41 protein-coding genes, 2 tRNA genes and 2 pseudogenes (1 of these 45 running past the window's edge) are annotated in these 57,671 nt (G+C 44.0%); 27 read left to right on the forward strand and 18 right to left on the reverse strand.

Annotation, left to right across the window (positions count from 1 at the left end):
* Nucleotides 1-160: 160 nt before the first annotated feature.
* The 3 genes from J3998_RS08365 to J3998_RS08375 form a co-directional block, all read right to left on the reverse strand.
* Nucleotides 161-484, reverse strand: coding sequence for a hypothetical protein (locus tag J3998_RS08365; protein ID WP_208150000.1), 324 nt, complete (start codon nt 482-484; stop codon nt 161-163).
* A 1,141-nt stretch (nt 485-1,625) separates the two neighbouring features.
* A tRNA-Leu gene (locus J3998_RS08370) sits at nt 1,626-1,709 on the reverse strand.
* 4 nt (nt 1,710-1,713) lie between these two features.
* Nucleotides 1,714-1,789 (reverse strand) — tRNA-Phe (locus J3998_RS08375).
* 240 nt (nt 1,790-2,029) lie between these two features.
* Between J3998_RS08375 and J3998_RS08380 the strand changes: the two genes are divergently transcribed.
* Both J3998_RS08380 and J3998_RS08385 read left to right on the forward strand, forming a co-directional pair.
* Nucleotides 2,030-3,613 carry a diguanylate cyclase gene (locus J3998_RS08380; protein ID WP_208150011.1) on the forward strand — a complete coding sequence of 528 codons (1,584 nt, stop codon included), beginning with the start codon at nt 2,030-2,032 and terminating at the stop codon, nt 3,611-3,613.
* A gap of 213 nt (nt 3,614-3,826) precedes the next feature.
* The gene (locus J3998_RS08385) at nt 3,827-4,135 is read left to right on the forward strand and encodes a hypothetical protein (RefSeq protein WP_208150013.1); all 309 of its coding nucleotides are present in this window, start codon (nt 3,827-3,829) and stop codon (nt 4,133-4,135) included.
* A gap of 88 nt (nt 4,136-4,223) precedes the next feature.
* Here J3998_RS08385 and J3998_RS08390 read toward each other — a convergent pair whose 3' ends face one another.
* Nucleotides 4,224-6,737 carry a CheR family methyltransferase gene (locus J3998_RS08390; protein WP_243750666.1) on the reverse strand — a complete coding sequence of 838 codons (2,514 nt, stop codon included), beginning with the start codon at nt 6,735-6,737 and terminating at the stop codon, nt 4,224-4,226.
* Nucleotides 6,726-7,378: pseudogene (locus tag J3998_RS08395) on the reverse strand (chemotaxis protein CheB); the annotation flags it as partial. The gene J3998_RS08390 and the pseudogene J3998_RS08395, both read right to left, overlap by 12 nt.
* A 314-nt stretch (nt 7,379-7,692) precedes the next feature.
* On the opposite strand from J3998_RS08395, the gene J3998_RS08400 reads away from it, so the two are divergent.
* A complete protein-coding gene (locus J3998_RS08400) occupies nt 7,693-8,022 on the forward strand; it encodes a hypothetical protein (RefSeq protein ID WP_208150027.1) in 330 nt (109 codons plus the stop codon).
* Between the two features lie 179 nt (nt 8,023-8,201).
* Here J3998_RS08400 and J3998_RS08405 read toward each other — a convergent pair whose 3' ends face one another.
* On the reverse strand, nt 8,202-10,934 hold the full coding sequence (locus tag J3998_RS08405; RefSeq protein WP_208150029.1) for a bifunctional diguanylate cyclase/phosphodiesterase: 2,733 nt from the start codon (nt 10,932-10,934) through the stop codon (nt 8,202-8,204).
* A gap of 495 nt (nt 10,935-11,429) precedes the next feature.
* Here J3998_RS08405 and purU point away from each other — a divergent pair, with 495 nt between their 5' ends.
* The 11 genes from purU to J3998_RS08460 all read left to right on the forward strand — a co-directional run bounded on the left by purU (nt 11,430) and on the right by J3998_RS08460 (nt 23,154).
* Nucleotides 11,430-12,281, forward strand: coding sequence for a formyltetrahydrofolate deformylase (purU, locus tag J3998_RS08410; protein WP_208150031.1), 852 nt, complete (start codon nt 11,430-11,432; stop codon nt 12,279-12,281).
* 9 nt (nt 12,282-12,290) lie between these two features.
* Nucleotides 12,291-13,532 carry an FAD-dependent oxidoreductase gene (locus tag J3998_RS08415; protein WP_208150033.1) on the forward strand — a complete coding sequence of 414 codons (1,242 nt, stop codon included), beginning with the start codon at nt 12,291-12,293 and terminating at the stop codon, nt 13,530-13,532.
* 20 nt (nt 13,533-13,552) lie between these two features.
* The gene (locus J3998_RS08420; protein WP_208150035.1) at nt 13,553-13,822 is read left to right on the forward strand and encodes a sarcosine oxidase subunit delta; all 270 of its coding nucleotides are present in this window, start codon (nt 13,553-13,555) and stop codon (nt 13,820-13,822) included.
* Complete coding sequence (locus J3998_RS08425) at nt 13,812-16,697, forward strand: glycine cleavage T C-terminal barrel domain-containing protein (protein ID WP_208150037.1); 2,886 nt, start codon at nt 13,812-13,814, stop codon at nt 16,695-16,697. Before J3998_RS08420 ends, J3998_RS08425 begins: the two co-directional genes overlap by 11 nt.
* Complete coding sequence (locus tag J3998_RS08430; RefSeq protein ID WP_208150039.1) at nt 16,694-17,170, forward strand: hypothetical protein; 477 nt, start codon at nt 16,694-16,696, stop codon at nt 17,168-17,170. The genes J3998_RS08425 and J3998_RS08430 overlap by 4 nt, the downstream gene beginning before the upstream one ends.
* A 12-nt stretch (nt 17,171-17,182) precedes the next feature.
* Nucleotides 17,183-18,517, forward strand: coding sequence for a type III glutamate--ammonia ligase (glnT, locus tag J3998_RS08435; RefSeq protein WP_208150041.1), 1,335 nt, complete (start codon nt 17,183-17,185; stop codon nt 18,515-18,517).
* 12 nt (nt 18,518-18,529) lie between these two features.
* Complete coding sequence (locus J3998_RS08440) at nt 18,530-19,429, forward strand: class II glutamine amidotransferase (RefSeq protein WP_208150043.1); 900 nt, start codon at nt 18,530-18,532, stop codon at nt 19,427-19,429.
* A gap of 48 nt (nt 19,430-19,477) precedes the next feature.
* Nucleotides 19,478-20,155, forward strand: coding sequence for a GltB/FmdC/FwdC-like GXGXG domain-containing protein (locus J3998_RS08445; RefSeq protein ID WP_208150045.1), 678 nt, complete (start codon nt 19,478-19,480; stop codon nt 20,153-20,155).
* 25 nt (nt 20,156-20,180) lie between these two features.
* Nucleotides 20,181-21,503, forward strand: a complete 1,323-nt coding sequence (locus tag J3998_RS08450; RefSeq protein WP_208150047.1) for an FMN-binding glutamate synthase family protein — start codon at nt 20,181-20,183, stop codon at nt 21,501-21,503.
* Nucleotides 21,504-21,508: 5 nt separating this feature from the next.
* Nucleotides 21,509-22,378, forward strand: a complete 870-nt coding sequence (gene folD, locus J3998_RS08455; RefSeq protein ID WP_208150049.1) for a bifunctional methylenetetrahydrofolate dehydrogenase/methenyltetrahydrofolate cyclohydrolase FolD — start codon at nt 21,509-21,511, stop codon at nt 22,376-22,378.
* 86 nt (nt 22,379-22,464) lie between these two features.
* Nucleotides 22,465-23,154 (forward strand): type 1 glutamine amidotransferase, encoded by a 690-nt coding sequence (locus J3998_RS08460; protein ID WP_208150052.1) that lies wholly within the window; start codon nt 22,465-22,467, stop codon nt 23,152-23,154.
* A 68-nt stretch (nt 23,155-23,222) separates the two neighbouring features.
* Here J3998_RS08460 and J3998_RS08465 read toward each other — a convergent pair whose 3' ends face one another.
* The 4 genes from J3998_RS08465 to J3998_RS08480 all read right to left on the reverse strand — a co-directional run bounded on the left by J3998_RS08465 (nt 23,223) and on the right by J3998_RS08480 (nt 26,388).
* Nucleotides 23,223-23,669 carry a GNAT family N-acetyltransferase gene (locus tag J3998_RS08465; protein ID WP_208150054.1) on the reverse strand — a complete coding sequence of 149 codons (447 nt, stop codon included), beginning with the start codon at nt 23,667-23,669 and terminating at the stop codon, nt 23,223-23,225.
* 67 nt (nt 23,670-23,736) lie between these two features.
* Nucleotides 23,737-24,990, reverse strand: a complete 1,254-nt coding sequence (locus J3998_RS08470) for an ammonium transporter (protein ID WP_208150056.1) — start codon at nt 24,988-24,990, stop codon at nt 23,737-23,739.
* Nucleotides 24,991-25,040: 50 nt separating this feature from the next.
* Nucleotides 25,041-25,379 carry a P-II family nitrogen regulator gene (locus tag J3998_RS08475; RefSeq protein ID WP_208150058.1) on the reverse strand — a complete coding sequence of 113 codons (339 nt, stop codon included), beginning with the start codon at nt 25,377-25,379 and terminating at the stop codon, nt 25,041-25,043.
* Between the two features lie 427 nt (nt 25,380-25,806).
* Entirely contained in the window at nt 25,807-26,388 is a 582-nt protein-coding gene (locus J3998_RS08480; protein WP_208150060.1) for a helix-turn-helix domain-containing protein, read from the reverse strand.
* Nucleotides 26,389-26,629: 241 nt separating this feature from the next.
* Here J3998_RS08480 and J3998_RS08485 point away from each other — a divergent pair, with 241 nt between their 5' ends.
* The 3 genes and pseudogenes from J3998_RS08485 to J3998_RS08495 all read left to right on the forward strand — a co-directional run.
* On the forward strand, nt 26,630-26,767 hold the full coding sequence (locus tag J3998_RS08485; RefSeq protein ID WP_208150062.1) for a hypothetical protein: 138 nt from the start codon (nt 26,630-26,632) through the stop codon (nt 26,765-26,767).
* A 165-nt stretch (nt 26,768-26,932) separates the two neighbouring features.
* Nucleotides 26,933-30,016 carry a chemotaxis protein CheB gene (locus tag J3998_RS08490; protein WP_208150074.1) on the forward strand — a complete coding sequence of 1,028 codons (3,084 nt, stop codon included), beginning with the start codon at nt 26,933-26,935 and terminating at the stop codon, nt 30,014-30,016.
* 346 nt (nt 30,017-30,362) lie between these two features.
* Nucleotides 30,363-31,895, forward strand: a pseudogene (locus J3998_RS08495) (methyl-accepting chemotaxis protein); the annotation flags it as partial.
* A 188-nt stretch (nt 31,896-32,083) separates the two neighbouring features.
* On the opposite strand, the gene J3998_RS08500 reads toward J3998_RS08495, so the two are convergent.
* The 3 genes from J3998_RS08500 to J3998_RS08510 form a co-directional block, all read right to left on the reverse strand.
* Nucleotides 32,084-32,539 carry an NfeD family protein gene (locus J3998_RS08500; protein ID WP_208150078.1) on the reverse strand — a complete coding sequence of 152 codons (456 nt, stop codon included), beginning with the start codon at nt 32,537-32,539 and terminating at the stop codon, nt 32,084-32,086.
* A complete protein-coding gene (locus J3998_RS08505; protein ID WP_208150080.1) occupies nt 32,539-33,486 on the reverse strand; it encodes an SPFH domain-containing protein in 948 nt (315 codons plus the stop codon). The genes J3998_RS08500 and J3998_RS08505 overlap by 1 nt, the downstream gene beginning before the upstream one ends.
* 122 nt (nt 33,487-33,608) lie before the next feature.
* Entirely contained in the window at nt 33,609-35,987 is a 2,379-nt protein-coding gene (locus tag J3998_RS08510) for an EAL domain-containing protein (protein ID WP_208150082.1), read from the reverse strand.
* 167 nt (nt 35,988-36,154) lie between these two features.
* Between J3998_RS08510 and J3998_RS08515 the strand changes: the two genes are divergently transcribed.
* Nucleotides 36,155-37,240 carry an HD-GYP domain-containing protein gene (locus J3998_RS08515; protein WP_208150084.1) on the forward strand — a complete coding sequence of 362 codons (1,086 nt, stop codon included), beginning with the start codon at nt 36,155-36,157 and terminating at the stop codon, nt 37,238-37,240.
* Between the two features lie 154 nt (nt 37,241-37,394).
* Here J3998_RS08515 and J3998_RS08520 read toward each other — a convergent pair whose 3' ends face one another.
* On the reverse strand, nt 37,395-40,235 hold the full coding sequence (locus J3998_RS08520; protein ID WP_208150086.1) for a sensor domain-containing protein: 2,841 nt from the start codon (nt 40,233-40,235) through the stop codon (nt 37,395-37,397).
* 133 nt (nt 40,236-40,368) lie between these two features.
* On the reverse strand, nt 40,369-41,211 hold the full coding sequence (ygiD, locus tag J3998_RS08525) for a 4,5-DOPA-extradiol-dioxygenase (protein ID WP_208150088.1): 843 nt from the start codon (nt 41,209-41,211) through the stop codon (nt 40,369-40,371).
* A 338-nt stretch (nt 41,212-41,549) separates the two neighbouring features.
* On the opposite strand from ygiD, the gene J3998_RS08530 reads away from it, so the two are divergent.
* The 3 genes from J3998_RS08530 (at nt 41,550) to J3998_RS13500 (ending at nt 46,995) form a co-directional block, all read left to right on the forward strand.
* Nucleotides 41,550-44,183 (forward strand): methyl-accepting chemotaxis protein, encoded by a 2,634-nt coding sequence (locus J3998_RS08530; protein ID WP_208150089.1) that lies wholly within the window; start codon nt 41,550-41,552, stop codon nt 44,181-44,183.
* 139 nt (nt 44,184-44,322) lie between these two features.
* Nucleotides 44,323-45,138, forward strand: coding sequence for a cache domain-containing protein (locus tag J3998_RS08535; RefSeq protein ID WP_208150092.1), 816 nt, complete (start codon nt 44,323-44,325; stop codon nt 45,136-45,138).
* Between the two features lie 21 nt (nt 45,139-45,159).
* The gene (locus J3998_RS13500) at nt 45,160-46,995 is read left to right on the forward strand and encodes an HD domain-containing phosphohydrolase (RefSeq protein WP_208150094.1); all 1,836 of its coding nucleotides are present in this window, start codon (nt 45,160-45,162) and stop codon (nt 46,993-46,995) included.
* On the opposite strand, the gene J3998_RS08545 is transcribed toward J3998_RS13500, so the two are convergent.
* Complete coding sequence (locus tag J3998_RS08545) at nt 46,967-47,863, reverse strand: LysR family transcriptional regulator (protein WP_208150096.1); 897 nt, start codon at nt 47,861-47,863, stop codon at nt 46,967-46,969. The genes J3998_RS13500 and J3998_RS08545 overlap by 29 nt on opposite strands.
* A gap of 130 nt (nt 47,864-47,993) precedes the next feature.
* Here J3998_RS08545 and J3998_RS08550 point away from each other — a divergent pair, with 130 nt between their 5' ends.
* The 5 genes from J3998_RS08550 (at nt 47,994) to J3998_RS08570 (ending at nt 55,508) form a co-directional block, all read left to right on the forward strand.
* Nucleotides 47,994-48,611 carry an FMN-dependent NADH-azoreductase gene (locus J3998_RS08550; RefSeq protein ID WP_208150098.1) on the forward strand — a complete coding sequence of 206 codons (618 nt, stop codon included), beginning with the start codon at nt 47,994-47,996 and terminating at the stop codon, nt 48,609-48,611.
* A 25-nt stretch (nt 48,612-48,636) separates the two neighbouring features.
* A complete protein-coding gene (locus J3998_RS08555; RefSeq protein WP_208150108.1) occupies nt 48,637-49,467 on the forward strand; it encodes a pirin family protein in 831 nt (276 codons plus the stop codon).
* A gap of 357 nt (nt 49,468-49,824) precedes the next feature.
* Nucleotides 49,825-51,060 (forward strand): GNAT family N-acetyltransferase, encoded by a 1,236-nt coding sequence (locus J3998_RS08560; RefSeq protein ID WP_243750664.1) that lies wholly within the window; start codon nt 49,825-49,827, stop codon nt 51,058-51,060.
* 87 nt (nt 51,061-51,147) lie between these two features.
* Nucleotides 51,148-54,534 carry a PAS domain-containing hybrid sensor histidine kinase/response regulator gene (locus J3998_RS08565; protein WP_208150110.1) on the forward strand — a complete coding sequence of 1,129 codons (3,387 nt, stop codon included), beginning with the start codon at nt 51,148-51,150 and terminating at the stop codon, nt 54,532-54,534.
* A 266-nt stretch (nt 54,535-54,800) separates the two neighbouring features.
* Nucleotides 54,801-55,508: a response regulator transcription factor gene (locus tag J3998_RS08570; protein WP_208150120.1), complete on the forward strand. Its 708-nt coding sequence runs from the start codon at nt 54,801-54,803 to the stop codon at nt 55,506-55,508.
* Between the two features lie 154 nt (nt 55,509-55,662).
* Here the strand turns inward: J3998_RS08570 and pdxH are convergent, their stop codons facing one another.
* Nucleotides 55,663-56,319, reverse strand: a complete 657-nt coding sequence (pdxH, locus tag J3998_RS08575; RefSeq protein ID WP_208150121.1) for a pyridoxamine 5'-phosphate oxidase — start codon at nt 56,317-56,319, stop codon at nt 55,663-55,665.
* Nucleotides 56,312-56,509 carry a CPXCG motif-containing cysteine-rich protein gene (locus J3998_RS08580; protein ID WP_243750665.1) on the reverse strand — a complete coding sequence of 66 codons (198 nt, stop codon included), beginning with the start codon at nt 56,507-56,509 and terminating at the stop codon, nt 56,312-56,314. The genes pdxH and J3998_RS08580 overlap by 8 nt, the downstream gene beginning before the upstream one ends.
* 560 nt (nt 56,510-57,069) lie before the next feature.
* Here J3998_RS08580 and J3998_RS08585 point away from each other — a divergent pair.
* Nucleotides 57,070-57,671, forward strand: partial view of a cryptochrome/deoxyribodipyrimidine photo-lyase family protein gene (locus J3998_RS08585; RefSeq protein ID WP_208150124.1) — the start only. Its footprint extends 1,009 nt past the window's final position; the window shows 602 of its 1,611 coding nt (coding positions 1-602); the start codon lies at nt 57,070-57,072; its stop codon lies off the right edge, out of view.

Raw genomic sequence — 57,671 nt, forward strand, 5'->3', positions numbered from 1 at the left:
AAAGCTGAGTTGAGTCATGAAACCTATCCCAAAATAGTCAAAAGAGTGCGAATTATCTCACAGAGACAAAAACGGCGGACTTGTTACGTGTTTCCTTAACGATTTTGATGTTAAGAGGTGATGATTTTAAGGTATGTATTACAAGAGAATAAAAATATATCTAGTACATAAAAGGTGGTGATCTAACCTTCATTCCCATTATTTTAAGCAGTCTGGTGAAGCTAACGGCATACTTTATAAATACAGAATGGGTCACGTATAATAAAGCAATAGTTATTGAAATTGCATAGACAGATAAAAAGCTTAAAGCTCTTTTCAATAATGCGTCTTCACATACATCTTCATCGAGAAAATCCCCGAAAACCATGTGATGCAAAGTATTAAAGTCACAATCTGAAATAAACAGTCCAGGACGATTTACTACAGAATCCAACTGCATTAATATTTTTATACTTGAACTGTCATACAAAGTTTCATCAACCATATTTCAATTACTTTTAGCAAAAATGTGTTCTCACTGAAAAAAAGCACTGCATTGCATTTAATCAATTATATTGAAGGGCTTCTAGCTCCCTCAACTACTGTAGATGCTTAGCTAAATGCTAATACCATCATAATTTCCTTTATATAAAAAACTAACTTCTAAGAATTTAATAACTAGTAACTCATGGACTCATAGAAACACTCCTATTTCTAAAGACAAATTAAATTCCAATTAAAAGTACAACTAATTGATTTAATACCTCAAGACACTCCTTCAACAAACGAAGACTAGAATATAGTTTTATCTGCGCGTTAACTGCACATATAGTTAAGTTAATAAAACCATGAAGCCAAAACAGGCATAAATATGCTAGTTGCTGCTTGTTTTTTAATAGTTTTAAAAATCGCTGTTTAAGTAACTTCACCTTATTTCCTTTTAGAAACAAGGGAGCACAAAAACATCTACAAAGGCTGCACGAACACTGAACAGCTAATTAATTTATATAGACTGCGATCTCTTTTTTCAACTAATAAATTTCCTAACGCTGCTCTGCGCAATACAAGACGCTCTCAGCCTCTAACGAGGCTTCATCAGCTCTTACCCTTTGTCTTTTGTTTACGCAGCTTCAGGAGTATTCCGCTTCGCTCCATACATCCTTCGCTACGACACAACGACACGGGTAAAAACTGACCACTGGATAAGGTGAAGGGAGGGAGAGGGTTGCTGACCGGCTAAATAGTTTCAAAATCCCATATAAAGTAAATAATGAGTTTGATATTGAAACTATGGGTATAACACCTTAGTTCTCCAAGCAAGCTATCTGAACTACCCTCCCTCCCTTTTATATTAAAGGTGGTCATCTTGTTCCCGTGCCTTGGAGAAGCCATGCAGCGCAGCGGAATGGTGCACTCCAGAAGGCTAAGGGATAAAAGATGATTAAACTCCGTTAGGAGTTTAAAACCTATGGGCGTAGAGCAATCGTGTTGATGAATTTAATAAAACTTAAATAAATTATGTAAGTACTGAATAAAGATCAATTTTCATGCCTGAGAAGGATTTACAATTTAGGGTATTTTCTAGGGTATCATTTTCTTCAGGCAATAAAAAACCCCAGGTTAATCAATAACCTAGGGTTTGAATATGGTGCGAGCGGAGAGACTCGAACTCTCACACCAAAGGCACCAGAACCTAAATCTGGCGTGTCTACCAATTCCACCACGCTCGCATTGTGGTGGTCGCACCTGGAATCGAACCAGGGACACATGGATTTTCAATCCATTGCTCTACCAACTGAGCTATGCGACCTCAACTTGTGCGGCGTATTGTAGTGATGCGGTCTACAGCTGTCAAACATTTTTTCAGAAAAAATGGAATTTTTTAAATAGGAGGGGTTTTATCTATATTTTAGTTGAGGATAAGAACTAAATTGGCTTGGTGATAAGTAATTTTACTATACTTTTGGCGACTGTTGCTCGTAAGGAATTTTTAGTAATATGTGTTTTGATAAAAAAAATTTACATACAGGGTTTTACAGCAAGGATCGCTATGCATAATCTGCCTGAGCAAGGTGTTAGACGAATTAAAGGTATTTCTTGGTTAGGTATCGTTGGCGCTTTTTTTTCACTTTTTGCTTTAATGTTTTTTAGTTACCAAATTATTTATCAGCAGCAAAAAGTCATTTATCTTGAAAGTGTTCAGCAAAATAAGTATGAAGAGTTTTTGAGAGCTAAGAGTGTTCTTGATGAACTTGCAAACTTGAGTGTTCAAACGCGAATCATGAATAATGATGTAGTTGGTTTGATGTATCAGGCCAAATATAGTGAGGGCGACGAAAGAAACAAAATAAGATCAAAACTTTACACTCAGTTGTATGACCAATATCAAATACTAAAACATCAATTTCACATACGCCAACTGCACTTTCATCTGCCAGGCCCAATAAGTTTTTTACGGTTTCATCGCCCCTCTAAATATGGTGATTCATTAAAAGGTATTCGTGCTTCGTTGGATTTAGTTAATGAAATCCATAAACCGGTCACTGGTTTTGAAGAAGGTCGGATTTTTAATGGGTTTAGACATGTTTATCCGTTATTTTTTCATGATGAATTTGTTGGAAGCGTTGAGGTGTCTTTTGGAATGGATGCCATTAGTAATGAGTTGAGATACGACCAAAATACGAATCAAATCTTCTTGATTTTAAAAAAACGAGTTGAACAGAAAGTATTTATAGGTGAGCGCACGAATTACATTGCCTCTCCTTTTGGTAGTGATTGGCTTATCGATAAAAAGGCTTTACAAGCAGGCCTGCAAGCTAAATCACTGGACTACTCGATAATTGAAGGAATTAATGCCAAATTAAAGAGCATGGTTAATCTTAGTCCAATAGGCACGGAATTGGGTGGTTTTATTAAAGAAGTGGCTTTCGATAACTTGCCGTACACGGCAACGTTTATTCCTATAAATAATATTGAAGAAGAACGTTCTGGGTGGATAGTTTCTTATGAAAAAGACAATTTTTTAAGAATTATACGTACTAATTATTACGTCATTGTTTTTCTGATCATTTTATTAAGTGCTTTTCTGTCATTTTTACTGTTTTTATGGCAACAAAACCGCGAAAAGAAAATTGTCGCATTGGAATATATTTCGACACACGATACGCTAACCGGTGTTTATAACAGAAAGAGCCTCGATATGTACTTTGATAAGACTATTGAGCAAGGCCTTAGTGTCCAGCTGATTTTTTTTGACATTGACTACTTTAAGAACGTTAATGACGTTTATGGACACTTGACTGGCGATGAGGTATTACAGTCAATAGCACAGATTGTGAAAAATAGTATCCGTAAAAATGATGTTTTCGTTCGATGGGGCGGAGAAGAATTTGTGCTTGTTATTGAAGATCAAAGTCTAGATATAGCTGTAAATATCGCTGAAAAATTACGACTTTCTATACAAGACACTAAGTTTACGGACAAGAACTTAAAAATAACATGTAGCTTTGGGGTTGTTAGCTCAACACCAAACGATACATTAGAAACAATTACTCGACGAGCAGATGCTTTCCTTTATGAAGCCAAGGCTTCGGGCAGAAATAGAGTTATTTCAGGGATTAACTTGGTCGAGTGATTTACCTTGTTCAGGACTTAATCTGATTGTTTCTGGATCGAGTATTTTGGCTGTATCGCGGTATAGAAAATCTCTAGATCAGCATTAAATGTATTTTTACTTATTTAGGAATAATTTTATTTCATGTTTTATAGAGTGTAATAAATACTTACTTGGTGCTGTAAATTTATTATATGGCATTGTGAAAAAGATTTAGAACAGAGAGGATTCGACATGAGATTAAATGCAATTTATTGGCAGAAAGGTTTTGAAGATGGTGTGAATCAGAATGAGTTTAAACCTTCGGGTGAATATGATAGGTTTAGCTATCATTTTGGTTTTAAGAATGGTTCGGCAGTTTCGCCCGCTTCATGGATGAAAGGGTTTATTGATTCCTGCATGTTAAAAGCGTATTCAGATGAAAACGTCCATTTTGAAAGTTATAGAGATGGATATGAACTAGCAAAAGAGCACTTTGAAGATATTTCTGATTTTTTACATTTTGAGACGTTAAAGAAAAATCTTGCGTGGTTGAGAAGTTAAAAGTTTATCTATGTGTATTAATTTTGACTTGAGCTGACAGTTACTCATCCGCGACGAGGTTTGCTGTTAGCTCAAGCGCCAGAGTATTTTAGTTCTCGGTAATTTTTAAATCCCCATTTTCCACATCGCTAATTTCCATAAAAATGCCCATCATAGCATTTGGTTTTTTCGAGCTCGTTGCTGTGCTGAACAGCGTGTCTTTAGAGTGAACCATAATATAATCCTTGCTACTCTTGTGCTTGATTCGGTAGCGAATCACAAAAGTTTCTCCAACGTTACTCGCTTTCACCTTTTCAATATGCTGAAGCACTGAACTGAGATCATCTGGATGAAATAAGTCCATAAACGCTTTGCTGTCTAAGTTTTTTAAATCGTCGAGCGTATAGCCAAGTAATTTCGTGTAAGCAGGATTTATAAAGGAATTACAGCCTGTCTTAAAGTCATAGATGAAAACACCGCCGAGTGAATTGTTTAACAAAATATCGGTAAATGTTTGCTGACGATCTATTTCATCTCTCGCTTGCGCCATTTCAGACACATCCGTTAAGGTCCCCATTACATATTCGGCTTGTTTTAGGTTATTGAAAGACGCGGCAACTTCCAGTTTTAGCCAAAGTATTTCTTTTTCCGAGTTAAGTGCTCTAAAGGAAATTGTTTGAGGGTTTTTCATGGTGAGCACATTTTCAATGAATTCTTCAAAGGTACTTCTATCTTCGGGGTAGATTATTCCTACTAAAGCCTCGTAAGTTGGTTGGTATTTCTCTATGTCTAACCCAAAAAGCTTAAAGACGCCCTGACTCCAAGCCATTGTATTTTTGGGAATATCCCAGCGAAAAGATCCCGTTTTGCCAAGTGACTCAGCATCGATTAGCAGTGTATTTGTTCTCTCGAGTTCATTTGCTAATTGCTCTAGTTCCGTTTGTTGATGGTCTTTATCTTCATAGGCAATTCGCAGTTCGGCATAGGCGGTTTGCAGTTCTTCATTGGTCGACTGGAGCTCTTCATTGGTAGTTTCAAGCTCTTCGTTTGAACTTTGTAACTCTTCATTGGAACTTTGCAATTCCTCATTCATGGATTGCATTTCTTCATTTGAGGTTTCAAGCTCTTCAATTACGGTCTGTAGCTGTTCCTTGGCTTTGATTAACTGGCGTTCTTGTTCCTGATATAACGTTGAATCGGTATCATTGTCACTGGGCTTAGACAGGGGAAGATCCAAGACATCTTCTATCTGGCATAAAATAAGTACTAATCGTCCCATACCCGCTTGGTGTTCAATTTCGATTAAAATCAAACGCGTCCAATAAGTTTCTTTGTCAATGGTGAGTTTTTGGAAAGCCGTTTTTACAATCGATTGTTCAGAGCCAAGAACGTGAATAGCTGAGCGTAAATCAATTGATAGGCTTGGGTGTAAGTTCTGAAAAATGTTGTTTGTCGGCAAGCCTTCAGGACGCAGAAGCAACGGGTTTTTTCCTTTCGAATACACGATATCCATATTGTCATTGATTAATATGGAATGAGGAAGTATCAGCTCACGTGTTTTGAGAGTGACTAAATCGCCAAGCGTATCCGTTATTTTATTTGCGTTAGAGGCAATGTTTTCTTTTTTGATTTTTGGCATATCTGCGGCAAAATCAACAAGGTGCGCTTTTGATTTTTTGGTTTCAGGCGGCGTTTTTTTGCCAATGAAGCTTGCTTCAAAAATCTTACCGTTTTTAGAGATAGTGCGGAATGTATCTTGATAAACCCCAATAGATTCAGATTGCCCTAGAAATAAGAGTCCCTGCGGGTTCAGCGCATAGTGAAATAATGGAATAACTTGGCGTTGTAATTCAAGATTAAAGTAAATTAAAAGATTACGACACGACAATAAATCCAAACGCAAGAAAGGAGGGTCTACGGTTACATCGTGGACAGAGAAAATCACTGACATCTTTATCGGTTTGATAACTTGAAATTGTGCGCCGTTAACCGTGAAATACTTGCGTTTTATTTTATCTGGTAATTTGTGCAAAGCACTTTCAGGATAGATACCGTTACGGGCGAATTCAACCGCATGTTTATCGATATCAGTAGCAAAAATTTGTATTTTGTAATCTTCGAACTTTGCACCGAGGATTTCGGACAGAATGATGGCAATCGAATAGGGTTCTTCGCCTGTACAACAGCCAGGTGTCCAGACTCGAATCGTTGTATTGTCTTTTTTTTCTAAATAAAGGCTAAGTTCTTCTTGAAGCACATTGAAGGCTCTGGCATCACGGAAAAATGAGGTCACCCCTATTAACATGTCATTGAAAAGCAGCTCGACTTCATTTTTATGTTTCATCAAATGCTCAACATACTCTTCCACTTTGCTAATTTTTAAAGCGGTCATACGACGTTCGATTCGTCGCATGATGGTTGATTTTTTATAAAGAGTGAAGTCTATTTTGAAGCGTTTTTTTAGGATATTAAGGATCTTGAAGTAAGATTCTTTTGACAGGTTTGTCTCCAGTCCAAGAGAGGCTTGGAAAGGAAAGCTAGAAATATTTTTGAGCTCAGGACCAATCTCTTCAGGCGGTAAAATTAAGTCGACATTACCGGAATTTATTGCCGCGTTTGGCATGCCGTCATATTTGGCAGTGTTTGGATCTTGCACTATACCAAATCCGCCTTCCCCTTTAATGGCTCGAATTCCTCTTGATCCATCGGTACCTGTACCAGAAAGAATAATGCCGATTCCCCTTTTGCAACGGCAATGGACTCAAATAACATATCAACTGAAGGGCGCGGGATGTGGCGGTTTTCTCCCATTAATGACAGCAAAATTTTGTCGTCTTTGGTTACCTCAATATTATAGCTGGGTGGGCAAATATATAAGGTGTCAGGCACTAATTTATCTGCATTACGAGCAGCAACCACAGGAATGTTTGACCCTTTTTCCAGTAGGTCGACCATCATGCTCCGGTATGAAGGAGATAAATGCTGCGCAAGGATGAAACTCATTCCAGAATTGGGGGGGAGGTTAGCAACTAAAGCCTGAAGCGCTTCTAAGCCACCGGCGCTGGCGCCAATTCCAACGACAATAAGTTGACCAGATTCTGAGCCTTTTATTCCTTCAAGGTTTGTTATCTCTTTTTCCTGAGCTGTTGAAGGAGGCGATTGGTCTGAATGTTTGGTCATGAAGATTCCGTTTTTACTGTAAATGGCGAGTATGGATGCGTTTCTTGAAGTTAATTTAAACTTTCTTAGCAAGCACCATAACATTCTCACCTATAAAACGTTCAGTGATTGGCCAGGGGTGATTGAAAAGTGTTAATACTCAATGCAAAAATTATATTTTTGAAAGCTCTTCATGGCAAGGAATGTCTATCTTAGAAGATCGCTAAGGAAGCGGAGAGCGGGTTGGTTTTTCTGTTTTTATGATAGTGCGGGGTTATTTCCATATTTTTTGTACGGAAAATTTAATATGGTTAGATAAAATTTATTCATATATTATTTGCAATAAGTAATATTTACACTTCCGAGTGATTGGGAGTAAAATATCTCTTACTTAAAAGATAACCGCAGAGGGCGCACTAATGAGCCTCCGATTTCAAATATTGCCTTCAGGTCAAATTAAAATTGAATTTCCTGAAATGTCAGATTGCCCGAGTTTGAAAAACGAACTCAAGCAGTTTATTCAGACAAATGTCACTTCTAACACGACGGTTCAGTTGGACTTGAATAAGGTGCAAAGCGTTTTTTCACTGTTGATTTTCTGCATTATGGAGGTGTTCGCAAAGGTTGGAGATAGCCGAAAGGTTTATGTTCTAAATGCCTCGGATAAGGTCGTTGATGGAATGTTATTTTTGCGAATGGATAATTATGTGACATTTGAGACGGAGTTTTCATTTGTTGAGAGCGATTAAATGACTTCGATAAGTCTCTGCGGTAAGTTCATGGGCTTATTCTGCGTTTCCTTAATTCCAGTGAGAATTCCGTCTTAAAAACTTTCCTCAACACAACTTTAAACCAACTGCTTTAGTGACATCACTTTCTTCTATCAGGTCTGAGAACTCCCCTGGTATCACTGCAAATGATCGCCTAGTTAAGACGCATTTTTGCGATGCTTAAAGCCATTTGGGCTTGTTCCGTATTTATCTAATAGTGCCTGAAATTCTGGTGCTTTCTTCGCGGGTGATTTGTAGAAACCTTGGTAGTAATGGCAGCCTTGTTGACGGAGAAAATCGATTTGATCTTGGTTTTCAACGCCTTCAGCGACCACTTTATATTGCAGTACGTTTGACATGGCAAGAATAGCGACCACGATGGCGGCATCGTCTTTCTCATAGGGAACATTGTCCATAAAAATTTTGTCGATTTTTAGAATATCGATAGGGAAGTACTTCATATAGCCATAAGAAGAATAACCGGTACCGAAGTCATCAATGGCAATCGATACGCCTTGCGCTTTTATTGCATGCAGCATATTGGCGAGAAGTTGTTTATCGACTGAGAGTACGCTTTCGGTGATTTCTACTACAAGGCGTTCAGCTTGGAAGCCGGAGGTTTCCAGTGCGGTCTTAACGATTTGTGCGACATTTTGATGTCGCAGTTGTTGCAAGGAAACATTTACGGAAATATGCAGATCATAGCCTTGATCTTGCCATCTTTTGCCTTGTCGGCATGCTTCATCAATTACCCAGGCACCAATGTCTGAAATTACCTCGCTTTCTTCAGCAATCGGTATGAATTTGTCTGGCGGGATATATCCTTCTACAGGATGCTTCCAACGCAGTAAGGCTTCAGCACCAATAATGCGGTCATTGTTTAAATAGGATTGCGGCTGGTAATGTAGCTCAAACTCATTTCTGTCTAAAGCCTGATGCAAAGCGTTGTGATAGCGAACATGTTCATTCACTTCATTAACGTATTTGGCATGGTAAAAACGGTAGGTATTACGCCCTGCCTGTTTGGCACGGTATAGGGCGATGTCGGCAAACTGTAAGTAGTGCTTAGCACTTTCAACTTGCTGAAGTGGTGCGACAATGCCGATACTGGTACTTAAATGCAATATCGATTGCTCCAGAACCTCATAGGGCTTGGTGAGTACATCATTCATCTCCTGCGCCAAGTGTTCTAAATCGGATTTCTCTTGCACTGATTCAGTCACCAGAATGAACTCGTCACCGCCCAAATGAGAAATAAAGCCTAACTGTGCGAAGTTGTCCTGTAATCGTTTGGCGATTTCTTGTAAAACGGCATTACCGGTGTCATGTCCAAAGCTGTCATTGATATGTCGGAAATGGTCTATGTTAAGGAAAAAAATCGCGCAGTCACAACCTTGTTTATGGTGCAGTTTCTCAGTGATATAGTGCAATAGAGAAGAACGGTTGGCGAGTCCGGTCATCGGGTCGTAATGTGCCAGTTGTTCTAAATCAGCCTCATACTGTTTTTGCTTAGTCGTATCGCGGATTATGCCAACCGCATGCCATTGTCCATCCTGATGTAAAGTGCTTAAGGAAAGTGCAATATTGAACTCATGGCCATCTTTATGCTGAGCATGCGCATTGATTATTTCGCCGACAATATCGACAATTCCGTCTTGTGCAAATTTTGCAAAGCCAGCTTCAAACTGATTCAGGTAGCGTTTCGGCACAATCAGTTTATGTAGGTCTTGACCTAGCGCTTCACTTGCGGAGTAGCCAAACAGGCGTTCTGCTGCGGGATTCCAAAAAGAGGTTCTTCCATGGGCGTCTATTTGCACAATCGCATCCTGACTGGTGTCGGTAATGCCTTGCAATTTTGCTTCTTGGGCAATCAAAGCTCGGTTGGCTGCTTTTCCAAGTCGCACTGACTTTTCTAAGTCTTTCTGGTTTTTGAGGAGAAGTTGTACAAATAGATCGATAATTTTGAAAACGCCGAGCATGCCAATAAGAATGATAGTAAAAGCGACCACCGACAAAGTAAGAATAGTCTGGTTAACGACTCGGTAAAACTCATCTTGTTGCATTCTTAAGAACATAAACCAATCGGTATTTTTGACTGATCTAAACGTTATTACGTAATTCTCTAAGACCGGTAAGGTATGCTTTTCCACTGAAGATGTCGGATGAAATTGGCCGATTAACTCCGCTAACCCTAAATGACTATGCGGCCTTCTCGGTTCAAAGAAATGGGTGAAGGGATTCTGATTTGTCGGATAAATGAGAGAAGCATCACCGGTTTCACCAAGGTTGTCATAGTTTTTGATAATGTTGCGTAACTCATCTGAATTGAACAGAACAATATCAACCCCGAGTTTATTGTTATTGCGGTCAAAGATCGGCGCAATCACGATGATTTTCAGTTGGTTGTTGATCGAGATAGGGTTTTGAACGGATATCTTCTCGCTATGTAGAGATGATGTGCGTATAACGCTTTCGGGAATGTTTTCTCCGAGTGTTAAAACCACCTCTCCTTTTATATCCAGTCTTGTAATGCCCTCGATGCCGTCCGAGTAGGTGATGGCATCATTTAATTTAGGCTTTGAAAAGTTCACCATTTCCTCAAGTGAAATTTTTCCTTGGTTGTACAGGCTGAGTTGATTGCGAATGGCCGAACGGCTGGTGATTTGGTCGGATATATCCATAATCTTTGAGACATATTGCTCAACGGCTACCGCCTTGTCATTCATCAGATGGCTGAAGTTTTTCTCTTGTTCTCCTCGGAGCAGTTGATGAAGAGGAAATATAACCGACGTCAGCAGAATAATACCGATTAGCGCTAACACAAAGAAGGTTTTGCGGTACGTTGAGTTACGGATACGAATTATGTAGTTCGATTTCAGCTCTTCCTTCATAACTTGTTCCTCGCGCTCATTTTTGAAGGAGTCATTCTACAGCGGAATTCATACAATAAGTTGATACAGAACACCTACCTTAGTCATCGGAAGCCGTACTGAAGAAGCGATCCTTGGCAATAACCCATTCTGCTAAAGCCTTATAAGCGCTTCTAAATCTAAAATGATCAATGTAACTTGCGGTTATCAAGCGGCATTAATGTATTTTTAAAAGTAAGCCATTCTGAATTTTTCTACCGAGAATTTCTCTTTCTTGTTTGCAAGCACTCTTATGGTGCCTTTTTGCATTGTTGTCGCCCTATATTGAAGCATTTTTTTGCTGCTTTAGGGTTTTTTTAGTGCTTTTTAATCAATGGCTTAAAGAAAAACTTTTCACAAAATCAGGGATTTTTTTAGGTTGTAAAAATATTCAATAATATTAAACATTATTTCTTGATATGAAACTTTTACTGAGTTATTATTTGAATCAAAGTTTCATTAAAGGAAAATTTTAAGATGAAAACTAACGCCTATGTCTTAACGATTTCTTGCCCGGATCGGGTTGGGATTGTCGCTAAGGTGTCTGCTTTTCTGGCCGAACATGACTGCATGATTGCCGAAGCAAATCATCATGCGGATACCCATTCAGGCATGTTCTTCATGCGCAATGAAATCACTGACATTAAGGTTTCAGACGAGGAGTTTCGTGCAGGTTTCTCAAAAATCGCTGAGGAGTTCGGGATGCAGTGGAAATTAAATTCCACTTGCGAAAAAAAGCGCGTGTTGTTGATGGTCAGTAAGCAAGATCACTGTTTACAGGATTTGCTGTATCGCTGGAGTAGCGGCGAGTTGGAGTACGACATTCCTTGCGTTATCTCTAACCATTTGGATATGAAAGCTTTGGTTGAGTGGTATGGCATTCCTTATATCCATGTCCCGGTGACGCCGGAGAATAAGCCGCAGGCGTTTGCCGAGGTGGTTAAGTGGGTCGATCACTATGAAGCCGATACCATCGTGTTGGCACGTTACATGCAAATTATTCCGCCGGAGCTTTGTCAAAAATATTCGGGTCAGATTATCAATATCCATCACAGTTTCTTGCCGTCATTTATCGGCGCTAAACCCTATCACCAAGCATTTGAGCGCGGCGTGAAGTTAATCGGCGCGACCTGCCACTATGTCACCGAAGATTTGGATGCCGGACCGATTATCGAACAGGACGTAGTACGTGTTTCGCATAGTGAGTCGGCAGCTGAAATGGTGATTCTCGGTAAGGACGTTGAGAAAAACGTTTTGGCGCGCGGTTTGAAGTTCCATCTACAAGATCGTGTTTTGGTGTACGGCAATAAAACCGTCGTGTTTGCTTAGGAGATTTGGATGCCGCTTAGATTGCTTAAATATGCGTGGAAAAAGTCGGAAGACGAGCCGCGTTTTTTCCCCGAAGAAAAGCCGTTAAAAACATCCTATGACGTGGTCATTATCGGTGGCGGTGGGCATGGTATGGCCTGCGCTTATTACCTTGCCAAAGAGCATGGCATTACCAATGTTGCGGTGCTTGAACAAGGCTATATCGGCGGCGGCAATACCGGCCGAAATACCACCATCGTGCGCTCTAATTATCTGACTTCGGAAGGAGTTAAGTTCTATGACGAGAGCTTAAAACTGTTTGAAGACCTGAGCACAGATTTTGACTTGAATATTTTCTATTCAACGCGCGGTCATTTCACGTTAGCACATACCGACAGTGCCATGCGAACCATGCGTTGGCGTGCCGAAGTCAATAAGCATCACGGTATCGACAGCGAAGTGGTTGATGTGGACACCATTCAGAAAGAAGTGCCTTACATGGACATGAGTTGCAACGGTCAGCACCCGGTAATGGGCGCTCTATATCACGCTCCGGGTTCGGTAGCTCGGCATGATGCGGTGGCGTGGGGCTATGCTCGCGGTGCACAGATGCGCGGTGTGGAGATTCATCAGAAAACCAAAGTGAGCGACATTAAAACCAAAAGCGGCAAGGTGGTTGGTGTGCAGACTGATCGCGGTTTTATCGAAGCCAACAGTGTCGTGTCGATGGTGGCCGGCTCAACGCCACGCATTACCGAAATGTTAGAAATTGAAACGCCGATTGAAATTTTCCCTCTGCAAGCTTGCGTCACTGAACCGGTTAAACCGTTTATGGACACGATTGTGGTGTCCGGTAGCTTGCATGTCTATGTCAGCCAGTCTTCGCGCGGCGAGTTGGTGATGGGGGCATCGGTCGATCCGGCGGAGTTGCATTCGACTCGTTCGACGTTGGATTTTGTCGAAGGTTTAACCGACCAGATGATGGATCTATTTCCGTTTACCAGTCGTCTGAAGATTATGCGCCAGTGGGCTGGCATGAGTGATATTACCCCGGACTTTGCGCCGATTATGGGCAAAACCGATGTCGACGGTTTTTATCTGGATGCCGGTTGGGGGACTTGGGGCTTTAAAGCGACGCCTATCAGTGGCAAAACCATGGCTTACACGGTTGCCAATGACAGACCGCATGAGTTGATTAAACCGTTCAGTTTAGATCGCTATGCGAATTTTGAATTGGTTGGCGAAAAAGGCGCGGCTTCGGTCGGGCATTAATAAGGCATGGGAGAAGTCGTATGAAATTTGTCACTTGTCCAAGTCTTGGACGCAGAGCCTTAAGCGAATTTACTTTCGGTGGGCGAGTTGAAAAAGAAACTGATCAAGAAGCGGTTTCCGAAAGAGAGTGGGCGGAGTACGTGTTTTACCACAATGGCGCGCCGAAAACTCAGCAGGAATGGTGGTATCACCGCCCGACCGGAATCTGGTTTCTGTTTCAACGTAATACCCTGACGGACTCGATTACTCAGGTTGATTTTGCCAATAAAGGATTAACCAATGATGCGTAGACTTTCTCCACAACCACTGGAGTGGATTAATCGTAGCCAATCGGTCACTTTTGTTTTTGAGGGCGAAGAGATTAAGGGGTTCGATGGTGATGTTATAAGCAGTGCTTTGTGGGCGCAAGGTCATAAAGTGCTCGGGCGCAGTTTTAAATATCACCGTCGTCGCGGCCTGCTCAGCTTTGCCAATCATGATATTAATGTGATGTTGCAAACCGCAGATACGCCGAATGTGCGCGGTGATGTCGTACAACCGGAGCAAGGCCAAACCTACAAGGCGGTCAATACCTTCGGTTCGCTGGCTCAAGATAAAGGCGCGCTGGTCGAGTGGATCAGTAAATTCCTACCGGTTGGCTTCTATTACAAGGCGTTCTATTCTCCGAAATTCCTATTTCCTAAATGGGAACGTTTAATTCGTGAAATGGCTGGTTTAGGCACCGTCGATACCAGTTGGGGTGAACGTCGTCAGCCAAAACGTTATCGTCATTGCGATGTCGCCGTTATCGGTGCCGGCCCTTCCGGTATGGCTGCTGCAATCGCCGCCGCTAAACAAGGCGTAGATGTCTGTTTAATTGATGAAAACCCTTATATCGGCGGTTCTCTGGATTATCAATACGCCAATGAAGAAGCGCTGGAAGTCACGCGTGACGATTTAAAAACAACCATCGCTGAGATGGACAATATCCAAGTGATTACATCCGCTTTTGTGGCCGGTTTTTACGGCGACAACTGGTTGGCAGTTAATAGCCAACAGGGTTTGATTAAGCTCTCGGCACAGTCGGTAGTGGTCGCAACCGGGGTATTTGAGCAGCCGGCGGTGTTCCGTAATAACGATTTGCCGGGGGTGATGAATGCCTCGGCGGCACAGCGTTTGATGGCGCGTTATGCGGTTGCACCTTGTAAGGAAGCGGTGGTTCTGACCGCCAATCCGGAAGGCTATCGTGCGGCATTGGATTTAATCAAAAACGGTGTAGTGGTTAAGGCCATTTTAGATACCGGTTGCGGCGAAAATTCTTGGTCTGTACCGGTTAAACAGGCAGGCATTCCTGTGTTTGAAAACGCCGCGATTATTGAGGCGAAAGGACGCAAGGCATTGCAAGGCGTGGTTTATGCCGTGAACGGTGTTCAGCAGTCCTTAGATTGCGATGGTTTATTGATGAGTGTCGGTTGGGCGCCTGCCGGAGCACCTTTGTATCAAGCCGGTAGTAAATTCGCCTATAACGCCATTCTTGAACAGCTCCTACCGCAAGAATTGCCGCAAGGTGTGTTTGCCTGCGGCCGTATAAATGGCGTGTTTGAGATCGTGGATCAGATAAAAGACGGTCAACAAGCGGGGATGGCTGCCGCATTAGCTGTGCAAGACAAATCTGTACCGGACTTTACTGACTATACCGCAACGCGGGCGCACTCACATTCTTACCCGATTTGGCAACATCCGAAAGGCAAAGAATTTATCGACTTTGATGAAGATATTCAGATTAAAGACCTAAAAGGTGCGATTGCACAAGGCTTTGACAATATCGAGTTAATGAAGCGTTTTTCGACCATCGGCATGGGGCCGAGCCAAGGCAAGCACAGCAATATGAATGGTATTCGCTTACTTGCCAAACTGACCGGAAAAAGTATCGACCAAACCGGTTCGACTACGGCGCGCCCCATGTTTCACCCGACCGAAGTATCGCATTTGGCAGGCATGCGTTTCCGTCCGGAGCGCCTAACACCAATGCACGCTTTTCATCAGCAGGCCAAAGCCAAGTTTATGGAAGCCGGTGTTTGGTTAAGGCCTGAATACTATGCAACTGAAAGCAGCCGTGAAGCTTCCATTGCTGCTGAAGTGGCGGCGGTTAGAAATGCAGTCGGTCTGATTGATGTATCGACGCTCGGCAAACTAGAGGTATTCGGTCGTGACTCGGCTGAATTAATGGATCGTCTGTATACCATGCGTATGTCGAATATGGCGGTCGGCGCAAGCCGTTATGCATTAATGGTCGATGATTCCGGTGTAGTGATCGATGATGGTGTTGCGGTGCGCTATTCGGATGAGCATTTTTATGTCACGACAACAACCTCGACGTCGGATTCGGCTTACCGCATGATTCAGAAGAAGGTCATTGAATGGGGCTTAAAAGTCACGGTTTTGAATCGTACCGGACAGATCGGTGCCATGAATCTCGCCGGACCGAACAGCCGTCAACTTTTGTCACAATTGACGGATTTAGATCTATCTAACGAGGCTTTCCCTTATCTGGCAATGCGTCAGGCGAAAGTCTGCGGGGTTGATGCGACTTTCATTAGAGTCGGTTTCGTTGGTGAATTGGGTTATGAGATTCACGTCAGTGCGCAGGATGCGGAGCATGTTTGGCAGCAGATTATGTTGCTCGGCGAGTCTTTTGCGATTAAACCGTTTGGTGTCGAAGCCCAGCGCCAATTGCGTTTAGAGAAAGGACACATCATTGTCGGTCAAGACACCGATGGTCTGACCAATCCGTTTGAAGCCAATATGCCTTGGGCGGTGCATTTCAAAAAAACCTATTTCTTAGGCAAACCAAGTTTAGTTCGATTGAAGACGCTACAGAAGCGAATTCTGGTCGGTTTTGAACTGCTTTCAGCGGCAGCGGACGATATGCCGCTTGAGTCCAATTTAATTATTGATGACGGTGAAATGGTCGGACGTGTGACCAGTATCGGGCGTAGCGCTACTTTGCAGAAAGTCATTGGTCTGGCGATGGTCGAACTTGCCTGTAGCCAAGTTGATAGCGAATTAACGATTAAGTTGAGTGATGGTCGTATGGTTTCTGCCAAGGTGGTGAAAACGCCGTTTTATGACCCGCAGGGATTATTGCAAAAACCGCAAGAATCGGCACTAGGAGGCGCTGCATGAGTACGACACAAGCTTTACAAATTCACTGCAAGCCGCTGCCGGGATTAATGCATTTTCGTGGTGCGAATATGGCGTCAATTTTAGAAAAGAATGATGCCGCCGACTTGCAAATTTTTCAATATCGCAAACTTAGCGATGATCGTTTTATTGCTAACCTCGGCGCCGAAGAAATTTATTTCTGTGTCGATGCGGCAGAATCGCTCGAATTGCAAGCCAATCAATATGCATTTCCGCGCGCAGATGCAACCTTTGAATTATCGGGAAACTGGAAAGCCTTAATGTCGGAAGTCTGTATCTATGATTTTCGTCAATCTCAGCCGGGGGATTTCCTGATGGTGTCAATTGCTGGGGTATCGGCATGGTTGCTGATTCCAGAAGCCGACGAACCACTTATTTTGGGGTGTGATCCGACCTTTGGACACTACTTTCAGGAAATTTTAATGAAACAGATAGAAGAGTCGCCTTTTCTATAAACGGAGTATCAAATGACCATTGATGAAGCGAAGCAATTTCTCGAAGAAAATCAGATCAAATATATCCTAGCGCAGTTTGTTGATATTCACGGTGTCGCTAAAACCAAATCGGTTCCGGCTAGCTGTTTGGAAGATATTGTTGAAGACGGTGCCGGATTCGCCGGGTTTGCTGTTTGGGGGCTCGGCATGGAACCCCACAGTGCCGACTATATGGCAAAAGCGGATTTGGATACTTTAAGTATTGTTCCTTGGCAACCGGGCTATGCTCGTATTGCTTGTACCGGTCATGTGAATGACGAACCTTATGAATTTGATACACGCCATATTATGCTCAAACAGATTGAACGTCTAAGCACAAAAGGCTGGACGTTAAATACCGGAATCGAGCCGGAATTCAGCTTGTTGCGCCGTGGCGAGAATGGTCATCTAATGCCGTATGACGAAAGCGATACCTTGGATAAGCCTTGTTATGACTATAAAGGGCTATCGCGCTCGCGTGCCTTTCTGGAAAAGTTTGTCGATTCTTTGCAGAAGGTCGGCTTTGATGTTTACCAGATTGATCACGAAGATGCCAACGGTCAGTTTGAAATCAACTACACCTATTCGGATGCGAAAACTTCCGCCGACCGTATCACCTTCGTACGAATGGCCGGTAGCGAAATCGCCAATGAAATGGGCATGATCTGCTCGTTTATGCCAAAACCGAATGCCAACCGTACCGGTAACGGTTTCCACTTCCATCTATCGATTACCGATGATGCCGGCAATAACCTGTTTAAAGATGATTCCGACAGCAACAATATGGGGCTTTCCGAGCTAGCGTATCACTTTTTGGGTGGTTTGATGCAACATGCTAAAGCACTGTGTGCGATTGCTGCACCAACGGTTAACTCTTATAAACGCTTAGTTGTCGGGCGTTCGCTTTCCGGCGCAACATGGGCTCCGGCATTTATCAGTTATGGTGACAACAACCGCTCGGCAATGGTTCGCGTTCCTTACGGTCGTTTGGAATTCCGCTTGCCGGATACCGGCTGTAATCCTTATTTAGTAACCGCTGCGATTATCGCCGCAGGCTTGGATGGTATTGCCAAAAAGCTTAATCCGGGCGCACCGCACAATATTAATCACTACGCCTTGTCGCTGGATGAGTTAAAGAATTTGGGCATTGATACTCTGCCGCAGTCGCTTTCCGAAGCGCTAGATGAGCTAGAAAAAGATCCTCTGTTTGCCGAACAGTTCGGCAGTAACTTTATGAAAGAATTTATTGAAATTAAACGCATGGAATGGGTTGAGTATCAACGCCATGTATCTGATTGGGAACTAAACCGTTATGCGGAATATTTTTAAAGGAGAAGGCTCATGTGTGGAATTGTAGGCTTGTATTTAAAGAATAGCGTACTGGAAAGTCAGTTAGGCGAGCTTTTTGAACCGATGTTGATTGCTATGACCGGACGCGGGCCGGACAGTGCCGGTTTCGCGATTTACGGTGATGAAGTCGGTGACGACATGATTAAGTTGACCTTGCAACACGAAGACGAACATTACCCTTGGCATAGTCTGGCGGAAATTCTGGAAGAGGAATTTAACACTGCTGTTTCGGTAATGCATAACGCCAACGCCGCTGTATTGAAGCTTAGTGCCGAAGAGATGCCGGTGCGTGCAGCGATCACTGATTTCGATGACAGTATTCGCATTATGAGTGTCGGCCATTCGATTGAGATTCTTAAAGAAGTGGGTCTGCCGCAACAGATTGCCGAGCGTTTCACTTTGTCCGGCATGAAGGGGTCGCACATTATCGGCCATACTCGTATGGCAACGGAAAGTGGCGTGACCATGGAGGGTTCACATCCTTTTACCACCGGCATGGATTTGTGCTTGGTGCACAACGGTTCGCTTTCAAATCACAACCGGTTGCGCGAAGAGTTGAAGAAAGAAGGTATTCAGTTTGAGACCGAAAATGATTCCGAAGTAGCGGCGGGCTATTTGACTTGGCGTCTGCGAGAGGGGGCGAGCGTTAAAGAGGCGCTAGAAGGCGCGATTGAAGATTTAGACGGTTTCTTCACTTTTACGGTCGGCACCAAAGACGGTTTTGCGGTGGTTCGCGATCCGATTGCCTGTAAACCGGCGGTTATGGCAGAAACCGATGATTATGTGGCAATGGCGTCCGAATATCATGCCTTGTCAACGCTGCCGGGCATTGAGAATGCCAAACTGTGGGAGCCGGATCCAGGCAAGGTGTATTTCTGGGGCAAGGGTTAATTACCAACGTTAAACAGTCAGCGCAAATAAGAGAAGAAAGGATTTGCCATGGAATTTGATTTAAAAACACAAACAGTGCGCGACGTGAACCAAGCACTGCATGATTTACCGAAAGACCAAGAAACTGAAGTTGTAGTCAATAACATTAGCGGTGATCACAATCTTGCGGTTGGTATGGATCAGCCGGCAAAAATTACCCTTAACGGTCATGCCGGTTACTACTGTGCCGGCATGAATAAGGAAGCGGAAATTGTGGTTAACGGTAATGTCGGGCAGGGGGTTGCCGAAAACATGATGTCCGGCAAGGTGCATATCAAAGGCAATGCCAGTCAGTCTGCAGCAGCAACCGCACACGGTGGTTTGCTGGTGGTTGACGGTGATGCGGCGGCGCGTTGCGGTATTTCGATGAAAGGGGTCAATATCGTAGTCAAAGGTTCGGTTGGTCATATGAGTGCCTTTATGGGGCAAGCAGGTTGCTTAGTTGTGTGTGGCGATGCAGGAGATGCGCTTGGCGATTCGCTGTATGAAGCGCATCTGTATGTCAAAGGGAAAGTTGAATCTCTGGGAGCGGATTGTGTACAGAAAGAGATGCGAGCCGAGCATATCGAAGAGCTGTCGGCATTATTAAAACAAGCCGGATGTGACGATAATCCAGAAGATTTTACCCGTTATGGTTCAGGCCGAAATCTATACAACTTTAAAGTTGATAACACCTCAGCTTACTAGCCGCGCAAGAATAAAGGAGTCTGTTATGACAATGGAAAAACCAGGACTAATTGAATCGGCTACGTTTAGTCGAGATGTGATTAATGAAATTCAACGTGCCGCCGATACCGGCATCTACGATATTCGCGGCTTTGGTGCCAAACGAAAAGTACCGCATTTTGATGATCTACTTTTCCTCGGCGCGAGTATGTCGCGCTATCCGCTGGAAGGCTATCGGGAGAAATGCGGTACGGATGTGATCTTGGGAACGCGCTTCGCCAAAAAACCAATTAAATTGGATACGGTAGTCACGATTGCTGGTATGAGTTTTGGAGCGCTTTCGGCGAATGCCAAAGAAGCTTTGGGACGCGGTGCGAATATCGCCGGAACTTCGACCACTACCGGTGATGGCGGTATGACACCGGAAGAACGCCAGAACTCTAAAACGCTGGTTTACCAGTACCTGCCGTCTCGTTATGGCATGAATCCAGACGATTTGCGTAAAGCGGATGCCATTGAAGTGGTGCTTGGACAAGGCGCTAAACCGGGCGGCGGCGGAATGCTGTTAGGGCAAAAGATTACCGACCGGGTTGCCAAAATGCGTACCCTGCCAAAAGGTATTGACCAGCGTAGTGCCTGTCGCCATCCAGACTGGACTGGGCCGGATGACTTGGCAATCAAGATTCAAGAACTGCGTGAAATCACCGATTGGCAAGTGCCGATTTACATTAAAGTCGGTGCGACTCGTACTTACTATGATGTCAAACTGGCGGTGAAAGCCGGTGCAGACGTGATCGTGGTAGACGGTATGCAGGGGGGTACTGCTGCCACCCAAGATGTCTTTATCGAGCATGTCGGGATTCCGACCATGGCAGCGATTCCACAAGCGGTTCGCGCTTTGCAGGAAATGGGCATGCATCGTAAGGTTCAGCTGATTGTTTCCGGCGGTATTCGTAGCGGTGCCGATGTAGCTAAGTGCATGGCGCTGGGTGCCGATGCGGTTGCGATAGGTACAGCGGCTTTAGTAGCGTTGGGTTGTAACCACCCGAAATGGGATGATGAGTATCAAAAAATCGGCTCGGCAGCCGGTTTTTACGATGATTATCATGAAGGCAAGTGTCCGGCCGGTATCTCTACTCAAGATCCGGATTTGGCTTCGCGCTTGGATCCTGTCGATGCTGGACGTCGTCTGGCGAATTATTTGAATGTATTGACCTTGGAAGCACAAACCTTGGCGCGTGCTTGCGGTAAATCGCATCTGCATAATTTGGAACCGGAAGACTTGGTTGCCTTGAATGTTGAAGCTGCGGCAATGGCCGGTGTTCCTCTGGCCGGTACCGACTGGATTCCGGGTAAAAGCGGGTACTAGAGGCAATGACAGCACAATTGATTGACGGTAAAAAAGTCTCCAAAGCAGTTCGTCAGAAGATTAAGAGTCAAGTGGATGAACGACTTTCGCAAGGTTTGCGAGCTCCGGGCTTGGCGGTGATTTTAATCGGTGATGATCCGGCATCATCGGTGTACGTCAATAATAAAAAACGTGCCTGTGAAGAGGTTGGTTTCGTTTCCAAGTCCTGGCACTGGCCGGCAACGACAACTCAGAGCGAGTTGTTGGCATTGATCAAGGAGTTGAATGAAGATCATTCGATTGATGGTATTTTGGTACAGCTTCCTTTGCCGGAGCATATTGAAACGGAAACGGTGATCGAATCGATTCATCCTGACAAGGATGTAGATGGTTTTCATCCATACAATATTGGCCGTTTGACGGTGCGTATGCCGACTTTGCGTCCTTGCACACCTTACGGTTGCATGACCTTGCTAAAGCATTATGGTCTATCGGCTAAAGGGAAACATGCGGTGATTGTCGGCGCGTCCAATATTGTTGGGCGCCCTATGTCATTGGAATTGTTGCTTGCCGGTGCTACCACTACCGTTTGTCATCGTTTTACCGATGATTTGCAAAGCCATGTCGCTTTAGCAGATATTTTGGTGGTGGCGGTCGGCAAGCCCGGTTTCATTCCGGCGGAATGGCTCAAGCCGGGTTGTATTGTGATTGATGTCGGCATTAACCGGCTAGACGATGGCCGATTGACAGGGGATGTTGACCCAGCAGCGAGCGAAGTGGCTTCTTATGTGACTCCGGTGCCGGGCGGAGTCGGGCCTATGACCATCGCGACTTTGCTGGAAAATACCTTGCTGGCTTGCGAAAGACATCAGCAAAGTCCCTATTTTTCTACCTGATTTATATTTGTATTGTTTAACTCACCTAGATTTGCCATGCTGATCATTTAAGAAACGCATGGCTTTTTTGTTTGGAGGTTTTATCTATGAACGTTGTGGTATTGGTTCATGCACCTTTTGAAAGACTCGGTCAGATTGCGATTTGGCTGGAACAGCATTCAGCCAAGGTTATGGAAGTTACTTTGTTTCAATCCGAATATACTTTTCCCGATTTAACTGAAAAAGATTTGGTCATTGTTTTAGGCGGGCCGATGAGTGTTAATGAGGAGGATAAGTACCCCTGGTTAATCCCGGAAAAGGCTTATATTCGTGATGTAATTGCTGCCGATATCCCATTACTTGGCATCTGTCTTGGCGGTCAATTAATTGCCAATGCATTAGGCTATAAGGTCACAGCTAATCCCGAGGTTGAAATTGGCTGGCATAAGGTCGAGTCGGTGGCTGAATCTAGTGATGTTTTTCAGTTTCCCAAGCAGTTGGATATTTTTAATTGGCATGGTGAAACCTTTGAATTGCCAAAGGGGGCAACCCGCCTGTTAAAAAGTGAGGTCTGTGCTAATCAAGGTTTCCAACTTGGGCGGCGAATTATCGGTTTGCAATGTCATCCGGAAGTTCGCAAACAAGAAATCCAAGAGTGGATTGATGAAATCAGTGGACAGATGGTGGAAGGCGATTATGTGCATACACCGGAGCAGATGTTGAGTGTTGCTGAAGAGAAAATGTCAGCGGTCAGGCCGGTTCTTTTTGCTATGTTGGATTATCTTGTCGAGCCATAATCTAAAATTCATCTCAGACTTGGTATCGAGTTGCAATTATTCAGACTAAGTCCTTAACTATTTCTTGGTTATAGTGTTTTACTGAAAACGCCTAAACGGGTACTTGAGAATGCTTGTTTTCGATAGAAATCGATTGCCGGTTGGTTGTCTAAATCATATACCAGTTGCGCTCGATTACAGCCGCTGTCTCGGCACCAAACCAATAATTCATCCATCATTTTGGTACCGATACCTTGACCGCGAAAATCAGGGTGTAGCACCACATCTTCAATCCATGCAGATTTCTTTCCGCTGGCGGTGGAATAGACCCACTGTGCACTACACATGCCGATAATTTTTATGCCGTTGCTTGCCACCAATGCGCAACGCTCGCTATCGTCAATGATCTTTTGTAAGGCGCTTTGGCTCAGATCCGCATCAAATATAAAATCGGCTTCTATCGAAAACAGCGTCTGCAATAAGGCGCTCATCTGATTGATGTCGGTAGCTTGCGCTTGGCGAATAGTAATGCTCATAAATTTCATTTCCTAAAATGCATACGACCGCATAGAGCGGCCGTATGGTTTGTATAAAAAAGTGGGCTTATTGTTTGTGGTCAAACTCAGGGTAAGCTTCCATACCACATTCGTTATAGTCCATCCCTTCCATCTCTTCTTCTTTGCTAGGACGCAATCCCATCGCTTTGTCGATAATGAAAAGAACGATTAGTGAAGCGATAAACATCCAAGCGAAAGTTGCGGCAGTACCGATTAGCTGACCCATAAAGGTCGCATCGCCGTTGCTGAATAGCACCGCGAAGATCCCCCAGATACCAACGGTACCGTGTACAGAAATCGCGCCGACCGGATCATCGATTTTGATTTTGTCCATAAACATAACCGAGAAGAACACAATCGCGCCGCCAACGGCACCGACGAACACTGCCAGTCCTGGAGACGGAGCAAGTGGCTCAGCAGTAATTGCTACCAGACCGGCCAGTGCGCCATTGATGACCATGGTCAAATCGGTTTTCCCGAACTTAAATTTGCTTAGAAGGGCGGCCACAATCATCCCGGCCGCTGCCGCTGCGTTGGTGTTTACGAAGATTTTCGCAACGGCATTGGCTTCGTCGACATTGGCTACCTTAAGTTCAGAACCGCCGTTAAAGCCGAACCAACCCATCCATAGGATAAACATACCCAAGGTTGCCATCGGTAAGTTTGCTCCCGGAATAGCGCGGACTTGGCCGTTCGGCCCGTAGCGACCTAAGCGAGGGCCAACCATAATCACGGCTGCAAGCGCTGCTGCGGCACCGGCCATGTGAACCACAACCGAACCGGCAAAGTCTTGGAAGCCTAGCTGATCTAACCAGCCGCCGCCCCATTTCCAATAACCTTCCATCGGATAGATAACGGCTGTCATCACCACCGCAAAGACGAGGAAAGGCCAAAGCTTCATACGCTCGGCAACCGCACCGGAAACAATCGACATGGTTGCTGCAGCGAATACTGCTTGGAAAATGAAGTCAGACATTGCTGAATAATAAGGCGCGTCATCACCGCCGGCAATGACCGCTTCAACCGTATTGTCTGCACCTAGCAGGAAGCTTAGGTTTGGCAAGAACGAGCTGATTGGATCGCCAGGGTACATGACGTTGTAACCGACAAATAGATAGGTTGTACAAGCAACACTATATAAAAGGGCATTTTTAGATAGGATTTCGACAGTGTTTTTGCTTCGCACCAATCCTGCTTCAAGCATGGCAAAACCGGCGGCCATCCACATAACGAAGACAGCGCTAACTAAAAAATAGAATGTATCAAGTGCATAAGATAATTGTAAAAAGTTGCTTTCCATAAAGTGTTACCTCAAGTAGTTTCCCTCATAGCCAAAGTTAAAAAGTTAAGTTATAAAGCGTCTTGGTCAGACTCTCCTGTTCGGATTCGAACGGTTTTTTCGACAGGAAAGGTGAAAATCTTCCCATCTCCTGGTTTGCCGGTTTTAGCATGCGCTACGATGATGCTCATCGCATCTTCTAGCTTGTCTTGCGGAACGACGGTTTCAAGCATTAATTTGGGTACAAAATGAATTTCATATTCCGTACCTCGGTAGATTTCCGTATGACCTTTTTGACGACCATACCCTTTGACTTCGGTTATGGTGACGCCGTTGACACCTATATCAATTAGCGCTTCACGAACATCATCCAATTTGTAAGGGTTTATGACCGCTTTGATCAGTTTCATAAGCGACCTCCGGAGGTGTAGGTTCTTAGTAAGAAGGGAGGCTCAAAATCAGCCTCCCTAAAGGGTGGTATGGAACAAATACCGAAAGGCTACAAGGGAATTTCTTGCCATGAAAAGCAAAGTTTAGTTTTATCAATAGGTTAGGCTGTTTTTTCGGGGTTTTATTCCCTTGGTGAAACAAAGTTTCGCACCAGTGACGGGTGAAATAATTCTTTTTTGGTGCGTATCAAGAGATGTTGCGAGAGAAGTAGAAAACGAGCAACGGACTGTGCTGTTCATAGAAGATGCGTTTCACTTTGGAAATAAAAAGTGTTCGACTCGGTTCGCAATGACCGTCATTGCGAGGCCTTTTTTATGGGCCGTGGCAATCTCTTTTTTAACAAATAAATTTCCAAAGTGAACCGCATTGGTCGGTATGCGCAGGGATTTATTTGCTGTCGTAAATAATAATATTGAGGAATTTAATCGGAACGTCGATCAGTTCTTCAGGGCCATGCGAAACTTTTGCATCATAGGTGAGCGAATCACCGGGTTTCATGTGGTAAGTCGATTTACCATGACGATAAATCATCTCACCTTCCAATAGATACATAAAAACTTTCCCTTCGTGGCTGAATGACGGGAATATTTCACTTTGGTTATCCAGCGAAATAAGGAAAGGTTCGAACTTTCTATTCTGCCCGGAATCGTAGTTAAGCAGATGATAAGTATGTCCTACCTTAGTGCCTCGACGTACTACTTCCAAGCGTGAATCGGCTCTGACCAGTTGTGCGGACTCACCTTCGGTCTCGAACTCTTTAAAGAAAGCGGAAATCGGAACGCCCAGTGCTTTGGAAATTCGCAATAACGAATCGAGACTTGGCGATGCCTGACCATTTTCGATTTTGCTAAACATTCCACGACTAATACTGGATTGCTCAGAAACTTCGGCGATGGTTAACCCTTGTTTTTTACGGTATTCATTGATCACTCGGCCAATGAAAGAGTCCAGTTTACTGTCTTTATCCATATTTTCTTTTAATGCTAGTCTGAAAATTAAGAAAGATATTTTAAATGAAACTGGCGATGACTAAAAATTTTCAACAGACCCTAAGTATTATCCATTGATTTTTTTGGCGGAATTGGCTGAGATTTCGGCTATTTTATAGAGCAGCGATATGAAAAAAATTACGTTTATGGCTTTACTTTAACTGTAAAATATTTATATTAAGTACTTATACTTATTTTTTTCAGGTGATTTGGAGAGTGCCATGTCTTACATTCAAATTCTTATCGAAATTAATCAATTGTTTGAAGAAAATGAACGCTACGCTGAACTGTGGGCCAAGGAAACGAGCTTACTCCTTTATGGCGAGTCGGTTGATAGCCGTTCAGAAAATTCAGAATAAGCTCCAGTGAGGATTTATTCTGAATTTTCAACAGGCTCTGTTTAGCCGTTGCTTTGTTTATTCATTCGTGGAACTTATTCTGCGCTTCCTTAAGTGAATATGCATTTTCAGAAATAAGTATTAGAATAAGGTTGTTTTAATACGTGGTCTCGTGGAGATGCTGAGATGACCCAGCCCAAAAAGTCGGAGGATTCTTCTTCAACAGAAGAGAAAACGTTATTACAAGACACAGAAAGCGCCCCAATAGACCAAGAAGCAGAGTTTCCTCCCTCGTTGATTGTGGTTGGTATCGGTGCTAGCGCAGGCGGTCTTGAAGCTCTGCAAATATTATTCTCTAGCTTTCCGGCCGATACCGGCATGAGTTTTATTCTCGCTCAGCACCTTTCGCCTTCCTATAAAAGCATGATGGTTGATCTGCTGGAAAAAGATTCCACTATCCCTGTCGTTGCCGCTCGTAATGGGGAAAAGTTGGAGCCGAATACCTTGTATATCGGTCCGCCTAGTTACAATATTGAAGTCTCCAAAAACGACACCATTGTTCTCTCTATGATGGGCGAAAACCGCCATATCCCACGCCCGTCGGTGGATATGTTGTTTGAATCTCTGGCAATGGCTAAAGGTGAGTCAGCAATCGGTATTGTGCTTTCCGGCACCGGAACTGACGGTTCTCGCGGCATTCGTGCGATCAAAGGCGAGGGCGGCTTCGGCATAGTGCAAGATCCGAATACCGCTAAATATGATGGCATGCCGAATGCAGCCATCAATTCCGGCAATGTCGATTTGATTCTTGCGCCGGAAGAGATGGGGCCGGAGCTCAAAAATATTTCCAATTTCCCGCGTCAGACTCCGCTTGGGTCAAAGACTGTCCTGCCCCTCGACTCTTATTTGGGCATTCTCGGAGTCCTCAAAGAACGCTTTAACGTTGATTTTACGCTCTATAAAGAGAATACGATTATGCGTCGTATTGAGCGTAGAATGCGTGCCCTAAAGATTTTTGAGGTTGAAGAATACGTTGATTTTTTGAACCAAAAAAATAATGAAGCGGAGTTGCTGTTCAATGATATGTTGATCGGCGTGACCGCTTTTTTCCGAGATGCGCGTGCCTTTAATCGTCTCCAGGAAGAACTCAATCATTATCTGCATAATAAGAAAAATAAGGTAATGCGGATTTGGGTACCGGGATGTTCTACAGGAGAAGAGGCGTATTCGATTGCTATTATCCTTGCGGAGATTTTAGGTTCTCTGCTTGAAGATTACAAAATTCAGATTTTTGCGACTGATATTGATAAGAACGCCATAGACTTTGCCCGCAATGGTGTCTACCCGGAAAGTGCTCTACAGAATTTGCCGAATAAAATTAAACGCAAATACTTCACTGTAAAAGGCGAGCAATTTGAGGTCATCAAACCGATAAAAATGATGGTGATCTTCTCTGAGCATAATATGATTGTTGACCCGCCTTTTTTGCGTCTTGATTTGCTCTCTTGTCGCAATTTGCTTATTTATTTTAACTTGGAATTACAACGCCAGATTTGGCCGATTTTCCATTATGCGCTGAACCCTAAAGGGCTACTGTTCTTAGGGCAGTCTGAATCAATTGGGGCTTTTCAAGAAAGTTTTAGCGTGTTGTCTAAAGGCGGCAAAATTTTCGAAGCCACTTTCAATGGTAAGAAAGTTCTACCGGTACAACAAAAAACCAAGAACAATTTGGTGGATTTTGTTAAAGACATGCCGAAAAATCCTCAAGATAAAGGGCATGCAACTAAGAAAAAAATCGATGTATTAGGTGAATTAATCTCTCTTAAAATCCGCGATTTGATGTTGCCGTATTCGATTTTAATCAATGACAATTTAGATATTGTCTATTCGCAAGGGCAAAACCCCTTGCTGATTCGTCCGGAAGGTTTGCCGACCAATAATATTTATCAGAATATTCATCCGCACTTAGCGGTTGATTTACGTTCTGCATTGCATCTCTTGGAGTCTAAGCAAGAAACGGCTCGTACGGCTTTCCAAAAATTAGTGATTGAAAAGGAAACGGTTTGGGCGCGACTGATTGCCGTGAATGTTGGGCATCAATCCGGCATGGGCGCTCTGGTGCTGATTTTCGGACAAATCGAACATGTGTTGGATTTACCCATTGCGCAGATTGAAGGGGATGAGAGCAATCAAAAAGTGTTTGAAGAGCAAGAGCGTTTGCTTTTGAAAACCAAACAGCAGTTGCAGATAGTCATTGAAGAGTTGGAAACCTCCAATGAAGAAATGCAATCGATGAACGAAGAGTTGCAAAGCTCCAATGAAGAGTTGCAAAGCTCTAATGAGGAATTGGAAACCACTAACGAAGAATTACAGTCAACCAATGAAGAATTACAAACCGCGTATTCAGAATTACGTGCGGCCTATGAAGACAAAGACCGACAACAAACCGAATTGGAGCGTTTAGCGACAGAATTAGAGACGACGAATTCTTTGCTTATGGATGCCGAGACACTTGGTAAGACAGGTTCCTTCCATTGGGAAGTTCCGGTTAATTTAATGGTTTGGAGTAAGGGAGTTTACCAGCTGTTTGGCGTCAATGCCGAGACCTACCAGCCAACCTATGAAGCTTTGATTGGCTTGGTTTATGCTCAAGATCGGCATGCCTTTGAGAAGTTTATTGAAAACATTTTGACCCGAGGCAATGCTGAAGAAATTACCTTTCGTGCATTGGGTTCGAAACGGCAAATCATCTGGCTAAAGCTTGAGGTAGTCGTTTCTTTCAACTCTTTAAAACAAGCGCAGTATGTCATGGGAACCTTAACCAATATTACCGAGTTGAAAGAGGCAAAGAACGAGATAGAACGTCAGAATAAGCGAGTTGATGTTCTGTTGAATGGTAGTTTAGGCGGAGTCTACATTTATGATTTTAAACTCGGTCACAATTCCTATATCAATGATGCTTATACCAGAATCTTAGGTTACACCTTAGAGGAGTTGAATAGTCTGAGTAGTGAGGCCTTCGCCGATTTATTCCATCCGGATGATTTGCCGGTAGTCTTAGAACATATGCAGACCGTTAAGAATAGTACGCCCGGAGAAACCTTTATCATTCGCTACCGATTCAAACATAAGATAACCGGCGATTATGTATTACTACATACTAAAGACACTCTCTACAATGATTCCGATAGTGCCATGCCGCAGGCAATGATCGGTATGTTTATGGAATTAAGTAGTGTGGATAATGATTCTTTAGCGATACCAAAATGATGACTTAATAATCATTTTTATAAAATTTCGTAGATTGCCTCTGCTTTTATTGGTTTGTTAATAAAAGGCTCATCTGTGGTTCAACATTTCTTAGCGCATTGCATTAGTGGTCATAATGCGGATTTCTGCCGCCTTGGTGATGAAATGAAAATGAACACTTTTCTAAAAAGCTTTTCAGAGCTAAAAAAGCTGTCTAGATTAACCGTGCGATGACTACAGTTAAGGCATTGTTTATGTTTGTAAATAATGCGTAGCAAAATTATCCGGCGTTAATTTGCGCTGTGAAAACTGTGTTAATGTAAAAAAATATTTACCAATATCTATTGTCTGCCAGGAGGCAAATCAAATGTTTTTTAGTCTAAACAAACAAGAGCTTCAGCAGTGCCGAGAGCAATCTAATGATATGCAAGCTGAGTTAGATGCCATTGATAAAGTAATGGCAATTATCGAGTTCACTCCAGATGGCGATATTGTTAAGGCGAACGAAAATTTTTTGGCGACGGTCGGTTATCAGTTGAACGAGATTGTCGGTAAGCATCACCGAATTTTTATGCCTCCGGAACAGATCAGCAGCAATGAATATGCGGTTTTATGGAAACGTTTAGCGAGTGGCGAAACCTTTAAGCAACGTTTTCCCAGAATCAATAAACAAGGCGACACGGTTTGGCTGGAGGCGTCTTATAACCCAATCTACGATGTGCAGGGCAATGTTGCCCGTGTGGTCAAATATGCTACCGATATTACGGCTGCGGTTGAAGCCGAGCTGGAAAATAAGTCGAAATTACAAGCGATTGACGGTGTTATGGCGGTGATAGAGTTTGATCCGCAGGGCAATATTCTTTGTGCCAATGATAATTTCCTACAAACCATGGGCTACTCGGAACCTGAGCTTAAAGAAATGCATCACCGTATTTTTGTTACGCCGGAATATGCGGCTAGTGATGAGTACAAACAATTTTGGGCCAGTCTTGGAAGCGGTAAGCACAATAAAGATATCTTCCTGCGTATTACCAAATCCGGTCAGACAGTCTGGTTGGATGCCAGTTACAACCCGATTTTCGATGTTAAAGGTCGAGTGGTCAAAGTAATCAAATACGCCAATGACATTACCGAACAAGAGAACAATCGTATTGAACTGCGCAAAGCGGTGCATGCTTTCAGCGATGTGATGAAATCGCAGCTGCAAGGGGATTTGACTCAAATTGTTGCCGGTTTCGATGCCAACAGCGACTTGAAAATGCTGCAAGATGCGATTAATCAGACCGAGGAAAAATTGCGTGAAATCGTCAACACATCAATTCGAGCAGCGGAAACCGTCAATACTGCAGCCACCGAAGTGAGCCAAGGTTCGACCGATTTGAGTCAGCGTGTGCAGCAACAAGCGGCGGCGCTGGAACAGACCTCTGCGACGATGAACGAGATGAACAGCCAAGTACAATCCAACAGTGAAAACGCGAAGTTGGCTGCTGAAACCGCACAAAACGTGCGTGGTACGGCATCGAAGGGCGCAAAAATTATGAGTGAAACCATTGAAGCGATGGGCTCTATTCAGGAGTCGAGTTCAAAAATTGAGGAGATTGTCACACTCATCGATAGCATTGCTTTCCAAACCAATTTATTAGCGCTGAACGCGGCGGTGGAAGCGGCCAGAGCTGGTGAGCACGGTCGTGGTTTTGCTGTTGTTGCCAGTGAAGTGCGAAATCTAGCGCAGAAATCTGCGGATGCCGCTAAAGACATTAAGAAATTGATTGAGGAAACGGCCGAACGCGTTAGTTTAGGTTCTAAGCTAGCCAATACTTCCGGCGAGATGTTGAATGAGATTAATGCCTCGATCGGTTCCATGACCACCATGATTCAGGAGATTGCCGGAGCCTCGATTGAACAGGCGGAGGGAGTGACCCAAGTGCATCATGCAATTGCCGATATTGATGGCGTAACCCAGCAAAATGCCGCTTTGGTAGAAGAAACCACCGCAGCGGCGGAAAGTTTAAGTCACCAAGCGCAGATATTGAAAGACGAACTCGGTTTCTTCAATACCGGCGGTAATTCAATGCGAGCTTTGGGTCATTAATCGGAGTTTTCCGGTTGTCGTATGCGAGCCTTGTTATTTTCCAGGGCTTCGACGATGACAGTCTGGCCGTTTTCTAAGGCAAAAGCATGTGGGTTAGCGATTGCCCAAGTGGTGCCTTTATAGCTGACTCGGTAATCGCCGTCGGCAGTCAATAATACTTCTCCGCTCTCGCCGGTTTGCATGGTTTCCAGATTGAGCGGTTTGGCGGCATAGATGCGCTGGCGCAGGGTTTTTGCCAATAACAGCGTTAATATCAAGCCGACTGCGAAGGTCCAAATCAACTGAATTTCGCCGGACGGAAATTGATAAAACGCACCGACTAATCCGATTAAGATAAAAGCCAAGCCGAACAGGAATAGCACAAAGGTCGTGGTCAGCATCTCCAACGCCATCAGCACGATGCCGATAGCAATCATGCTCCATAGCGGAATGACCGGAATATAACTTTCCATTATGACTCCTTAATCGGCGCGACTTTGCTTACCGAGTTAGTTGTGCCATCGCCAATATTTAGCGCCGACATCAGTGCGGTTAGGGAACCGACCATTTCCGATGTTTCAATCGGTACCACAACTTTGTTAGCCGAATCACTGGCTGCAATGCCGGAAAACGCTTGAATGCGGTCTTTCGCCAGCAAAAATTCCGAGGCGTTATGGTTTTCGCTCATCGCTTGGTTGATCATTTCCATCGCTTTCTGGTCACCTAATGCTAATTGCTCTTTCTCGAAGCGTTTCGCTTCGGCAGTACGTTCCAGAGCTTCCGCTTCTAGAAAGGCTTTTTGACGCTCGCCTTCGGCAACACGGATGGTGGCGTTCTTTTGCCCTTGTGCTTCGGTTTCCACGGCACGACGTTTACGTTCCGCTTCCAGCATCAGTTCCATCGAGTCTTGCACTTTTTGCGGCACGATGATGTCGGCGACTTCTACACGACTGACTTTTGCCCCCCACGTTCCAGAGGCGTCATCCAGTGCCTTCAACAGAGCGGCGTTTAACTCGCTGCGTGAACTGAGCGTTTCGTCTAATTCCAGTCGCCCAATTTCTGAGCGAAGTGTGGTCTGCGCTAACTGGCTGACGGACTCTTTTAAATCCAAGATTTCATAGGTTGCCTTCTGAGCATCGTAAATGCGCATAAAGACCACCGCATCGATACCGATGGAAACGTTATCTTTGGTGATAACTTTCTGCTCAGGAATATCGATAATCTGTTCCTGAGTGTTGTATTTAGAACGGCGCTGGTCAACGAAAGGAATAATGAAGTTAATTCCGCCGTGCAGGGTTTTGTGATAACGACCAAGGCGTTCGACAACCCATTGCTCGGCCTGAGGGACAATTTTGACCGACAGAAACAGGAAGACACCGATTAGGATGATTAAGGCTAAAGTAAAGTTTAAGAAATCCATGTTAGACCCTAAAGCTTGTTGAAAACTCTCTTAATATACGCTGAATTTTTCTGCGTTGCTGACAGAATCATTGAAGCAGCATACACCGTTGAGCTTGCGCAATTTTCTCTTTTGATTGCGATTTATGGTGTTACCCATTCGCCGTTATGGAATTTTAGAATTTGGCAAGATGGCCCGAATTCGCGCTGTTCCGCATTCCAGTGCACCGGGTGGTTAAGACCAATTTCCCAGATAGGGTTTTCCGCTAAATAATCATTTAATTCTCTTGGGCTGGTGGCACCGGAACGCATTAATAGCGTCAAGGTAAACTTCATCGACATAAAGGCTTCCACCGAAATGGCATTGGCAATCTGTTTAGAGTTGCTTAATTCCGATTCCAGTAGCGCCAGTTTGAATTCGGTAATAATCGGCAATGATGATTGCGCGATACTTGGAATTGAACTGGCGAAATATAGGTGTTTACTGTTTTCAGGGATAATGCCTTGAATCGCCGTCGGCGAAATTAAACTGACCGAGTAGAAGTGCGCTTCCGGATTGTATTGGCGATAGTTTAAATAGGTGTTGAGCAGGACTTTTTGCGAGCAGATAAAGATGACATTATGGGCTTCAATCGCTTGCAGTTTTTGCACGGTGTTTTCTAGGCTGCCTTCTGCTGTGGAACGTACATAAATAACATCGACTTCGTCAAAAAATTCAGCGATGTGTTCTTCGATTTCAAACGCCATTTGTGTTGGTGCCATCACCAATGCCGTTCGTCCGCCACGATGTTCAGAGATGTAGCGCATAATCGTCAACAACTCTTCGTAATAGGAACTTTTGAAGTTGAAAATATTTTTATTGTGTTTCTGCCGGAATTGGTGACTGCCGATATAGGGGGCGAGCAGAATTTCTTTCATTTCTTTGGCGTAGCGAATCAGCGGTTTGATGTCGGAAATCGGGCAGATGGTGCCGAGCCAATAATGAATATGCGCCAAATCCGGGTTTTCATAGAGGTGGATGATCTCCTTAGATGAGGAGCCGGAATCATAGATGCTGATGGCAAAATACTGATCGATTTCGGGATGCTTTTCGCGCAGCCAATTCAGTGCCAAATTGACACCAAGGTAATAGCTTTTACCAATCGCCGAAAGGTTGCCGGTCAGCGGTAAAGCCAGACCGAGGTTGTGGCGTCGTTGCTGGTTAGTCTGTTGTCGAATCTGTTGCTCAATCAGCTTAGAAATGGTCAAATTCGCGAGTCGGTCTTCATGACTCAGTGGCTTGACATCAATAGCGTGTAAGTCGTCATCGGCAATACTCTGGTTCGACTCAACCACCGAATCTTTCAAGAAATTCTGCAACTCGGCAGCGGGCATCGGTTTACCGAAATAGTTGCCTTGCACGCTGTCGCAGTTAAGCACCTTTAAAGTACTGGCGGTTTCGATGTCTTCGACGCATTTGGCGACCGTCTCCAACTTTAGTCCGATACACAAATTGATAATGTTTTTTACCAGACTGTAAGCTCGCGGGTCGAGGTTGATTTGCTCAATCAGATTAGGATCGATTTTCAATTCATCGAGTGGAATTTTTTTCAGATGATCCAGTTGTTCTGCACCATTACCGAAGTTATCGACCGAAAGTTTGAACCCCTTGATGCGTAAGCGTGTTAACACATCCAGGCTGACGCGAAAATTGCGCAAGCGGTGGGTGTTATTGATTTCCAAAGAGATAATCGAGGTCGGGATTTTGTGCTCTCGGAACTGCTGTTCTAAGGTTTCCGGTAGCTCCAAGTTTTCCAGATCGGCGGCACTTAAATTGAAAGAGTAGGTAAATGCTTCGAATTCTTTGAAATAGGCGTGGTAATCGGCAGCGAACTTTTCGACGACCATCGGTAAGAGATCAATTTCTAGTTGGTGATTGTCGATAAGTTGCCGGAAATGCTGCGGATAGATATGTTTGCCATTTTTATCGACTAAGCGGACAAAGCTTTCCAGCGCATGCACTTGGTAGGTTTTTAACGACAGTAGCGGTTGATAATCCAAAGCCAGTCGTTTTTCGTTAATCGCCTGCTTGATTTCCTGTTGAGATAACTGAACGGCACCGCTCTGTTCATGACAAAGATCGTCACTGGCTTCACTCTGCCGGCTTGCGGGTTGCAGGGCTTTTACAATCGAGCTGCGAATTTGCTCTAGAGTAAGCGGCTTTTGTAGTGGCGGCAGGGTTTTTAATTCATATTCGTGTGCCAGATTGTCGGCCGCGGTCAGCAATTTAGTGGCCGCCTGACTGACAAATAAAAGGGTTCCTTGGAAGCCGGCTTGAGCGAGATCGCGTACCACTTCGATGCCGTCGTATTCCGGCATCATCAGTTCGATAATAATCAGTTCAATGGTTGGATGGGTCATCAGTTCATGAGCCGCTTTTTGTGGATTGGAGACACTTAGCACATGATAGCCATTCATTTCCGCCACTTCTTCAATTAGCAAGCTGTGGTTAGGATCATTGTCGACAACAAGAATTTTTTTCACGCAAACTTCCAACAATTGCTTAGGTGATAAGAATAGCAAAATTCCCTATTGAGCAGATTGAATTTGTTTCCCTTGAGGTTGTTGATTCCTGGTAGATTTATTTTACTCCCCATAAAAGGGTTCTGCGTATAATCGAATTTACAATAAAGCCTTAGAGTACTGCTTCTATGAGACACCGTTTTAGTTCGATTACCGAAGATTTGTTACAGTTACATGAAGCGATGCGTAAGCGTTGGCCTGGGTTGTTGCGAGTTGCTATTGCCTTGTATGACGAGCAAAAGGAAATGTTGCACACTTTTATTAAATCGAGCCCGGATACGGGGTTACTGAATCACTACTCTATTAAACTGCAAGAAGTGCCATCTTTAGTAAAGCTTGCCGAAAGCGGCGAAGCGCGCTTGATTCAAGATTTGGAAATTTTGAAGGATCACCATACGGTGCACTCCGATGCGATTGCCGAACATTTTAAATCCAGTTATACCGAACCGTTTTATATGGCTGAAAAGCTACTCGGCTTTATCTTTTATGATGCCGATGAAGTCGGTTATTTTGATGATGATTTACTGGAGCAGATCCAAAACTACTCTCGATTGATTGAATCTTTGATTGTTTCGGAGATGTTGCCGGTCAAAGCTTTAATCGGCATGATTGACACAGCCAAAGAACTCACTAATTTACGCGATTCGGAAACCGGTAAGCATCTGATTCGAGTAGCACGCTTTACGGAAATTATCGCTTTGCAAATTGCCGATAAATACGATTTAAGTGATGAAATAATCGAGTATATGTATCACTATGCACCTTTGCACGACATAGGAAAAATTGCTATTCCCGACAATATTCTTCTAAAGCCGGGGCCACTGGAAGATGCAGAGTATGACATTATGAAAACGCATGTTGACGAAGGCCTGAAAATGGTTGATCGCATGGTTAATCACTTTAGTTTTCAACAGATTCATCATCTGCAAATGTTAAAAGACATTATTGGTGATCATCATGAACACTATGACGGCGCCGGTTATCCAAAGGGTAAAAAAGGCAACGAGATTTCTTTGGTTGGACGCATCACTGCGGTGGCGGATGTGTTCGATGCGTTGACTTCTGACCGCATTTATCGCAAAGCGATGCCAGTGGACGAAGTGATCGCTTATATGAAAGCGCAGAAAGGTAAGCAGTTTGATTCGGAGTGTGTTGATGCCTTGCTAGTGAATCTCGATACAGTATTGGAGATTATTGATAAATTCAAGGAATAAAGCGCTTTAAATAGAGTGTTAAATATCTGTTGTTAATAAAATCGATTGGTTAGTTTTTCTGCAACATTCTTCCAATTTCTCTCGTACGACCTGCGTGCAGGCTTTAATAGCAACACAGGTTAAACGGCACCTCATTTCCTATTTACATTGAGCCTTACTTAATGAACTCACAAATCTCTTGTAAAGGCATCGGTTTGGCAAAATAGTAGCCTTGAATAAAATCGCATTTGAGGCGCCGTAGAGCGCGAAATTGTTGTTCTGTTTCGACGCCTTCGGCGATCACTTTTTTGCCGAGACCGTGTGCCATCAGAATGGTTGCGGAAACAATGGCAAAATCGTCTTTTTTACGATGGATTTCGTCAATGAATGCTTTGTCTATTTTTAGATGGTTGGCTTGAAATTGACGCAGTGAAATCAGTGAAGAATAGCCCGTACCAAAATCGTCGATGCTCAGTGCTAAACCATTGCTTTGTGCACTTTCCAGTATCGCACTAACCGACGCTGACATCTTGCTGTAGGCAGTTTCGGTAATTTCAAAATCGAGTTGTTCGAAGCTCAGTTCGCTGTGTTCGATGACTTCCAAGAACTCAACGAGATTTTCGATATGGCTGAGTAGTTCGCCGGAAATATTAATCGATACTCGGTCATGAAATCCGTTCTCCTGTAAGGTTTGAATGTCCTGTACCAATTGGCCGACCTGCCATAAGGTGATTTCACGGATCAAGCCGCGCGATTCAGCAATTGGAATGAACACCGCAGGTGAACTCATACTTTGTGCTTGTTCACTCTGTGGGAACCAACGAATTAAGGCTTCCAAGCCAACCACTCGCTCGCTCAGGGTATCGATTTTAGGTTGGTAAAAAATTTGAAACGATTTCTCAGAAATGGCTTGATTAAGTTCGCTGAGAATTTGCACTTCATGTTTGACGCGATTGGACATTTCACTTTCATAGAACACGTAGTTATTGCGGCCGCTGTCTTTTGCTTGGTACAAGGCAATATCGGCTTGGGTAACGACTTCTTCTTTGCTGAAAATCGGTTCGCAAAAAACGATGCCGATACTGGTACTGACAGAAATTTGGATGTCTTGTATTTCAAAAGGTGTCTTGAAAAGCTCCAAGATGCGTTCTGCAATTTGCACTGCCTCGACACCACTCGTTTCATGAGTAATCAGAATCCCGAATTCATCGCCGCCAAGACGAGCAAAAGTATCGCTGTCACGCAAGACTTCGATGATGCGATGGGTAATCTCCTTTAGAAGATGATCGCCAATTGGGTGACCGAAGGTGTCGTTAATATCTTTGAAGTGATCGACATCCAGCATCATGAGCATCGCGCGATTGCTGGTTCTCTTTTCGCGTTTTAACTCTTCTTCCAAACGGTCATTAAATAAACGGCGATTCGGTAAGCCGGTTAATTCATCATGAAATGCCAGGTGTTGGATTTTCTGCTCTTGCTCTCGACGATATGAAATATCGTGGAAAGTCACTACGGTGCCAATAATATCGTTTTTACGGAAAATTGGAGTGCTGCGGTATTCCACCGGAAAGTTTGAACCGTCTTTACGCCAAAGTACTTCGTCGCTGACAAATTCATCGTTTCCGGTTTTAATCGGTAGCATCATCCGACACTGGTGAGTTGGAATAGGCTCGCCGGATTCTTTGGAATGGTGAATTAGCGCATGATTTGGATGGCCGATTAAATCTTCTTCCCGATAACCAAGCATTTTCGCTCCGGCCGGATTGATAAAGGTCGTCGTGCCGTTCTTATCAATTCCGAAAATGCCTTCACTGGTACTGTTTAAAAGTAGCGTACTAATCTCTTGAGCCTGAAGATAATCGGTCATATCTTGCAAATAGCCGTACCAACTTTTCACTGCGCCTTGGGCATCGTAAACGACTTGATTAAAGTCATAAATATAGCGGTAGTTACCGGATTTACTTCGTATTTGATAAGACTGCTCAAAGTTGGTGGTTTGTTCGGAAAAATGTTGTTTGGCTTCCTGTATGACGCGCTCTTTATCGTCTGGATGGAGCAGGTCATAAAAACCGAATTGTGCGTTGTTCAGTAATTCGTATTGCGTATAGCCGAGCACATTAACAATATTGGCGGAGACAAAATCGACAGGCCAATTTTTTTCCGCCCGCCATTGGATAACTACGGTTGGGCCGTTTTTGAAGAGATCACGTTCTTGTTGTATCGCTTCTTGAGCCGTTTTTATATCGGAGATATCGTCGACTACCCAAATCACGCCTTTGGCCAAATTGGCTGGAGTATTTTTATCTAAAGCCTTGCCGCTGATTCGACACCAGACGGTATCGCCATTTTTTTTACGTAGCGGATATTCGATGTGCATGTTTTTATGATAGGAGAGCGTTTGGTAGTTCTCTATGCCAAAGGTTTCAAAGTGATTTTCAGATAGGTGTAGTTCGCGCATAGAAATGCCAAACATGGCGTCAGCGGATGGGTAGCCGAAAATATCCGCCAGATGTTGATTTGCCAGATGTAAGATTTGATCCTCTTTGAGGAGCATAATTCCGATTTGCGAGTTTTCGAAAAGCGCTGCAAATTCGTTGGATTTTCGTTGCAAAGCCTGCTGTGCCTGAAAACGTTTTTCGGTATTGCTGAAAACGCCGACCATGTAACGTTCGCCGCCAATCATAATTAAGTTGGTGGTGATTTCGACATGCAATGTACTTCCGTCCGGCCGCAAAATACTATTTTCAATGCTTTCAATTCGACCTTCTTGTTCGAGAATTTTTTGGTGTTGTAAGAAGGTGTTCGGCGTTTCGCTGGTCAGCGGCGGGTGAATGATGCTTTGATGTTTGCCAATAAGTTGTTGCTGTTCACGCGCAAACAGTTGCTCGGCTAACGGGTTGACGTATTTGATTATTCCAGTGTCAAAATACGCCACTGCGATAGCGGTCGGAAGCGAGGAGAGAAATTGATAGTATTCTTCCTCCTCGGCAACTTGTGGCAGTTGTTTGGTGTGCATAGCGGTTCGGCAACTCGGTTGTTGATAAGGACTTGAAAAAAATGTGTCCGAACTTTAATCATAATCTCGGAAAGCGTGTTCGGTGCGGTTTTTTACTTGATGGGCTGCAAGAAGTGGTCGTTTTCTGTCTTGTCTAGACTTTTCGCGGTAGGTAGATAAATGACAACATCGACACCGAGCTCATATCAATCACATTGTTGAAAAAATGGATTTCGTCTTGTTGGCTGCGTAACCCCAAAGCATACAGTAACGGTAAATAGTGATCGTAACTCGGATGTGCCATTTTCCCCAGAGCGCCGAAATTGGAAAAGTTCACCAGTCTCTGGTCGTCAAAGTCGGCCAGCGCTTCTTTTACGATTTGGTTAAACTCCAAAGCCCAATCGAAGGGTTCAGCATTATTCCACTGCAGTTTTTGTAAGTTGTGCACCAAATTGCCACTGGCGATGACCAGTACGCCGCGTTTACGCAAATCTTGCAGACGTTGAGCTAATTGATAATGAAATGGCGGCGCTTTGCGGTAATCGATACTGATCTGATATACCGGAACATCGGCGTCCGGAAACATTGACAGCAATACCGACCAAGTGCCGTGATCTAAGCCCCATTCGTCGGTTTCGCTAATGATGTCCGGGGCTAATTTTTGCGTCTGGTGAGCCTGTTCAGGTGAGCCGGAACAAGGATACTTCTGGGCAAAAAGTTCTTCAGGAAAACCGTAAAAATCGTGGATGGTTTGTGGCTGTTTGGAAGCATGTACCAGCGTGTTGCCATGGGTTAACCAGTGCGCTGAAACGGATAGAATCGCTTTGGGTTTTGGTAAAGCATTGCCGATGCTGTGCCAGCTTTGGGTAAAAGGGTTATCACTGATCGCGTTCATCGGATTGCCGTGACCGACAAACAACACTGGCATTTGTTCCGGTAATCTTGGTAGTTGTTGTAGTTGGTTCACCAGCTTTTGTAAGTTGAGTTCTGCATTCATTGAGTCTTTCTCGTTCTCTATTGTGGTTATTAGGCAATATCGATAGAGATTGATAAAGAGGCTTTTTAGATTTTAAGTTTTTCCATTTGGGTTGTGCTGGCGCCTTTTGTCTTTTGAATGAATTTTCGATTCGCGATAGAAAAGCGGTTTTTTACATTCTAAGAATAGATTTATTTAATCAATAACCCTACCTTAATAAGTAATTGTAATTATTTTATGACTTGCTAAATGCTTCTTGTGGGTATAGTGTATTTACCTAGGTTTTTGTACTTAGTTTACTGGTAAAGATAATAAGATTTAACTGGTTAACTATGATGAGCATGTACGAGGTTAGAACGATGCGCCAGAATTTACCCGTCACCAATGAAGAATATTTAATTCCAAACGGTGTCTCTCTTGTTTCACAAACAGATTTGCACGGTACTATTACCGATTGTAATGATGCTTTTCAAATTGCCAGTGGTTATGAACGCGATGAATTGATTGGTCAGCCGCATAATATGATTCGCCATCCAGATGTTCCGGAAGTCGTTTTTGCGGATATGTGGCGAACTTTGCAGAAAGGTCATCCCTGGTCGCAGTTAGTCAAGAATCGTCGCGCCGATGGCGGTTTTTATTGGGTGAAAGCGAATGTCACTCCTCTATTCAATGAGGGGGAAATCTATGGTTATATGTCGGTGCGAAGCACGATCAATGCTGAAGAAAAGGCTGCCGGTACTTTGATTTATGATGATTTGCGCAATGGTAAAGGCACATTGAAATTCGGTAATTACCGACACGGTTTTGATTGGAGTAAGTTTAATCCAATGTCTTCATTCAAGCCGGTTACGCAAGTGATGTTATTGATGTCGATGCTCTATTTGCTACCAACTCAAGTGTTTGCGTGGGCCAATGATATTAGTCCGTCAACGCCGTTAATGTATGCGCTGATGGGATTGATTCCGACCTTGCTGTTTATGTGGTGGTATATGCAACGTAACGAATTCGGGCGCGTGTTGATGCATAGGATTGCTAACCACGAAGAGGTTGATTTTGGCGAATTCAATCCGGATTCGATTTCCGGTAAGCTTTTGGGCGCGATGCGCTCGGTGTCGGTGGCAACACGTGCTAAAAGCGAGCAAGCACTGCATGAATTGGATCAGCATAAACAACTCAAAGTAGCGATTGATCAAATCAGTACCAATATTATGATTGCCAATCGCAAGCTGGAAATCTCTTATATGAATGAACATATGCAGAAGTTTCTGAAAGCACGTGAAGCCAAGTTGAAAGAAGCCTTGCCGAATTTTGATGCCGACAACCTGATTGGCGTCAATATTGATATTTTTCATAAGAATCCGGCGCATAACCGCCAGATGATTCAGAGTTTCAAAGAATCGACCTACACCGAAATCAAGGTCGCCGGTTTGTATCTCGGTTTACAGATTATTCCCGTATTTAACCGCAACGGCGATCATGTCAATACGGTGGTTGAGTGGCAAGATAAAACGGCAGAAAAACAGTTGGTCGAGCACGTTGGTTCAGTGGTGCAGTCTGCTAAAGAGGGGCTGCTTGATCAGCGCATAGACCTTTCTGAACTAGAAGGTGTTGCACAGATTCTAGGTGAAAAAATTAATCAATTGTTGGATTCTATTGAACCGCCGATGAATGATGCCATCTCTTTGGCTGCCGCATTGGAGCAAGGCGATTTGACCTATTCGATTGAGGCGCCTTATCAAGGACGATTTGCGCTACTGAAAGAGAGTTTGAACGTCGCTGTTGAGAACCTTAATTCGATGATGTTGCAGACTAAAAATGCGGCGCAGGGTGTCGAAAATGGCGCGGTGCATATCTCGCAAGGCAGCCGAGATTTGAATGATCGAACTCAGCAGCAGGCGGCTTCTCTGGAAGAAACGGCGGCGAGTATGGAGCAGATGACTGCCGGTGTAAAACAGAGTGCTGAACATGCACGTGAAGCAGCAAAATTAACCAAAGAAACCGTACAATCGGCGATTGGTAGCTCTGATGTCATGCAGGAAGGTATTTCCTCGATGGAGGCGATTCGCGAGTCCAGTCAGAAAATCCATAACATTATTGAATTGATCGATTCGATTGCTTTTCAGACCAATCTTTTGGCTTTAAATGCGGCTGTTGAAGCAGCTCGTGCTGGGGAACATGGACGAGGTTTTGCTGTTGTTGCCGGCGAAGTGAGAAGTTTGGCTCAGAAGTCAGCCACTGCTGCGAATGATATTCGTGTCTTGATTGATGATACCGTCAATAAAATCTCCACAGGAACCGAGAATATTGAGATGGCCGGTAAATCGATGCAAGAGATGATTGAGTCGATTCATGAAGTTAGTCGTTTTGTCGAGCAAATTGCCGATTCTAGCGCTGAGCAAAGTTCTGGTATTGTACAAGTTAATCAGGCGATTGCGGCGATGGATTCCAATGTTCAGCAGAATGCGGCGATGGTCGAACAAACGTCTTCTACCGCTGAAGAGTTGGAGCGTTCCGCGGAATTATTAATCGGTAATGTGGGTAATTTCACCTTAGTCGGCAGTGAAAATAGTTCTTTAGCAGGTATGGAATTAGGTTTTGATTTTGAGGCGGCCAAGCGAGCGCACCGCTCTAATCGTGTCAAGATTCGCAGTCTGATCAGTGATGCGCACACCACCAATTTGGATAAGCGTATGACTGATCCAAAAGTCTGTGAACTCGGTAAATGGTTAGCAAGTGCCGGCCAGCAGTACTCAAGTAATCCGGTGTTCCACTCCTTGCAACAGTCGCATGATAATTACCACGCCTATATTGGAAAAATTTTCCAACATAAAGAAATTGGCGATCATGATGGTGCTAATCAAATGGCCGATAAGATTGAAGAAATGGTCAATCAAGTCATCAGTTTAATCGACCAGTTCCAAGCGGAGGTGGTTAAAGGTTCGCAAGCTTCTGGAAGTGGTCGCGCCTTGCTGGATATGCGAGTGGCCAGTTAATTTTTACATCAAAGTTGATAAAAATAACATTTATTCTGAATCATTAATTCAATTCATAATTTCGGCAAAGTAAAAAAACATCACTTTTGCTGTGGTATAAATGGATAGTTATCTAATGTTCTAAATTAGGTGATTATTGATGATTCGTATCGCATTGGTTTTTGTGCTTTTGTTAAGTTCGGCCGTTGCCTATCTGGGTAGTGGTTTCCAGAAGGATGTGCGAAATGAATTGAGCAAAAATTTTCAGCTTGAGAAGAAGCATCTAAATGAAGTGATTCTCGGTTATCAAATTAACAGTCAGATAACCTTTAAGAATACAATCATGCAGGCTGATGTACTGAATATCCTCAGGCAAGTTGAGGGGGCTGATCAGCAGCAATTCGAACAACTCCATGATCAACTTTATCTTCTATTGATTGACGAATATCGTAATTTGCAACAAGTTGCCAATGTTCGCCAGCTCCATTTCCATTTACCGGATGGCCGAAGTTTCTTGCGTATGCATCGCCCGAACAAGTATGGCGACCCATTATTTGATGTACGCCATTCGGTGCAAAAAGCCAATCAGAAAAAAGTCACTGTGCAAGGTTTTGAAGAAGGCAGAATCTTTAATGGCTATCGTTTCGTTTACCCTATTATCGACAATGGCCGACACTTAGGCAGTGTAGAAATCAGTGTTTCCATGGCTGCATTAATAGACTCTTTGAAAGATGTCTATGGGGGCATCTACTGCTTTATTCTTGATAGCGAAGTAATCGGTAAAAAGCTTTTTGCGGACGAGCGGGGTAATTATATGAGCAGTCCGTTTGGTGAAAAATTCGCCATCGATAAAGGCTTGCAGAATGACTCCTGTCAACTGGATAACCCTTATGTCTCCGAACTGGTCAAGAACAAGGAATTGAATAAAAAACTTGAATTTCGTCAGCCTGTTAGCGAAGTGATAGGTCATTTTTAGCAGTCCAGTTTCAATGCTACGGTGGCACAATTTATTCCGATTGAAAATGTTGCCGGCAAAAAGTTGGCTTACATCTACAGCATTCACCAAGATAAAGCGTTATTGGCGCTCTATAGCCGTTTAACTTACAACGTGATACTCACCACGTTGATCCTGACCGTGTTGCTTGCGGTTGCTTTGTTTCTTCGTCAACATCACGCTTGGCTTAATAAACAGAAACTGTTGCTGGAAGAGAAGGTTATCGAGCGTACCAAGCAAATTGAATTTTCGCTGCAAAAAGAACTTTATATCAAACGGGTTTTGGAAACCATTTTTACGGTCAGCGAGCATCTGAATGTCGCCGAGAAGATTGATAATCTTTTGTATGAGAGCTGCGAGCGCCTAACCTTGCATGAACATTACCATTTTGCGCACATCAAAACCTTTAACGATGATTTACAGGTTGCCTTGTCGCGTTCGGTCATTCGTCAGGGAATGCAAATCCAAAACATTCAGCGCTTTTATGAACTCATGGAGAAAAGCAATGGTATAGAAGAGCGAATCCATAACGGTGACATTGTGATTATCAAAAATATCGATGAACATGCTTATGCCCAACCGATTATTGAGTTTATCCGCCGCAATCATATTAATACTGCCGTGTTGATTCCGCTCAGCTCAGAAGCGAGCGTTATTGATATTTTTGGTTATTTGACGATCCTAACTTCGCATGAACAAAATCTCGCTGAAGAGCGAATTCTCTTTAAGGAATTAGGGCAAACCATTTCGCAGGCGATTTTGTCATTAAAGCGCAAAGAAAAATACGAGCAAGTATTGCAAGAGAAAGTCTCAAATTATAAAGAGATGATTTTTGCGATGGTTGAGCTGATGGAGAAACGTGATGCCTATACTGCAGGCCACACTCGTCGGGTGTCGGCGTATTCGCGTTTAATTGCTGAAAAGATGGGCTTGGATCAGAAAGCCATCAGTGACATCACCGAAGCGGCAATGTTGCACGATATTGGCAAAATTGTCACGCCGGATTCGATTTTGCTCAAACCGGGGCGTTTGAACGATGAAGAGTTCGCCATTATCAAAGATCATGTCACTGTTGGCGCAGAGGTGCTTGATAAGTTGGAGTTCTTTAAAGAATTGAAAGAAATCATGCTCTATCATCACGAGAAATACGACGGTTCCGGTTATCCGTTCGGACTGAAAGGTGAAGAAATTCCTTTACTGGCGCGGATTATGACAGTGGCCGATGCATTTGATGCCATGACTTCGCACCGTATTTACAAATCTAAGCTAAACATACAGCAAGCAATTCAGGAATTAGAGCGTGGTAAAGGCAGTCATTTTGATCCGAGCGTCGTTAATGTCGCGAAGAAAGTCCTGCAAGAGGTTTCGTTAGAGGCTACCGAATCGCAGCTGCCTGTCAGTGGGCCGGATTACGAACGCATGGCTTATTACTTTAAAGACCAGCTTACCGGTCTGCTGAACGAAAGCTATTTGGCAATCCTATTGGAGAATCATTTTGTCGGTCAAAGCATTAAAGCTTTACAGGTGTTGACTATTCAGGCTGAAGGCATGCAAGCTGCGGAGTTAGAAAAACGCTATACAAATTTAGGCACTTTGATTAAACCGGCCTATCCTACTTCACTCTGTTTCTTTATTAAGAGCGGTGTCTTTATTTTGATCCATCGAGATTCGATTCATCTCAAGCAGCAAGAACAGTTATTGGCCGAGTTTGAGGCGCAAAACGGAGTTGTCATTCATATCGAAAATCTGAATATGATTGACGAAGAGCAATGCGTGCAACGGTTGGAAGCAATTGCCGGACTGGAACCGGTTAGCGAAACTCCTGTTCAAGAAAATTGATAAAAGCACGGCTTTTGGCGGGCACATACTCACGATTCGGATAGGTAATCCAAATCTTTGCTTCCGACTGCTGGTAAAAGCCTTGATAGTCGCTTAATACTTCTTGTAATTTGCCGTCGTGAATTTCTTGTTCAACGAGCCAGTGTGGCAACAGCGCCACGCCTTGTCCTGCCAGACACAGTTGTTTGGCAGCTTGTTCATGGGTTGCCAAGAGCTCTTGGTTGACCCAGATTTCTTCGAGTAAAGTGTCGGTTTGCGTTTTTTTGAAACACCAGTGTTGCGCATTTGGGTGAGGGATTAAACCGATGCAAGGGACAGTCTGCAAATCTTGCGGCTGTTCGATTCGGTGATTGTGTAAAAACTCCACAGAGGCACAAGCAATAAAACAGAGCTCTAATAACGGTTTGGCGACCCAATTGTCCTCTTCGATATTACCGATGCGGATACCGACATCGATTTTTTGTTGTAGCAGATCTAAACATTCGTCGGTAATCAATAGCTCCAGTTTCAACTCTGGATGTTGCTTGCGAAACTTCGGTATCAACGGGACTAACTGACTCTCGGCAAAGCCTATCGGAGTAGTTACGCGTAAAGTTCCCTGTAAGGTCTGTTTAATATCCTGCGCTTGCTGCTGCGCTTGATTGAGACGCTGTAAAATTGGTTGTACTTGTTGAAAATAAATTTCTCCTGCCTCGGTTAAGGTCAGCTTGCGGGTACTGCGTTGCAATAGTTTTATGCCTAACTGTTTTTCCAGATTCTGCACGCTACGAGATACAGAGGTCGCATTCAGTCGGCGTTTCTCGGCCACAGCGGCAAAACTTCCCAACTGTATGGTTTCGACAAAAATTTCCAGCTGTTCAACGTGCATTTACAATCCTTTTTGAAATGGTTATTCCTGCATTTATTGCAGTTTAATTATGCGCTAAAACGGCTTTTTAGTCATGACTGTTTTTTTTAAACTATCAACGTCTAAGGAAACACTAAAAAGAGATAATTTTATGAATACCCCAATTTCTAATAAACAAATCGGTACTTTGTTGAGAGTGGATGCCAGTTTACAGTCTTCGGAAAATTCCAGCTCGCGACAGCTAGCAGAGTATCTATTAGCGCAATTGGTGCCGCAAAATGTTGAACAGATTGACTTGGCGAAAATTAATCCGCAACCGATTGACGGAGCCTTTTTACAAGCCTCTATCGGTGATAAGCAGCAACAGCAAGATAATGCCAATGTTGCCTTAGCGAATAGTTGGATTGAAAAGGTGCAACAGGCGGATGCTATCGCCATCAGTGTGCCGATGTATAACTTCGGTATGCCGGCGCAATTGAAAACCTTTTTTGACTATATTTTGCGTGCCGGTGTGACTTTCCGTTATACCGAAAACGGCCCGCAAGGATTGGTGGCCGACAAGCCGGTTTATCTGCTGTTGGCTTCCGGCGGTGATTATCGCGAAGGTGAAGCAGCTAAGCTAAATTATTTGGATGGGCATTTACAAACCATGTTGAATTTTATTGGTTTGACCGATTTGCATTTTATTCACGCAGCCGGTTTGGCAAGCGGTCAAGCTGAGCAGATAATGCAAAAGGCGCAACAGTCTATTGACGCTTTGGTTGCATAATCCGTTAGCGCGGAAAGGAGGCGTTATGTTAAGAGAAATCGCATTTATCCGGCAGGCGCAAGCGGCGATGGACGGTGACGGTGTTGCCTTGCAGCGCAATGCTTTGTTCGGCGGCGAACTAGACCCGTTTTTAATGTTGGACGAGCTTAAGGCCAATCCTGACGATCAGGTCGGCGCTTTTCCGGTACATCCGCATCGCGGTATTCAGACTTTTAGTTACCTGATTAACGGCGGCATGGCGCATCAAGATTCAATGGGCAATGCCTCGCAAGTTAGCGCCGGCGGTTTGCAATGGATGCATACTGCGCGCGGTATCGAGCATGCCGAAAAACCGTTTATTGATGAGCAGGGTCTATGGGGCTTCCAGTTCTGGCTGAATGTGCCGCACGAGGAGAAGTTTATCGAGCCGAGTTATCAGGATGTTTCGGCAGACGAATTGACTTGGCAGTCAATTGCCGGTGTGCAGATCAAAGTGCTGGCCGGTCAATTACAGGTCGAACAGCAGTCGTTACAATCTTCGTTTAATCGTTTGAGTAATGCAGCGACCGTTGCCGATTTGGATTGGCAACAAGACAGTACTATCCGTTTGCAAACGTCGGACAGCAGTTTAGCGATTTTCGTTTTGACGGGAACGGTGAAAATTAACGATCAGAATGAAGTTAAAGCCGGGCAGTTAGTAAAGTTTGATGAAGGGGATGAAGTTCAACTACAGGGTTCCGCTGGAAGTCGTTTACTGGTTTTTTCCGGTGAACCGATTGGCGAGCCGATTGTACATCGCGGCCCATTTGTGATGACCACTGAAGAGGAGATGCGCCAGACATTACAAGACTATCGCGAAGGTCGTTTGATTTATTAACTTGTCGGGCAAGACTATAATTATCGATAAGGAACCTCTGATTGAATCAAATTGAAATTCTGCGAGACTTCTAGCTCGATTATTTTAGGCGTGGCACGCCGGCCTTAGTTACTCTAAGGTCAAGGGTCATAACAACAAAGAATCGGGCTACCCCCTGCCCACAAAACTTTAAAAAGCCAGGGGACATGGAAGCCTCGCCCATAGGGGCTTAGCCAAATTTGTCATCTCTGCGTTGCGAAGTTTTGCAAGGTCTAGACATTCCTGCAACTTCACGCCTTGACCTGAAAAATTTGGCGTTGCCAGAAATTTAATTTGATTCAATCAGAGGTTCCATAAGGTAATTGTTGAGTCGACCCGATGACAGAATCCACTGCTAATTTATCCGCTGATAGCGCTCTGCAAATGCAGGTGCTGTCGGCGATTGCTGATATTCCCGCCGAGCAATGGAACGCGCTACACGCTTCCAAAAATCCCTTTATCCAACATCAATTTCTTAATGCTTTAGAACGCCACGGTTGCGTCAGTGAACGCTATGGCTGGATTCCGAAACACCTGCTTTTTCATCAGGGCGAGGAGCTCGTTGCCGCTATGGTTTTGTATGAGAAGCATAATAATTATGGCGAATTTGTGTTTGACCACGCTTGGCAGCAGGCTTGGGATAGCGTCGGTCTTAATTATTATCCAAAGTTGGTTAGTGCAGCGCCCTACACACCGGCTAGCGGGCCGCGAATTCTGTTAGCTGGTAGCCTTACCGCTGATCCTAAACAGGCGCAACAGGTTTACGCCGAGATTGTCGAGAACCTACAAAATTTCGCTACTGAGAATGGCTATAGCGGCGCTCATATTTTATTCAGTGACGAGCAGCAACAGTTAGCGCAGCAGTCAGAGGTGATTTTGCGGCATGATGTGCAATTTCAATGGTTTAATCAAAACTACCGAAGTTTTGATGACTTCCTTGCTACGTTAAAACCGAAAAAGCGCAAGAACATCAGCCAAGAGCGCCGTAAGCTTGCCGAGCATGATATTACTTTTCGGGTTATGTCCGGTACTGAGGCGAGTGAGCAAGATTGGCAGGATTTCGATTTTTTCTATCAAAAAACCTTCCTAGAGAAATGGTCGACACCGACCCTGAATTTGGCATTTTTTCAAGAAATTGCCCAGACCATGCCAGAGCATATTGTGTTAGTGATGGCGCAACGCGACGGCAAAAATATCGCGGGCGCTTTAATGTTTCGTTCCAACAATGTGTTGTACGGACGTCATTGGGGTTGCGCTGAGCAAGTCAAGCATTTACATTTTGAAGCCTGTTTCTATCAAGGTATTGAGTACGCCATTCAGCATGGTTTGCAACGTTTTGAACCGGGAGCCGGTGGCGAGCATAAAATCTCGCGTGGTTTTATTCCGGTGCCGATGCAGTCCTCGCATTGGCTGACCGTTAATCCGTTTGTTCAGGGCATTGCCGACTTTGTACAACAGGAACAGCAGATGATTGGCGACTATATGCAAGAAATTTGGCAGGCCAGCCCTTACAGAGAAAACGAAAAATTGCAGCAATTGGTGAGCGAGCTTAAGGAAATACAGAATAAGACCTGATTTGTGGTTTTCGAGAGAGTATTTTCAGTAGAATTGAATTTCTCGAGTGTTCTGTACTCTTCTCTCTATGATTAAGTGAATTGATTTATGCCGATTTCTACCGTGCTGCCGGATAGGTTTGCGCAATCGCAAAAACAGGTTTTAACCCGTCTTTTGGGTATCTTGGTGGCGGCAGCGCTGCTTTTAGTACCGCTTTCTTGGTTACGCATTGAGGAAACCGGCTTTCATTCAACGATGGTCTTGCATAGCGTCATGTTGGCGGTGTTATTAGCGGCATGGGTTGGGAACAAGTATCTGTCTCCGACCCTTATCGCCAGTTTACTGCTGATTTTATTGACGGCTTTGGGGGTTGTCGCCAGTTTTGAGTCCGCTAGCACACTATATGCGGTCGGCTTTTTCGTCACGGCTTTGATGATCAGCGGTCTTTACTTCAATAGCCTTATGTTGCTGTTGATTGGTGTGGCACAAGCCGCTTATATCGGTTATTTCTATAGTATCCAAGCGGGGACGGTTGTGGATGCTTTGGTCTCTGCGGTTATTGTTTTTACGCTTGCGTTAATTACGATTTTTATCAGCCGCACCAGTCAACAAAACCTATTTGCCAGTAACCAAATGCTGATTGAACAGAAAGAAAAATTAGCGCAACAAAGTCAGCAGTTAGAAAAGGAACACCACATACTGGAGGCGGCCTTTAATATCAGTATGGACGGTCTGATTGAGGTTGATTTCGAGCAGGAACGCGCTCAGCTGTCGGAGCATACTTTTGCGATTTTAGGTATTAGTGGCCAGCGCCGTAATCTGCATTTTTCCGAGTTTGTCGAATTGATTGACCAGCGTGACCGCTTTCAGGTGCAACAGGCGTTCTCGGAGTTTTCGAAAGGCGGTACTTCGTTGGAAAATTTGCAATATCGGGTACTCCGTTCCGGCGAGAAACCGAGTTGGGTGCAGGAGAATTGCCAAGTAACTGAGTTTGACCACTTAGGTAATCCGAAAAAAGCGCTTTGTGTCATTAAGGATATTAGTCAACAGAAAAAAGCCGAAGAGGTCATTAGCGCTAAGGAACAAGTTTTGTCGCGAGTGGTTGAAGCTGCCGGACAGGGAATTTGGCAAGCAAAGCGCTTCGGAGACTATTGGGATTTTGAGTTTTCGCCGTCCTTCTATCAGATTATCGGTCATGTCAAACCTATCGATGGACACTTTTCGCTATTGCAGTTTATTGAACTCATTCATCCAGCCGACCAGAACAGCTGTATGCAAGCTTTTTACCTGCATATGGCCTCAAATAAGCCGTATCAAATTGAGTTTCGAGTATTGACCGAACAGGGTCAAACGCGTTGGGTCAGTGCCAGCGGTTTGTTTTTGGAGCCGGATGCAAAAGGCAATCCAAGGCGGAATATCGGTTCGCTGCGCGATATTACTTTGGCTAAGGAGTTGCAAGCAGAGCTAGTTCGCTCTAAAGAGTATGCCGAGTCGGAACGCGTTCGTTTACATACGTTGATGGATACCGTCAGTAACGGTATTCATCTGGTTGATGAGAGCGCTACGGTGATTGAAGCTAACCATTATTTCCTTGATATGCTCGGCTATGAACAGAATGATGTCGGCCATTTGAATGTTGCCGATTTTGAAATGAATTTCGACGCCAAAGGCATTCAGAAAGTGTTACATAACCTGCGCGAACGTCCAAATAATACCCTTGTTTTCGACTCAAAAAACCGTCGTAAAGACGGCTCGATTCTCGATGTACAAGTGACACTGAAATTAGTTGATATCTCCGGTAAACAGGTGTTTTTCGCGATGTCGCGAGACATCACTGAACGAAAGATTTATGAACAGGAATTGCTGCAAGCTAAGCAGGAGGCCGAACAAGCGGCAGCGGCGAAAAGCCAGTTCTTAGCAAATATGTCGCACGAGATTCGTACGCCGTTAAACGCAACGATGAACTTTTTACAATTTGTCGAGGATTCAGCACTGAATGCAGAGCAACGTAATTACGTGTATAAGGCGCAACAGGCTTCGCACCACCTGCTGGACTTATTAGTCGATATTCTTGATTTTTCTAAAATTGACGCCGGTACTGTCGAGCTTTTGAAAAAACCGTTTGATGTGCTACATCTTGCTTCGCAACTGAAGTCGCAGTTGCAACATAAGGCGGAGAAGAAAGGCTTGTCGTTTCAGGTCCATTTAGACTCCTCGCTGCCGCATTATCTAGTCGGCGATTCTAAGCGGTTATTGCAGGTTTTGCTGAACATTACTTCAAATGCGATTAAGTACACCAAAAAGGGTTCGGTCGAAGTGCAATTGAATTTGCTGAGCAAAAAAGATCGAGAGGTCTCGCTGGAATGTTGTGTGAAGGATACCGGTGTTGGAATCGACGAATCGATTTTGCCGACCTTGTTTGATCCGTTTACTCAGGTTGACAATTCTCATACCCGAGCCGAATCTGGCGTCGGTTTGGGGTTAAGCATCAGTAAGCAATTATTGATGATGATGGATTCCCAGTTGCAGGTCAACTCTGCGGTCGGGCAGGGGAGTACCTTTAGTTTCCAAGTTACTTTGCCGAAAGCGGATAGTCTCGAACAAATTGGCGATTCGTCAAAACAGTTAGAGCATAAAGCAGCCTTAATTTTGCCCTCAGATGATGAGAACTTACCGGCACCAGCCAAGGATTTGAACGGCTTTAATATTTTGGTGGCCGAAGACAATTTGCTCAATCAGGAGAGCATGCAAATTATGCTCAGCAAAATGGGAGCGACGGTTGATTTGGTTGAGGATGGTGTTGAAGCGGTTCAGGTCATGCAAGAGCGGGGGACACAGTTCGATTTGGTATTGATGGATATTCAGATGCCGGTCTTAGATGGGATCGCCGCCACGAAACAGATTCGTAATTTATTCGAACTGCCGCATATTCCGATTATTGCCTTAACCGCCAGTTCGCAACAGTCTGACCGTAAAGCTGCTGAACAGGCAGGAATGGATGCTTATTTACTGAAACCTTTTGACAGAGCCGCGCTATTGCAACTGGTGAGTAGTCTGTCGATTACTCCGAGTATTAAGGTTGATTCTGAGCATGCAGAGGAGCCGAAAACCTTGCCAAAAGGTCATTTCTCTCTACCCGGTTTTGATATTGAGCAGGCGTTGTATCGCTTGGATGGTTCACAAGAAACCTTGCAACGAATGTTCGATCTCTTTGTCAATTCAATACAGGACACTGTGCCGAAATTGCATGAACTCTTTGATGATCTTGAAGATGAACGTAACCGGCAAGAATTACGTAAGATTTTGCATCGTGTTATCGGCTCTTCTTCGGTGGTTGGTGCGACTGAGTTGATTGAGAAATTGAAAAACATTCAGCAGCAGTTAAAAGAAACCGATGATGTCTCGGAAATCCCGTGGTCAGAGGTACGAGAACAGTTATTTTCGAGTCTGGAAAAAGCTCAAAAGCAACTTCAAAATTTTCAATTTCGTGCATAAAATTTATTGGCGGCAAGCAAACTTTTCGACTCGAACTTATTCAACTGTTACTTTGTAAATTAGCTTGTATAATCAACGCCGATAAAAATAAAAAATCTATTTGATAACTAAGGAAACACAGAATAAGTCCCCATTGACTTCAGTGAGGTGTTTGAAGAGATAAATTCTAGGCAGCGTTTGAGACGCCTTGTTTAGCCTAAATTTTACTTTGCCTGAAGCCATTTGGACTTGTTCTGCGTTTCCCTAAGAGCGGGAATTGAGTCAGTATGTCATTACAAAAAAACTGCATTGCAATTTTGGAAGATGACCCCTTAGCTGCGGAAGTGTTGAAGAGTGCTTTTCAAAGTGCTGGTATGGAATATCAGTATTTTTCTAATCTTACCGATTTAAAAGCAGTCTTGCCGGCGAAAAATTTTTCGTTATTGATGTTGGATTGGCAGTTACCGGATGGTACTGCTGACGAAGTGATTCATCTGGTGCGCGACGAAATGCAGTGGCAGGTGCCGATTATTGTACAGAGCATCTATGAAGACGAAGATAAAGTTGTTAATGCACTTTCATTGGGGGCTGATGAGTATTTGATTAAGCCGTTGCGTCAGTCTGAGACAGTCGCACGCGCGCAAGCTATGATTCGTCGTGCCGGAATAGATGTTCAGCAACAGCTATGGGTTAAGGCCGGTGATTTGGAAGTGGATACCCTGAATCAGAAGGTCTTTATGAACGGCGAACAGCTGGAGATGACTCGAATTCAGATCAAACTGATTGCCTACCTGCTGCAACATATTGATGTTCCCTTGTCGCGCGAGCATCTTTTGCGTAATGTTTGGGATAAGAAGAGCCTGCCGGAAACCCGAACCGTTGATGCGCATATCAACCAGCTTCGCAAACGTTTGAATTTAGACAGTCATTCCGTACTTAAAATCGATTCGGTGCATGGTTACGGTTATTGTTGTCGTTTACAACAAGAAGCGTAAGAAAACGCAGAACAAGCCTAAATAGCTTCAGGCACAGTCAAATTTTGGCTAAGTAAGGCGACGGTTTGTTGGCATGCCTAGAGCGGACAAAACATTTCCTGAATCAAAAACTATCGCAGCGCCAATCTCTGGCGCGGCTGATTCCATGACTTTCTTACGGTGCCAGACGACTGATTTGCCACGTCCCATCTTCGCTATGACGGTATTGCACGCGGTCATGCAAGCGGTTATCGCCGCCTTGCCAGAATTCGATATTTAACGGTTTGATGCGATAACCACCCCAAAAATCCGGAAACGGCACTTCGCCATGTTTGAATTTATCGAGCATTTTCTGATATTGATTCAACAGCAACTGCTTGCTGGAAATCACTTCACTTTGATTACTGACCCAGGCACCGATTTGACTGCCTTTCGGACGACTACTGAAATACTTGAGTGACTCGGCTGTCGAAACTTTTTCGGCAATCCCTTGGATTTTCACTTGGCGTTCCAAACCGAGCCATAAAAATTGCAAACTCACCTTCGGGTTCTCGCTAATGTGCTTGGCCTTTTCACTGCTGAAATTGGTGTAAAAGACAAAGCCGCTTTCATCGAAATACTTCAATAGAACGGTACGAGTTGACGGCATGCCATCGCTATCGACGGTTGCCACCACCATTGCATTCGGCTCGATTAATCCGGCTTCTTCGGCTTGCGAGAACCATTCACCGAATAGCTCAAACGGGTTATTCGGCACTTCGTTTTCGTCCAACCCTCCCTGCAAATACCTTTGGCGGTAGCTACTTAAATCGCGTTTGGTTTGCTCAGTCATAGGCTTCGTCCTCATGGATGGCTTGCAGTTCGATGCTGCCGTCAAAATTCATTATTTTATGAAAATGAATCGGCCGACAGCAGACAAAACAGTCTTCGACAAACTCGCTCGATTCGTCGCTCGGGTCAAGCACGATTTCGATTTCACTCCAGCAGTATGGACATTGCACGGTTTCGGTTTGCAGCAGCATATTTTAGTCCTGTAGGCATTGCTGTAAATGGTCGGCAAATTCGGTTGGCTGTTCAATCCAGAGGAAATGCCTCAGCCTTTGATAATCTGCCCCTGTTTTAGGGGCATTTTAGACTGCATCGCCTGCAAATTAAACGGCATCGGGTAACCTTGCTCGTATTCCTGAAAATAATTGTGATTTTACCAAGGGGGAATTTGTTTAAGGTGAATTTGGTTGGCTCATCTTTGCATTCCCTTTCACATTCAAAACGATATTGAAATTAAGCGTCTGGAGAGAATAGACCGATACAACAGATCGTCTAAAAATATCGTAAAAAGCCCCAAGTGCCGAGGGTATTGGGTGAGAGAAGTCGGCAGGCGGATAGCGGGACGTAAAACCACTATCGGGTTTGAGTTTGTAACGCTCAAACTTTGTGCGCACGCTTGGGGAACATTGTGGACGAGTTTTACGATGCTCCACAGAGCAAATTATTCATAGTTGTATAACTGTTGTCAAATATTTGTGGGTTAAATCTTAAATTTGTATAATTTGTGCCAACAGATTAGAGAGAAACTTATGCAATGTCCCGCTACTCTACCGATACAAAAGTAGTTATCTTATGGTTTAAACGCGATTTGCGTTTGGTTGACCATGCGGCTTTGTGGCAGGCGTTAGAATTATGCGAACAGCAGCAAGCGGAATTATTGCTGTTGTATGTACTAGAGGCTGAATATTGGCAGCAAGCGGACGCTTCCGCTCGGCAATGGCGCTTTATCGCCGACTGTTTGCGTGATTTGAACTACCAGTTACAACAGAAGTGCAGTGCCTTGAACTTTGCGCAAGGCGATATGTTGCAGGCTTTACAGGTTCTTGCTGATAACTATCAAATTGTCGCACTCTGTTCGCATCAAGAGACGGCCAATGGTTGGACTTTCCAACGCGATTTGACGATCAAAAAATGGTGCGCGAAGCAAGGTGTGCCTTGGCATGAAGCTTTACAGCAGCCGGTAAAACGTGCCGGATTAAATCGCGACCATTATGCGCAGTTGGTGCAAAATTTTTTTCAGCAAGAGACCTTGCCGGAACCGCAACAATTGCCGGAAAGTCGCTTACATCAAGGTTGGCAGTTACCGAGTAGGTTGGACAATCCGTTTATTCGCCCTGATAGCTATATCGCCGGTGA

Origin of the sequence: Thiomicrorhabdus marina (genome assembly GCF_017571465.1) — a bacterium.
Classification (GTDB): Bacteria; Pseudomonadota; Gammaproteobacteria; order Thiomicrospirales; family Thiomicrospiraceae; genus Thiomicrorhabdus; species Thiomicrorhabdus marina.

Bases quoted from the DNA above. Each gene is read 5' to 3' on its own strand.
- J3998_RS08415 (WP_208150033.1), top strand. From the start codon at position 12,291: ATGCCGCTTAGATTGCTTAAATATGCGTGGAAAAAGTCGGAAGACGAG.
- J3998_RS08445 (WP_208150045.1), top strand. From the start codon at position 19,478: ATGGAATTTGATTTAAAAACACAAACAGTGCGCGACGTGAACCAAGCA.
- J3998_RS08570 (WP_208150120.1), top strand. From the start codon at position 54,801: ATGTCATTACAAAAAAACTGCATTGCAATTTTGGAAGATGACCCCTTA.
- J3998_RS08560 (WP_243750664.1), top strand. From the start codon at position 49,825: ATGACAGAATCCACTGCTAATTTATCCGCTGATAGCGCTCTGCAAATG.
- J3998_RS08390 (WP_243750666.1), bottom strand. From the start codon at position 6,737: ATGCCAAACGCGGCAATAAATTCCGGTAATGTCGACTTAATTTTACCG.
- J3998_RS08385 (WP_208150013.1), top strand. From the start codon at position 3,827: ATGAGATTAAATGCAATTTATTGGCAGAAAGGTTTTGAAGATGGTGTG.
- J3998_RS08485 (WP_208150062.1), top strand. From the start codon at position 26,630: ATGTCTTACATTCAAATTCTTATCGAAATTAATCAATTGTTTGAAGAA.
- glnT (WP_208150041.1), top strand. From the start codon at position 17,183: ATGACCATTGATGAAGCGAAGCAATTTCTCGAAGAAAATCAGATCAAA.
- J3998_RS08470 (WP_208150056.1), bottom strand. From the start codon at position 24,990: ATGGAAAGCAACTTTTTACAATTATCTTATGCACTTGATACATTCTAT.
- J3998_RS08480 (WP_208150060.1), bottom strand. From the start codon at position 26,388: ATGGATAAAGACAGTAAACTGGACTCTTTCATTGGCCGAGTGATCAAT.
- J3998_RS08545 (WP_208150096.1), bottom strand. From the start codon at position 47,863: ATGCACGTTGAACAGCTGGAAATTTTTGTCGAAACCATACAGTTGGGA.
- J3998_RS08490 (WP_208150074.1), top strand. From the start codon at position 26,933: ATGACCCAGCCCAAAAAGTCGGAGGATTCTTCTTCAACAGAAGAGAAA.
- J3998_RS08380 (WP_208150011.1), top strand. From the start codon at position 2,030: ATGCATAATCTGCCTGAGCAAGGTGTTAGACGAATTAAAGGTATTTCT.
- J3998_RS08500 (WP_208150078.1), bottom strand. From the start codon at position 32,539: ATGGAAAGTTATATTCCGGTCATTCCGCTATGGAGCATGATTGCTATC.
- J3998_RS08565 (WP_208150110.1), top strand. From the start codon at position 51,148: ATGCCGATTTCTACCGTGCTGCCGGATAGGTTTGCGCAATCGCAAAAA.
- J3998_RS08405 (WP_208150029.1), bottom strand. From the start codon at position 10,934: ATGAAGGAAGAGCTGAAATCGAACTACATAATTCGTATCCGTAACTCA.
- purU (WP_208150031.1), top strand. From the start codon at position 11,430: ATGAAAACTAACGCCTATGTCTTAACGATTTCTTGCCCGGATCGGGTT.
- J3998_RS08440 (WP_208150043.1), top strand. From the start codon at position 18,530: ATGTGTGGAATTGTAGGCTTGTATTTAAAGAATAGCGTACTGGAAAGT.
- J3998_RS08550 (WP_208150098.1), top strand. From the start codon at position 47,994: ATGAATACCCCAATTTCTAATAAACAAATCGGTACTTTGTTGAGAGTG.
- J3998_RS08580 (WP_243750665.1), bottom strand. From the start codon at position 56,509: ATGCTGCTGCAAACCGAAACCGTGCAATGTCCATACTGCTGGAGTGAA.
- J3998_RS08465 (WP_208150054.1), bottom strand. From the start codon at position 23,669: ATGAGCATTACTATTCGCCAAGCGCAAGCTACCGACATCAATCAGATG.
- ygiD (WP_208150088.1), bottom strand. From the start codon at position 41,211: ATGAATGCAGAACTCAACTTACAAAAGCTGGTGAACCAACTACAACAA.
- J3998_RS08535 (WP_208150092.1), top strand. From the start codon at position 44,323: ATGATTCGTATCGCATTGGTTTTTGTGCTTTTGTTAAGTTCGGCCGTT.
- J3998_RS08430 (WP_208150039.1), top strand. From the start codon at position 16,694: ATGAGTACGACACAAGCTTTACAAATTCACTGCAAGCCGCTGCCGGGA.
- J3998_RS08460 (WP_208150052.1), top strand. From the start codon at position 22,465: ATGAACGTTGTGGTATTGGTTCATGCACCTTTTGAAAGACTCGGTCAG.
- J3998_RS08425 (WP_208150037.1), top strand. From the start codon at position 13,812: ATGATGCGTAGACTTTCTCCACAACCACTGGAGTGGATTAATCGTAGC.
- J3998_RS08475 (WP_208150058.1), bottom strand. From the start codon at position 25,379: ATGAAACTGATCAAAGCGGTCATAAACCCTTACAAATTGGATGATGTT.
- pdxH (WP_208150121.1), bottom strand. From the start codon at position 56,319: ATGACTGAGCAAACCAAACGCGATTTAAGTAGCTACCGCCAAAGGTAT.
- folD (WP_208150049.1), top strand. From the start codon at position 21,509: ATGACAGCACAATTGATTGACGGTAAAAAAGTCTCCAAAGCAGTTCGT.
- J3998_RS08450 (WP_208150047.1), top strand. From the start codon at position 20,181: ATGACAATGGAAAAACCAGGACTAATTGAATCGGCTACGTTTAGTCGA.
- J3998_RS08555 (WP_208150108.1), top strand. From the start codon at position 48,637: ATGTTAAGAGAAATCGCATTTATCCGGCAGGCGCAAGCGGCGATGGAC.
- J3998_RS08520 (WP_208150086.1), bottom strand. From the start codon at position 40,235: ATGCACACCAAACAACTGCCACAAGTTGCCGAGGAGGAAGAATACTAT.
- J3998_RS08515 (WP_208150084.1), top strand. From the start codon at position 36,155: ATGAGACACCGTTTTAGTTCGATTACCGAAGATTTGTTACAGTTACAT.
- J3998_RS08530 (WP_208150089.1), top strand. From the start codon at position 41,550: ATGCGCCAGAATTTACCCGTCACCAATGAAGAATATTTAATTCCAAAC.
- J3998_RS08400 (WP_208150027.1), top strand. From the start codon at position 7,693: ATGAGCCTCCGATTTCAAATATTGCCTTCAGGTCAAATTAAAATTGAA.
- J3998_RS08505 (WP_208150080.1), bottom strand. From the start codon at position 33,486: ATGGATTTCTTAAACTTTACTTTAGCCTTAATCATCCTAATCGGTGTC.
- J3998_RS08420 (WP_208150035.1), top strand. From the start codon at position 13,553: ATGAAATTTGTCACTTGTCCAAGTCTTGGACGCAGAGCCTTAAGCGAA.
- J3998_RS08365 (WP_208150000.1), bottom strand. From the start codon at position 484: ATGGTTGATGAAACTTTGTATGACAGTTCAAGTATAAAAATATTAATG.